Source organism: Candidatus Krumholzibacteriia bacterium (genome assembly GCA_035268685.1).
Taxonomy (GTDB): Bacteria; Krumholzibacteriota; Krumholzibacteriia; order JAJRXK01; family JAJRXK01; genus JAJRXK01.
Genome location: DATFKK010000157.1, coordinates 1 through 53,862 on the forward strand (window position 1 = coordinate 1; position 53,862 = coordinate 53,862).

43 protein-coding genes, 6 tRNA genes and 1 other RNA gene are annotated in these 53,862 nt (G+C 69.6%); 39 read left to right on the forward strand and 11 right to left on the reverse strand.

The window, feature by feature from the left end; translation table 11 throughout:
* The 7 genes from VKA86_14570 to VKA86_14600 form a co-directional block, all read left to right on the forward strand.
* On the forward strand, positions 1–99 hold a 99-nt coding region (locus tag VKA86_14570; GenBank protein HKK72437.1), incomplete at its 5' end, for an SDR family oxidoreductase.
* On the forward strand, positions 96–1,091 hold the full coding sequence (locus VKA86_14575) for a ketoacyl-ACP synthase III (protein ID HKK72438.1): 996 nt from the start codon (positions 96–98) through the stop codon (positions 1,089–1,091). The genes VKA86_14570 and VKA86_14575, both read left to right, overlap by 4 nt.
* Before the next feature lie 13 nt (positions 1,092–1,104).
* Complete coding sequence (locus VKA86_14580; GenBank protein ID HKK72439.1) at positions 1,105–2,616, forward strand: sodium:solute symporter; 1,512 nt, start codon at positions 1,105–1,107, stop codon at positions 2,614–2,616.
* The gene (locus tag VKA86_14585; GenBank protein HKK72440.1) at positions 2,603–4,102 is read left to right on the forward strand and encodes a long-chain fatty acid--CoA ligase; all 1,500 of its coding nucleotides are present in this window, start codon (positions 2,603–2,605) and stop codon (positions 4,100–4,102) included. Before VKA86_14580 ends, VKA86_14585 begins: the two co-directional genes overlap by 14 nt.
* Positions 4,103–4,125: 23 nt before the next feature.
* Positions 4,126–5,073 carry a hypothetical protein gene (locus tag VKA86_14590; protein ID HKK72441.1) on the forward strand — a complete coding sequence of 316 codons (948 nt, stop codon included), beginning with the start codon at positions 4,126–4,128 and terminating at the stop codon, positions 5,071–5,073.
* 76 nt (positions 5,074–5,149) lie between these two features.
* Positions 5,150–6,718, forward strand: a complete 1,569-nt coding sequence (locus VKA86_14595) for a hypothetical protein (GenBank protein HKK72442.1) — start codon at positions 5,150–5,152, stop codon at positions 6,716–6,718.
* 9 nt (positions 6,719–6,727) lie between these two features.
* Positions 6,728–7,690, forward strand: a complete 963-nt coding sequence (locus tag VKA86_14600) for an alpha/beta fold hydrolase (GenBank protein ID HKK72443.1) — start codon at positions 6,728–6,730, stop codon at positions 7,688–7,690.
* On the opposite strand, the gene VKA86_14605 is transcribed toward VKA86_14600, so the two are convergent.
* Together VKA86_14605 and VKA86_14610 are read right to left on the reverse strand one after the other, a co-directional pair.
* Positions 7,677–8,603, reverse strand: coding sequence for a hypothetical protein (locus VKA86_14605; protein HKK72444.1), 927 nt, complete (start codon positions 8,601–8,603; stop codon positions 7,677–7,679). The two genes, VKA86_14600 and VKA86_14605, sit on opposite strands and share 14 nt — an antisense overlap.
* A gap of 72 nt (positions 8,604–8,675) precedes the next feature.
* Positions 8,676–9,446, reverse strand: a complete 771-nt coding sequence (locus tag VKA86_14610) for an NRDE family protein (GenBank protein HKK72445.1) — start codon at positions 9,444–9,446, stop codon at positions 8,676–8,678.
* Between the two features lie 210 nt (positions 9,447–9,656).
* Here VKA86_14610 and VKA86_14615 point away from each other — a divergent pair, with 210 nt between their 5' ends.
* Positions 9,657–12,026: a penicillin acylase family protein gene (locus VKA86_14615; protein HKK72446.1), complete on the forward strand. Its 2,370-nt coding sequence runs from the start codon at positions 9,657–9,659 to the stop codon at positions 12,024–12,026.
* Complete coding sequence (locus VKA86_14620) at positions 12,023–13,471, forward strand: hypothetical protein (protein HKK72447.1); 1,449 nt, start codon at positions 12,023–12,025, stop codon at positions 13,469–13,471. Before VKA86_14615 ends, VKA86_14620 begins: the two co-directional genes overlap by 4 nt.
* A gap of 78 nt (positions 13,472–13,549) precedes the next feature.
* On the opposite strand, the gene hflC is transcribed toward VKA86_14620, so the two are convergent.
* Together hflC and hflK are read right to left on the reverse strand one after the other, a co-directional pair.
* The gene (gene hflC, locus VKA86_14625) at positions 13,550–14,485 is read right to left on the reverse strand and encodes a protease modulator HflC (GenBank protein ID HKK72448.1); all 936 of its coding nucleotides are present in this window, start codon (positions 14,483–14,485) and stop codon (positions 13,550–13,552) included.
* Positions 14,485–15,483 (reverse strand): FtsH protease activity modulator HflK, encoded by a 999-nt coding sequence (gene hflK, locus VKA86_14630; protein HKK72449.1) that lies wholly within the window; start codon positions 15,481–15,483, stop codon positions 14,485–14,487. Before hflK ends, hflC begins: the two co-directional genes overlap by 1 nt.
* A gap of 134 nt (positions 15,484–15,617) precedes the next feature.
* Here hflK and VKA86_14635 point away from each other — a divergent pair, with 134 nt between their 5' ends.
* The gene (locus VKA86_14635) at positions 15,618–16,253 is read left to right on the forward strand and encodes a CoA pyrophosphatase (GenBank protein ID HKK72450.1); all 636 of its coding nucleotides are present in this window, start codon (positions 15,618–15,620) and stop codon (positions 16,251–16,253) included.
* Here VKA86_14635 and VKA86_14640 read toward each other — a convergent pair.
* Positions 16,247–17,914, reverse strand: coding sequence for a serine/threonine-protein kinase (locus VKA86_14640; GenBank protein HKK72451.1), 1,668 nt, complete (start codon positions 17,912–17,914; stop codon positions 16,247–16,249). The two genes, VKA86_14635 and VKA86_14640, sit on opposite strands and share 7 nt — an antisense overlap.
* A 300-nt stretch (positions 17,915–18,214) precedes the next feature.
* Here VKA86_14640 and VKA86_14645 point away from each other — a divergent pair, with 300 nt between their 5' ends.
* Positions 18,215–18,385, forward strand: coding sequence for a DUF1931 domain-containing protein (locus VKA86_14645; protein ID HKK72452.1), 171 nt, complete (start codon positions 18,215–18,217; stop codon positions 18,383–18,385).
* Between the two features lie 165 nt (positions 18,386–18,550).
* Here the strand turns inward: VKA86_14645 and VKA86_14650 are convergent, their stop codons facing one another.
* Positions 18,551–19,573 (reverse strand): dipeptide epimerase, encoded by a 1,023-nt coding sequence (locus VKA86_14650; GenBank protein HKK72453.1) that lies wholly within the window; start codon positions 19,571–19,573, stop codon positions 18,551–18,553.
* A gap of 160 nt (positions 19,574–19,733) precedes the next feature.
* On the opposite strand from VKA86_14650, the gene VKA86_14655 reads away from it, so the two are divergent.
* Complete coding sequence (locus VKA86_14655) at positions 19,734–21,257, forward strand: YifB family Mg chelatase-like AAA ATPase (protein HKK72454.1); 1,524 nt, start codon at positions 19,734–19,736, stop codon at positions 21,255–21,257.
* Between the two features lie 49 nt (positions 21,258–21,306).
* Here VKA86_14655 and VKA86_14660 read toward each other — a convergent pair whose 3' ends face one another.
* Positions 21,307–22,227 (reverse strand): hypothetical protein, encoded by a 921-nt coding sequence (locus VKA86_14660; GenBank protein HKK72455.1) that lies wholly within the window; start codon positions 22,225–22,227, stop codon positions 21,307–21,309.
* Positions 22,228–22,400: 173 nt separating this feature from the next.
* Between VKA86_14660 and VKA86_14665 the strand changes: the two genes are divergently transcribed.
* The 11 genes from VKA86_14665 to VKA86_14715 all read left to right on the forward strand — a co-directional run bounded on the left by VKA86_14665 (position 22,401) and on the right by VKA86_14715 (position 35,388).
* Complete coding sequence (locus tag VKA86_14665; GenBank protein ID HKK72456.1) at positions 22,401–25,112, forward strand: FG-GAP-like repeat-containing protein; 2,712 nt, start codon at positions 22,401–22,403, stop codon at positions 25,110–25,112.
* A 29-nt stretch (positions 25,113–25,141) separates the two neighbouring features.
* Positions 25,142–26,206 carry a hypothetical protein gene (locus VKA86_14670; protein HKK72457.1) on the forward strand — a complete coding sequence of 355 codons (1,065 nt, stop codon included), beginning with the start codon at positions 25,142–25,144 and terminating at the stop codon, positions 26,204–26,206.
* 144 nt (positions 26,207–26,350) lie between these two features.
* On the forward strand, positions 26,351–26,983 hold the full coding sequence (locus VKA86_14675; GenBank protein ID HKK72458.1) for a MotA/TolQ/ExbB proton channel family protein: 633 nt from the start codon (positions 26,351–26,353) through the stop codon (positions 26,981–26,983).
* Entirely contained in the window at positions 26,980–27,435 is a 456-nt protein-coding gene (locus VKA86_14680; protein HKK72459.1) for a biopolymer transporter ExbD, read from the forward strand. Before VKA86_14675 ends, VKA86_14680 begins: the two co-directional genes overlap by 4 nt.
* Positions 27,432–28,835, forward strand: a complete 1,404-nt coding sequence (locus tag VKA86_14685) for a hypothetical protein (protein HKK72460.1) — start codon at positions 27,432–27,434, stop codon at positions 28,833–28,835. Before VKA86_14680 ends, VKA86_14685 begins: the two co-directional genes overlap by 4 nt.
* Before the next feature lie 10 nt (positions 28,836–28,845).
* Entirely contained in the window at positions 28,846–30,057 is a 1,212-nt protein-coding gene (locus VKA86_14690; protein ID HKK72461.1) for a hypothetical protein, read from the forward strand.
* Between the two features lie 43 nt (positions 30,058–30,100).
* Positions 30,101–30,772: a tetratricopeptide repeat protein gene (locus VKA86_14695; protein ID HKK72462.1), complete on the forward strand. Its 672-nt coding sequence runs from the start codon at positions 30,101–30,103 to the stop codon at positions 30,770–30,772.
* 19 nt (positions 30,773–30,791) lie between these two features.
* Positions 30,792–31,955 (forward strand): tRNA 2-thiouridine(34) synthase MnmA, encoded by a 1,164-nt coding sequence (mnmA, locus tag VKA86_14700; GenBank protein HKK72463.1) that lies wholly within the window; start codon positions 30,792–30,794, stop codon positions 31,953–31,955.
* Positions 31,952–34,798: an AsmA-like C-terminal region-containing protein gene (locus VKA86_14705; GenBank protein ID HKK72464.1), complete on the forward strand. Its 2,847-nt coding sequence runs from the start codon at positions 31,952–31,954 to the stop codon at positions 34,796–34,798. Before mnmA ends, VKA86_14705 begins: the two co-directional genes overlap by 4 nt.
* A gap of 324 nt (positions 34,799–35,122) precedes the next feature.
* A tRNA-Ser gene (locus VKA86_14710) sits at positions 35,123–35,215 on the forward strand.
* A gap of 96 nt (positions 35,216–35,311) precedes the next feature.
* Positions 35,312–35,388, forward strand: a tRNA-Arg gene (locus VKA86_14715).
* A 101-nt stretch (positions 35,389–35,489) separates the two neighbouring features.
* On the opposite strand, the gene VKA86_14720 is transcribed toward VKA86_14715, so the two are convergent.
* Genes VKA86_14720 through VKA86_14730 form a run of 3 tightly spaced genes read right to left on the reverse strand, consistent with a single transcriptional unit; the run spans position 35,490 to position 40,222 of the window.
* On the reverse strand, positions 35,490–38,162 hold the full coding sequence (locus tag VKA86_14720; GenBank protein HKK72465.1) for an AMP-binding protein: 2,673 nt from the start codon (positions 38,160–38,162) through the stop codon (positions 35,490–35,492).
* 37 nt (positions 38,163–38,199) lie between these two features.
* Positions 38,200–39,678 (reverse strand): sodium:solute symporter family protein, encoded by a 1,479-nt coding sequence (locus tag VKA86_14725; GenBank protein HKK72466.1) that lies wholly within the window; start codon positions 39,676–39,678, stop codon positions 38,200–38,202.
* Between the two features lie 22 nt (positions 39,679–39,700).
* Positions 39,701–40,222, reverse strand: a complete 522-nt coding sequence (locus VKA86_14730; GenBank protein ID HKK72467.1) for a 2'-5' RNA ligase family protein — start codon at positions 40,220–40,222, stop codon at positions 39,701–39,703.
* A 366-nt stretch (positions 40,223–40,588) separates the two neighbouring features.
* Between VKA86_14730 and VKA86_14735 the strand changes: the two genes are divergently transcribed.
* The 10 genes from VKA86_14735 (at position 40,589) to VKA86_14780 (ending at position 49,597) form a co-directional block, all read left to right on the forward strand.
* A complete protein-coding gene (locus VKA86_14735) occupies positions 40,589–40,957 on the forward strand; it encodes a hypothetical protein (GenBank protein ID HKK72468.1) in 369 nt (122 codons plus the stop codon).
* 130 nt (positions 40,958–41,087) lie between these two features.
* Positions 41,088–41,690 carry a hypothetical protein gene (locus VKA86_14740; GenBank protein HKK72469.1) on the forward strand — a complete coding sequence of 201 codons (603 nt, stop codon included), beginning with the start codon at positions 41,088–41,090 and terminating at the stop codon, positions 41,688–41,690.
* Complete coding sequence (locus VKA86_14745) at positions 41,687–43,978, forward strand: TonB-dependent receptor (GenBank protein ID HKK72470.1); 2,292 nt, start codon at positions 41,687–41,689, stop codon at positions 43,976–43,978. The genes VKA86_14740 and VKA86_14745 overlap by 4 nt, the downstream gene beginning before the upstream one ends.
* A 160-nt stretch (positions 43,979–44,138) precedes the next feature.
* Positions 44,139–44,762 carry a peptidylprolyl isomerase gene (locus VKA86_14750; GenBank protein HKK72471.1) on the forward strand — a complete coding sequence of 208 codons (624 nt, stop codon included), beginning with the start codon at positions 44,139–44,141 and terminating at the stop codon, positions 44,760–44,762.
* Positions 44,759–46,504, forward strand: a complete 1,746-nt coding sequence (locus tag VKA86_14755; protein HKK72472.1) for a SpoIVB peptidase S55 domain-containing protein — start codon at positions 44,759–44,761, stop codon at positions 46,502–46,504. The genes VKA86_14750 and VKA86_14755 overlap by 4 nt, the downstream gene beginning before the upstream one ends.
* Before the next feature lie 39 nt (positions 46,505–46,543).
* Positions 46,544–48,577 (forward strand): hypothetical protein, encoded by a 2,034-nt coding sequence (locus tag VKA86_14760; GenBank protein HKK72473.1) that lies wholly within the window; start codon positions 46,544–46,546, stop codon positions 48,575–48,577.
* A gap of 1 nt (position 48,578) precedes the next feature.
* Positions 48,579–49,091, forward strand: a complete 513-nt coding sequence (locus VKA86_14765) for a nucleoside deaminase (GenBank protein ID HKK72474.1) — start codon at positions 48,579–48,581, stop codon at positions 49,089–49,091.
* Positions 49,092–49,179: 88 nt separating this feature from the next.
* Positions 49,180–49,267 (forward strand) — tRNA-Ser (locus VKA86_14770).
* 76 nt (positions 49,268–49,343) lie between these two features.
* Positions 49,344–49,433: transfer RNA gene (locus VKA86_14775), tRNA-Ser, on the forward strand.
* Positions 49,434–49,507: 74 nt separating this feature from the next.
* Positions 49,508–49,597: transfer RNA gene (locus VKA86_14780), tRNA-Ser, on the forward strand.
* A gap of 34 nt (positions 49,598–49,631) precedes the next feature.
* Here VKA86_14780 and VKA86_14785 read toward each other — a convergent pair.
* Positions 49,632–50,063 carry a Smr/MutS family protein gene (locus tag VKA86_14785; protein ID HKK72475.1) on the reverse strand — a complete coding sequence of 144 codons (432 nt, stop codon included), beginning with the start codon at positions 50,061–50,063 and terminating at the stop codon, positions 49,632–49,634.
* A gap of 77 nt (positions 50,064–50,140) precedes the next feature.
* On the opposite strand from VKA86_14785, the gene VKA86_14790 reads away from it, so the two are divergent.
* From VKA86_14790 to VKA86_14815, 6 genes are all read left to right on the forward strand, one after another.
* Positions 50,141–50,216 (forward strand) — tRNA-Ala (locus VKA86_14790).
* 80 nt (positions 50,217–50,296) lie between these two features.
* Positions 50,297–50,395: signal recognition particle sRNA small type (gene ffs, locus VKA86_14795), an RNA gene on the forward strand.
* Positions 50,396–50,451: 56 nt separating this feature from the next.
* A complete protein-coding gene (gene dnaX / locus VKA86_14800) occupies positions 50,452–52,104 on the forward strand; it encodes a DNA polymerase III subunit gamma/tau (GenBank protein ID HKK72476.1) in 1,653 nt (550 codons plus the stop codon).
* A gap of 36 nt (positions 52,105–52,140) precedes the next feature.
* Positions 52,141–52,458, forward strand: a complete 318-nt coding sequence (locus VKA86_14805; GenBank protein HKK72477.1) for a YbaB/EbfC family nucleoid-associated protein — start codon at positions 52,141–52,143, stop codon at positions 52,456–52,458.
* A gap of 58 nt (positions 52,459–52,516) precedes the next feature.
* Positions 52,517–53,128 carry a recombination mediator RecR gene (gene recR / locus VKA86_14810; protein HKK72478.1) on the forward strand — a complete coding sequence of 204 codons (612 nt, stop codon included), beginning with the start codon at positions 52,517–52,519 and terminating at the stop codon, positions 53,126–53,128.
* A 146-nt stretch (positions 53,129–53,274) separates the two neighbouring features.
* The gene (locus tag VKA86_14815; GenBank protein HKK72479.1) at positions 53,275–53,781 is read left to right on the forward strand and encodes a roadblock/LC7 domain-containing protein; all 507 of its coding nucleotides are present in this window, start codon (positions 53,275–53,277) and stop codon (positions 53,779–53,781) included.
* Positions 53,782–53,862 lie beyond the last annotated feature (81 nt).

A 53,862-nucleotide genomic window follows, 5' to 3' on the forward strand; every position in this document is an offset into this window, starting at 1 on the left:
CCCGACGAGATCGCCGACGCCTACTGCTTCCTGGCCTCCGACGAGTCGTCGTTCGTCAACGGCACGGTGTTGAGCGTCGACGGGGGGCTGATCTCGTGACCGGCGAGCGCAACGCGCGCATCACCGCCACCGGGATGTACGCGCCCGAGCGCGTGGTGCCGAACGCGTGGTTCGACGAGCAGCTGGGCGAGAACGTCAGCCAGTGGCTCGAGTCGAACCTGACGATCCGCGAGCGCCGCTGGGCGGCTCCCGACGAGAGCACGGCCGACCTGGTGGAGGCGGCGGCGCGGCGGATCCTCGATCGGGCCGGGGTGCGCCCGGTGGACCTGGACCTGATCATCGTGGCCACCGACACGCCCGAGTACGTGTCCCCGTCGACGGCCGTGGTCGTCCAGCACCGGCTCGGGGCCACCGCGGCCGGCAGCTTCGACGTGAACACGGCCTGTGCCGGCTTCGTGACCGCGGTCGACATGGGGGCGAAGTACATCCGCGCCGACGAGCAGTACCGGCGGGTGCTCGTGATCGGCGCCTACGCCATGAGCAAGTACCTCGATCCGACCGACAAGAAGACGGTGACGCTCTTCGCCGACGGCGCGGCGGGCGTGTTGCTCGAGGCCACGACCGGGGACCGGGGCTGGCTTGCGTCACGGCTGCACAGCGAGGGCCAGTACCACGACTGGATGGGGATCTACGCCGGCGGTACGCAGCAGCCCTGCGACGCCGACGTCGTCGCTCGCGGGGATCAGCGATTGCGTTTCGTGAAGAAGTTCCCGCCCGAGATCAATCCCGACACGTGGACGCGCATGGTCACCGAGACCGTCCACGCGGCCGGACACGAGATCGACGACATCGCTCTGATCGCGATCACGCAGATCAACATCAAGAGCATCCGCGAGACCATGGCGCGGCTGGGGCTGCCCATGGAGCGCACGCACACCGTGATGGATCGGTACGGATACACGGGTTCGGCCTGCATCCCGATGGTCCTTGCCGAAGCCGTCGACGCGGGTCGCCTGCGGCCGGGCGACCTGGTGGTCTTCATGGGATCGGGCGGCGGACTGGCCTTCGCCTGCGCCGCCTTCCGCTGGTAGATCGGAGCACTCCGTGGGCGCCAACGCGACCATCGGCTGGATCCTGGTTCTCGCCTACGCGGCGTTGATCCTGTTCTTCGTCGTGCGCGGTGCGCGCGGGAACCGGAACCTGTCGGACTATGCCCTCGGCAGCTTCGCCTTCTCGCCGGTGGCGGTGGGTCTGGCTCTGGCCGCGTCGATGACCAGCGCGGCCACCTTCATCATCAACCCCGGTTTCGTGGCGATCTTCGGGGTGAGCGCGGTCATCTCCTATGCAGTCGTCATCCCCGTGGCCGCGCTCACTTCGCTGGTCGTGCTCACCAAGGGATTCCGGCGGCACGGCTCGTCGGTGAAGGCGCTGAGCATGGCCCAGTGGATGGGCACGCGCTACGGAAGCCCCGGCTTCGCCCTGTTCTTCGGCTTCCTGTCGCTGCTGCTCGTGACCTTCATCGTGCTGATCGTGGTGGGCTTGACGAAGGTGATCTCGGCCACGCTCGGCGTGCCGGAGATGGGCACCCTGCTGGCGATCGTGGCCTTCGTGTTCGGCTACATGATGTTCGGCGGGGCCAACTCCATGGTCTACACGAACACGATCCAGGCACTGTTGATGGTCGTGGTGGCAGTGGTACTGCTCGGCTCGGGCTACGAGCACTTCTCCGAAGGCGTGCACGGATTCCTCGAGCGCCTGCGTGCGGTGGATCCGGCCCTCGTCGGCGTCACCAACCGAGACAGCTTCCTGTTCCGCGACCTGTACGAGATCGTCGCCGCCCAGCTGGTGGTGGGCGTGGCCATCGTGTGCCAGCCGCACATCATCACCAAGTCGCTGCTGCTGAAGTCCGAACGCGACGTGAACCGTTACCTGATCGTGGGTGTGGTGACCGAGATCCTGTTCTTCGCGGTGGTGATCGCGGGTCTGTACGCGCGGCTGGCCTTCCCCGACCTCACACTGAACGGCGAGGCCATTCCCATGGACGGGATCATTCCCGCCTACGTGGTGAACGAGCTACCCGTGTACGTGGGCATGGTCGTGGTCATGGGCCTGATCTCGGCCGGGCTGTCGACGCTGGAGGGCTTGATCCAGGCGCTGGCGACCACGATCACGGCCGATCTGGTCACGCCGCTGGCCGGTTCGGTGCTCCCGGCCGACGAGGATCGACGCGCGCACGTGCTGCTGGTGCTGAACCGGATCGCGATCGGACTGTTGGCCGTGGTGTCGGCCTGGCTGTCGTGGCAGCAGGTCGTGTCGCCCAAGCTGAGCGTGGCGATCTTCGCGCAGAACGGAGTGTATGCGTACTTCAGTGCCGCCTTCGTGCCGATCCTGTTCGGAATGTTCCTGAAGTCGACCCGTCGCGAGACCGCGATCGTGGCTTCGGTCACCGCCATCGTCGTCCACTTCGTCATGTACTACGGGCACGTTCCGGTCCCGGGAACCCTCGCGACTGGGGAGAATCCCGGTGTTGCGGCTGCCGTCGCGGTGATCAGCTCGCTGGTGGTCGGTGCCCTGGTGCAGATGGCGACCGGAAGGAGGCAACGTGTACCGGCCTGAGACCGACTGGTTGGCCCGCTGGGCGCTGTACACGCCGGACCGGCGCTTCCTCCGCGACCATACCCGCGACCGCGAGTGGAGCTTCGGCGAGGCACACGCACGCGTCGATGCTGTGGCGCGCTGGCTGCACGACGATCTGGGTCTGACCCGCGGCGACCGTCTCGCGGTGCTGTCGACCAATCGCGTCGAGACGGTGTTCGTGTTCCTGGCGTGTCAGCGTGAGGGCCTGATCCTGGTTCCGTTGAACTTCCGGCTGACGGCTCCGGAGATCGAACACCTCGTGCACGACGCCGAGCCGGGCGCGCTGCTCGTCGAGGACGCCCTGCGCGAGATCGTGGCGACGATCGAGGGCGGGCCGGCCGTCCACGGGATCGACACGGTGTCGCCGTTGCTCTTCGACGACGAGCCGGAACGGGCGCGTCCGAGCGGCGAGCCCGCGGATCTGGACGACGCGGTCATGATCCTGTACACGGCCGGCACGACCGGCGTGCCCAAGGGTGCGATGATCACCCACCGCATGCTCCTGTGGAACGCCATCAACACCGGGCTGCGGTTGGCGATCACCGAACGCGACCACACCCAGAGCTACGCGCCCTTCTTCCACACCGGGGGCTGGAACGTGCTGTTCACGCCCTTCCTGCTGCACGGGGCGTCGCACACGATCCTGAGCGGTTTCGATCCCGACCTCGTGCTCGAACTCATGGAGCGCGAGCGGACCACGCTGTTGTTCGGCGTGCCGACCATGCTGCAGATGATGGCCGAGAGCGATCGCTTCGACGTCGCCGACCTCGAGAGCGTCCGCTACGCGATCGTGGGCGGGGCGCCGATGCCCCTGCCGCTGATCGACCGCTGGCACGCGAAGGGCGTGCACATCCGGCAGGGATACGGACTGACCGAGGTCGGGCCGAACTGCTACTCGCTCAACGAGGAGGACGCCATCCGCAAACGCGGGTCGATCGGGCGGCCGAACTTCTTCCTCGACGTGCGGATCGTGGCCGAGGACGGCCGCGACTGTGAGGCCGACGAGGTGGGCGAGTTGTGGCTGCGCGGAGAAACGGTCACCCCCGGCTACTGGCGCAACCCCGAGGCCACGAAGGCCGCGATCACCGAGGACGGATGGTTCCGGACCGGCGATCTGGTGCGGCAGGACGACGAGGGCTTCACCTACGTCGTCGACCGCAAGAAGAACATGTTCATCAGCGGCGGCGAGAACGTCTATCCGGCCGAGGTCGAGCGCGTGCTCGGCCAGCACGAGGCCGTGCGTGACGTCGCCGTGATCGGCGTATCCGACCAGAAGTGGGGCGAGGTCGGGCACGCCTTCGTCGAGGTCCATCCGGGCCACGACTTCGATCTCGAAGCCCTGCGCGCGTTCTGCGACGGGAAGCTCGCGCGCTACAAGATTCCCCGTCACGTGAGCGTGATCGAGGCGATCCCCCGCAATGCGGCGGGGAAGGTCGACACGGCCGCGCTTCGGAATCTCGCCTGAACGCTTCCCAGGAGGGAACGATCATGAAGAGTCTGCGAATCCTGTTGGTGCTCGGCCTGGTGGTCGGCGGGCTCGGGCTGTCGGCCTGCGGCGACGACGACGACAACGGCGGCACCAACCCGAACCCGACGCCCGAGACGCCGCCCTGGGTGGGGAGCTGGGTCAGCGAGGGCGACAACGTCGCTCCGATCCTCGCTGCGGGCTTCGACATCGAGCGTGTCGAGGTCACCATGAACGAGGACGGTACGATCGGTCTCGTGCAGAAGGTCGTCGGCCAGCCCGAGACCACGAACAGCGGTGTGTACTCGGTGATCGAGTCCGACACCGGCGACATCCACGCGATCCAGATCTCCTACACGGGCAACCCGAGTTTCGACCAGGAGGGGATCATCCAGGTGATCGAGGGCGACCCCGACACCATGCGTCTCGAGGTCGTCCAGACCGTTCCGGACATCGGTGCCACTCCGCTGACGCCGGAAGAGGGATTCGGTGCGGACACGACGCTCGGCGACTCGAACATCCAGGTGTACGTGCGCCAGGACGAGCAGGACGACCCGGCCCCGGAGTCCGAGCCCTGGGAGGGGAGCTGGCTGAGCGAGGGCGAGAACGTGGCACCGATCCTGGCGGCCGGTTTCGACATCGAGCGCGTCGAGGTGACGATGAACGAGGACGGCACGATCGGTCTCGTGCAGAAGGTCATCGGTCAGCCCGAGACCACGAACAGCGGTGTCTACTCCGTGACCGAGTCGGCGACGGGTGACATCCACTCGATCCAGATCTCCTACACCGGGAATCCGAGTTTCGAGCAGGAGGGGATCATCCAGGTGATCCAGGGCGATCCCGACACCATGCGCCTCGAGGTCGTCCAGACCGTTCCGGACATCGGCGCCACCCCGTTGACCCCGGAACAGGGCTTCGGTGCGGACACGACGCTCGGCGACTCGAACATCCAGGTCTACGTGCGGCAGTAGCCGCCGCATCGCGAAGGCGGGGTCCGGTCGCGACCGGACTCCGCTCCAAGATCCCCGTTTCCCGGGAGCGTCCCAGATGCTGCGCAGGAACGTGTGGAGCCTCGGTATGGCCGTTCTGGCCCTGACCCTCGTCGCGCCGAAGGTGTGGGCGGACGGAGGGTCCGAGCGCGAGGAATTCCACGAGGACCGACCGCCCGAGGAGATCGAGGAGTTCGATTTCATCGGATACTACTTCATGCGGCACGAGGCCTCGAACATCGCGCCCACCAACGAGTTCCTCAAGGGCCAGATCGTGGGCCGCTTCTTCGGGGGAAACACCACCCGGACCACGTCGGAGAAGACGTCGCGCTTCACCGAACAACGATTCATGCCCATGATCACCTACTCGCCCCGACTCTTCGACGGCTGGGCCAAGATCCGGACCAGTCTGGAGTTCGACTGGACCTGGGGTGACGCGAACTACGGCGCCGGCGGGAATTTCGGGGGCGCCTTCGGTGCCGACACCGTGAACATGCAGACCCAGAACCTGTTCATGGAGATCCGGCCCACGAAGACCTTCGTCCTGAACATGGGTTTGTTGCGCCTGTACGACAACGTCCAGGTTCCCTGGTACACCTTCACGGACCACCTGCTGCAGAAGGGCTACCGGCTCTCCATGTTCGGTTCCGATGCCACGGGCGTCGGTGCGCACTGGTTCTTCCGGACCGACCAGCGGATCAAGTTGGGCGCGTACCAGCTGTACGAGAACAACGTCGAGCAACGGGACGACGTGGCCCTGTTCGAGGTGGACTACGAGCGCGATCTCGCCATCGACACGTCGGTCGGTTTGTCGGTGCACTACCTGATGGATCGCGGCAACGGTGAGGGCGGTGTTTCGATCCTCGGGCAGGGGCTGAGCTCGGGGCTGAGCAACTACAACGGCGTGTTCAACTTCGACCTCGGCGGCCAGCGCTACAAGGGCGACATCTTCTGGCTGGGCACGCACTTCCATCGTGACCCCCTGCTGCAGCAGGGCCGGCTGGGCTGGTCGGGCTTCGCGTGGTGGAACGGTGGTACGGTGCGCACCGACACTCGGGACGTCGACATCAACGGTGTGGCCGCGAATCTGCGGGTCGCGGCCCGCTGGGGCGCACTGTCCGAGGACCAGGTCGTCTTCGACGGCGTCTTCACCACCGGTGACGACGACAACACCGCGGACGGCACCTACAGCGGTGTCCTCACCGGCAACAACTGGACTTCACCGGGGGCGGTGTTCATCGGGCATCCGCTGTACCTGCTCCTGCCGCACGGCGACGTCGTGAACCGCTTCAACGCCGCGGTCATGGACATCCAGAACATCGGCTACGGAGTGCAGGCCGGTGCGCTGAGCGTGGCCAAGGAGCTGGTGCCGAACAAGTGGCGCGTGAAGGCAGCCGTGGGCCACGGACGATCGACCGCCGACCCCGACGGCGGCGGTTCGACCATCGGCACCGAGTTCAACGCGAGCCTGCGCTGGACCATGCGCGTGTTCCTCGAGGCCGAGTTGCACGCGGCCTATCTGTCGCTGGGCGACTTCTACGATTCGCCCGTGGTCAACGGTGGAGTGGACGAACGTCCGGACGATCCGTGGACCGTGTTCGCGTCCCTCAAGTGGATCATGTTCTAGGAGGCCGCCATGCGACGCATCATCGTCCTGTTCCTGATCGTGGGAGGCCTGGTCGTGAGCTCCAGCGGATGCGGTTCGACCCGCGACTGGTACCACCTTCCCGTGACCCAGTTCGACGAGATCGACTACACCCGTCCGGTGAAGACGGTCCAGGTTCGCAACCTCGAGGTGGCCTACATCGAGGCCGGTGCCGAGAACGACCAGACCCTGGTCCTGATCCACGGCCTGGGCAGCAACGCGAAGGCGTGGCTGCGCAACCTCGACGCGTGGGGCCGCACGCACCACGTGATCGCGCTCGACCTGCCGGGCTACGGTCGCTCGACCAAGGGCGACCTGCCGTACTCGCTGAGCTTCTACGCGCAGGTGATCGTCGAGATGCTCGACGAACTGGGCGTGGAGTCCGCGGACTGGGGTGGACACTCCATGGGCGGACAGATCGCCATGCTCGCCGCGCTCGAGTACCCCGAACGCGTCGAACGACTGGCGTTGTTCGCCCCGGCCGGGATCGAGCGCTTCGAAGAAGGAGAGGGTCAGTGGCTGCGGGGGGCGCTGACGCCGGAGTTCGTGGAGGACACCACGATCCGCAACATCGCGGTGAACCTGCACGCGAATTTCTACGACACGCCCGAAGACGCCGAGTTCATGATCACCGACCGGATCCGGATCCGTGGGGCCGAGGGCTTCGACGAGTACGCCTACGCGGTCTCGCGCAACGTGGGTGCGATGATCGACGAGCCGACGCAGGAGAGTCTCGGCGAGATCGCCCAGCCCACGCTGATCGTCTTCGGAGAGTACGACCAGTTGATCCCGAATCGCTATCTGCACGGGGGCCGGAGCGAAGACGTCGGTCGGCGTGGCGAAGAGGAGATCCCCGACGCCACCCTGTTGATGGTGGACGACGCCGGGCACTTCGTGCAGTTCGAGGGCGCAGAGGTCGTGAATCCGGTGGTGGCGGATTTCATCGAGCGCTGAGGCGCTCCGGGGCGGGCGGGAGCAGGTCGAGCGACGCCTGCACCGCCGCCCAGGGCTCCCGCGTGGGCGGAGCGCTGAGCTCCAGCCGGAACCGTTGTCCCGGTTCGACGTCGAGGGGCCGCGGCAGCGGCAGGAAGCCCTGCTCCCAGCAGGTCGGCGCCCGATCGGGAGCCGTGTCGATGAAGACGTCGTCGCCGAGCAGGTCCAGCCTGAAGTGGACCACGACTCCCTCGGCCCGACCGGCGGTGACGACTTCGAGATCGAGGCTCCGCCGTTCGGCGACGCGCTCATCGACGCCGAAATCCAGGTCTTGCCAGCGGGCGGTCGCACTGAGGACTTCGTCGGCTTCGATCCGCAGCGTTCGGCGGGGCAATGCCATCCGGTCCGCGACGGCTTCGTAATCGAGTCCGTGGCGCGACGGGAGCGTCTCCGACCAGAAGCAGCGTTCCCGTGCGAAGCGATCGCTGCCGGTCAACGCGACGTCGATCCGGATGCGACCTGGGATGACCAGTCCTTCGGGACGGACCCAGCGACGGCGGGCTTCGCCCAGGTAGTAGGAAGCGTTCTCACCGATCCCGATCGAGTCGACGAGTTCACCGACGAGCACGTCCACCGGTTCGGGCAGGACGATCTCGTCGCTGCGTCCCACCAGTGGGACGAAACGGTCGGGCCCGAAGCCGTGGGCGGACAGGAGGTCCACCGTGCACTGCAGGGTCCGGGGATCGACCTCGATGCCGTAGACGCGCCGCGCGCCGGCCTTCAGGGCGAGCAGCGACAGCGGGCCCAGCCCGACGCCGATCTCGGCCACGGTCCGCCCCGGGCAGGCGACGCCCAGGGCCCGCGCGAAGGCGTCCAGACGATGGGGATCGTCCAGCATCCGCATGTGGTCCAGGAGCGTACGGTCGTCGAGCATGGATGTGCGTCACAGGTGGAGTGGGACCCGAAGGCTTCTGGGTCTCGTGATCGACGGGCGAGGCCCACTTCTTTAGGTCCGAGTGTCCTGACCGCGCAGCGCTTCGAGCAGGTGCGTGTGGTCGACGTGGGTCACGGTGCAAGGCGGGCCGGAGGCTGCCCAGTAGCGGTCGTCGTCGGGAGTGTGGCCCAGGAGGAAGATGCTCGACGAAACGGTCCCGTAGCCCCGGTCGGTGTGGACGCACACGCTCCGCTGGGGTCCGTGATCGCCGCCGTGCCGGGCGAGACGAGCGGCCAGCAGTCGTCGGATCCGGTCGGGGTCGTCGCCGGCGCGGGCCAGCTCGGACTCCAGACCTGTGCCGAGGGTGCGCGCCCGGTGTCCCGGGTCGTTTTCCGGGGATTCGTTGCCCAGGGCGAAGACGGGTTCCGTGACCGGGCAAAGCCCCATGCCGTCGGCCGACGCCGTCCACGACGCTCCGCCGCCGCGGTCCGCGGCCAACAGCAGGAAAGGATTGGTGTCCTCGGGGTCACGGGCGCGGAGCGCGCGGCCGACCTCGTCGAGGTCCCGACACTGCAGGAGTCCGCGCACGATGCCCCCGCGGGACGCGCGTTCGGGATCGGGCGGCCGGCCGGTCCAGTGGTTCGTCAGGCCGATCACCAGTCCGTGTGCGTTCAGTCCCAGCCACGTGCCCCCGGCCACCTCGTCCCTCCCCCCGACGAAGGGAATCGGATCGTCCCACACCAGGGGGCCGGTGCTCGGGCGGTCGATCGCTTCGTCGCGGTTCGCGGCGACGACGAGGGGGTAGCGGGATCCGGGTCGGCGGACGAGAGCAAGCGTGCACACGGGTGAAGTCCTGTGGGGGGCGGAAGTTCTCCGGACGATCACGAAGGCTGCGTTCGGGGCCGGGCGCAAGGGCCGGGCGCAAGGGTGGGCGCAAGGGTGGGCCCGACCCTGGATCGGCTCCCGCGTTCGTCGTAGGTTCGGACGGTTCTCGGATCGTCGCTCGGACCGGCCTGGAAGGGTGCCGTGGTCGAAACGCAATCGAGCTCGCTCGTGGATCCGCCCCGCCGTCGTCGATGGGGCCGTGCCGTCGCCATCGGTGGTGTCGTACTCCTCGTCCTGATCGCAGCCGGTGCGGGCGGTGCCTGGGTCTGGCTGCGTGCGAGTCTGCCTCCCCTCGACGGGGAGAAGGTCGTCGACGGAATCGACGCAGAGGTGCGGATCGAGCGCGATGCCGGCGGCCGCGTCACACTTCACGGTGCCTCGCCCGCGGACCTGGCCTTCGCGCTGGGCTACGCCCACGGGCAGGATCGATTCTTCCAGATGGACCTTCTTCGACGGGCCGGGGCCGGTGAGCTGGCCGCGCTGGTCGGTCCGGCGGGGCGCGCTCTCGACCGTCCGGCCCGCGAGCACGGTCTGCACCTCACCGCGCGTGAAGCCCTGCGGCGCAGTGAGCCGCGGCACCGACGACAGGTGGAGGCCTACGCGCGTGGGGTGAACGCGGGGCTCGCGAGTCTGGATGCGCGCCCCTGGGAGTACGCGCTGGTGCGCCAGGAGCCGCGGTCGTGGCGCCCGGTCGACACCCTGCACGTCCTGCACGCCATGTACCGTGACCTTCAGCCCCCGGTCGACCGTCTGGAACTCTCCCGTCCGGTGATCCGCCGCACGCTGATCGACGCGGTCGGCGACGCGCTCTTGCAGTCGAGCAACCCGTGGGACGCGCCCATTGCCGGGGGCGCCGGACTGGCCCCGCTCCTCGAGATTCCCGCGTCGGGGCCCGGTCGCGAGGCGGCACCGGCAGGCGAACGCCCCTCGGCTCCTTCGATCGATCCTCCGGCCGAGGGCAGCAACTCCTTCGCGGTCGGCGGTGCGTACACCGAGGACGGCCGTGCGATCCTGGCCAACGACATGCACCTGCGCCTGCAGTTGCCGCCGATCTGGTACACGGCGCGGATGGTCGTCGAGGACGGACTCGATGCCGTGGGCGTCACCCTTCCGGGCGCGCCGGGGATGATCGTGGGCAGCAACGGCTCGATCGCCTGGGGCTTCACGAACAGCTATGGCGACTGGGTCGATCACGTCGATCTCGAGCTCGCACCGGGCGACACCACGCGGTACCGCACGCCCGACGGCTGGGCCGATTTCGGGGAACGCGTCGAGAGGATCGAGACGGCAGGGGCGCCGACCGAGACCCTGCGCGTGCGGACGACGATCTGGGGGCCGGTCACCGGAGTCGCTCCCGACGGCACACCGCGCGCGACGCAATGGGTCGCCCACGACCCAGACGCCGTCGGACTCGAACTCCTCGATCTCGTGACCCTCGAGACCGTCGACGCCGCGCTCGACCTGGCACCCACCTGTGGGATCCCACACCAGAACTTCGTGGTGGCCGGCGACGACGGTCGCCTGGGGTGGACGATCATCGGCCGAGTCCCGCGGCGGGTCGGCTTCGAGGGCAGGGTTCCGGCTCGCCGCGACGAAGGCGACCGGACCTGGGACGGTTGGCTCGATCCCGAGGAGGTGCCGCGCCACGTCTACGACGGCCGAGGCCGGATCTGGACCGCGAACGGCCGGGTGACCACCGTGGCCGGACAGCGGCGGATCGGGGACGGAGGGTACGCCCTGGGTGCACGCGCCGGTGTGATCCGTGACGCGCTCCGCGCGTTGCCCCGTGCCGACGAACACGCACTGATGGAGGTGCAGAACGAGATCCGTTCGCCCTTCCTGCAACAGTGGTACGAGCACCTGCGGGGCGTGGTGCGGCGCAGCCCGCACGCACGGCACACGTCGATCGAGCGCTGGCTCGGCGACTGGACGGGTGGAGCCGACGCTTCGTCGGTGGCCTACGCGATCACGCGGGCCTACCAGCGGTGGACGACCACCGAGCTGTACCGCGCTCTGCTCGGTCCGGCGCGCGCCGCGGGAGGCGACCGCATCCGGGCGGCGCGCCCCGAGCCCGTGGTGTGGTCGATCCTCCAGTCGCGACCCGACTGGGTCCCCGGAGACCACGGCGACTGGACGTCCTTCGAGCGGGCAATGGTCGACTCCGTCATCGCCGACTGGGGAGATCCCGCCACGTGGTCGGGCCGCTCGTGGGGTGCGTTCAACCGGACGGCGATCGCGCATCCGTTGGCCGACTTCCTGCCCGGCTTCCTCGCGCGCTACCTGCGGTTGCCCTCGCGGCCGGTCGACGGGGACGTCTACACCGCGCGCGTGAACCGACCGACCTTCGGGGCTTCGCAGCGCCTGGTGGTGGCTCCTGGCGCCGAGGAACGCGGACTGTTGCACCTTCCCGGTGGGGCCAGCGCGCACCCGCTGTCGCCCTTCCGCGAGGGAGACTACGAGGCCTGGGTCACCGGGTCCCCGGTGCCCCTCTTGCCGGGGCCGGTCGAACACACTCTCGTCCTCCGACCGCGACGATGATCGAACGACTCCGTACGATGTCCGTGGGGGAGCGATGGTCGTGGGCTGCGCTCGGGGCGATCCTCGTGCTCGCCTTCGCGTGGCGTGCGGCGGGAGCGATGGCGATCGTCTATCCGAGCGTCGACGGTGTGAACTACATGACGATCGCGCGGGCCCTCGTGCGCGACGGATCGCTCATGTTCAGTACCTTCCCTCCGGGATGGCCGCTGATCATCGGCCTGCCGCTGTCCTTGGTCGGTGTCGAGGATCCCATGGCCGTGCTCCGGGTGGCACAGGCGGCCAACGTGATCCTCGGGGTGTGCGCCGTGGCTCTCGCGTACGGGGTCGCGCGCCGACCCCTGGGGCGCGGGGGCGCGTTGCTGCTGGCCGCCTTCGTCGCTCTGCTGCCCGATCTGGTGATCACCGCGACCACCGACCTGTCGGAGCCCAGCTACCTGGCCTTCCTGCTCGCGGCGTGGTGGGCCCTGCGGCGCGGCTGGGACCGGGCCACGGGCCTGCTGTTCGGTTTCGCCTATCTGATCCGGCCGGAGGCCCTGGTGATCCTGGGTGCGGTCGTACTGTGGCGTTCGGTCCGCGATCGCACGGTGCACTGGAAACCACTGGTGGGCGCCGCGGTGTTCGTCGTTCCCTTCGTCCTGTTCGTGCACCACGCGACCGGCGTGTGGGCGTTGTCGAGCAAGGGAGTGTTCCTGGATCAGGCGGTCGAGGATCGCGGGGCGGGCGAACTGGTGATCCGGTGGTTCGCGAACGCGGGCACCTTCCTCGGTGAACTCCCCGCGATCGTGGGTTGGCCGGTCGTGCTCCTCGCCGCGTGGGGCGCGGTGCGTTGGCGCGGTCCGGAACTCCTGGCCCTGGCCCCGGTGTTGCTCGTTCCGCTGTTCTCGTTCCGCATGGACCCGCGGTTCTGGATGCCGCTGCTTCCCTTCGTCGCGTGGCTCGCGGTGGCGGGTGGTCGCGATCTCGAGCGGCGGGTGGGGCGCGGCCGGGCGCGCGCGATGGCGACGGTGGGTCTGATGGCGGTCGCCGTGACGGGGACGGTCGTCGCTGCTCGTCCGGACTTCTACCGGGTCGGTCTGAATCTCGAGGCCTACTCCGGGATGCGCGCGGCGGGAGAGTGGCTGGCCGGGAACTCGGACCCCGAAGCCGTCGTGGTGGGATACAAGCCCTACGTGTCCTTCTGGTCGGGGCGTGCCTTCCACAGGCTGCCCGAACGCGCCGATGTCGAGTCCACCGTCGACCGCATTCGCGAGCTGGGACTCGACTACCTCGTGGTGAATCGCGCGGTGGTCCGAGCCCTCACGCCCCACTTGGCCCCTCTGATCTCCTCGGAGCCGCTGGAACCGGCACTCGCGCGCAAGGTCACCCTGGTGCACGTGAGCAATGTCGACGGGGACCCGCGGCAGACCACGGCGATCTACCGGATGGTGCCGGTCGGCGACCGGTGAGCACGGTTTCGGCAGACGAGAAGGGCCGCCCGCGCGTGGCGGACGGCCCTTCGTTCCGGTCCGGAGTCCCGACGATGCTCAGGGCGTCTCGGGGCTCGTGAGGAAGCGGGTGAAGTCGCCATCGGTCGAGAGGATCAACGAGGTCTTCTGATCGATGGTGTTCTGGAAGGTCTCCATCGTCTTGAGGAACTCGTAGAAGTCTCGTGTCTGCTGGGACCGGTCGTAGGCCCCGGCGAAGATCCGTGCAGCTTCGGCGTCGGCTTCACCGATGATCGTCTGAGCGGTCCGGTAGGCCTCGGACTCGATCTCCTTGAGGTCACGGTCGCGTTCACCGCGGATCCGCTGGGCCTCACCCTGACCCTCACTGCGGAAGCGGTCGGCGATCCGCTGACGCTCGGAGATCATCCGTTCGTACACGCGCTGCCGCACCTCTTCGACGTAGTTGATGCGCTGGAAACGCACGTCGAGGATCTCGATGCCGAGGTCCTCGGTCCGCTCCTGCGACGCCTCCAGGATCATGGCCTGGATCGCCAGGCGGCCCGTCTCGATGTCCTCGAGCACCGTCTGCTCCTCGATCGTGAGGTTGGTCTCGACCGGTTCACGGTTGGTGCTGCGGATCACCTCGACCAGGTCGTGGTTGGCGATGGCGTTGCGGGTCTCGCCGTCGAGGATGTCGTCGAGACGCGACTGCGCTCCGCGTTCGTCGCGCAGACGCTGGAAGAAGAGCAGCGGATCGGTGATGCGCCACCGCGCGTAGGTGTCGACCCAGATGAAGCGCTTGTCGCGGGTCGGCAGCTCGTTGGCGTCGCCGTTCCACTCGAGGAAACGCCGGTCGAAGCGATGGACGCGTTGGATGAAGGGCGTCTTGAACTTCAGCCCGGGCTCGGTGATCGGATCCCCGATCGGTTCGCCGAACTGGGTGACGATCACCTGTTCGGGTTCGTTGACCACGTACAGGGAATTGGCCAGCACGATGAAGACCACGATGGCCGCGACGATGAGTGCGATGCGCATCAGCGACCTCCCTGCGTCTGGCCGGTGCCGGGGCTCTTCAGGTCGAGCAGCGGCAGGATGCCCTGCAGCGACTCGTCGAGCACGATCTTGCTCTCGACGTTCGGCAGGATGTCGTTGAGCGTCTCCAGGTACATGCGCTTGCGCGTGACCTCGGGGGCCAGCGCGTAGGCCTGGTACAGCTCGGTGAAGCGCTCGGCGTCACCCTGCGCGCGGTTGACCCTGTCGAGCTTGTAGCCCTCGGCCTGCTGGATGGTCTGCTGGGCGGTACCGCGAGCTCGCGGAATCACCTGGTTGTACTCGGACTGGGCCTCGTTGATCAGCCGCTCCCTCTGCTGCTGCGCCTCGTTCACCTCGTTGAACGCGCCGCGCACCGGCTCGGGTGGGTTGACGTCCTGCAGCACGACCTGATCGATGCGCAGGCCGAGTTCGTAGGCGTCGCACAGCTCCTGCAACTTCACCTCGACCAGCGACGCGACCTCCTGCCGGCCCACGGTCAAGACCTCGTTCACGGTCCGGTCGCCCACGACCTGCCGCATGATCGCTTCGCTCATGAAGCGCAGCGTGTCCCGGACGTTGCGCACACGGAACAGGAAGTTGTAGGTGTCGACGATGCGGTACTGCACCACCCATTCGACGACCGCGGCGTTCAGGTCGCCGGTGAGCATGCGCGCCTCTTCGGCCCTTCCCTGTGTGCTGAACTGACTTCGGACGCCGGCGCGGACCGTCTGGAAGCCGAACTCCTCCTTGAGCTGGCGTTGCACCGGGATCTTGTAGACCCGCTCGATACCGAGCGGCAGCTTGAATTGAAGGCCTGGGTCCGTGGTACGGACGTACTCGCCGAAGCGCAGCACGACTCCGTTCTCCTCGGGCCCGACCGTGTAGAAAGACGACCAGACGATGGCGATCGCTACGATCACCAGGGCGGCCAGGCCGATCACCCGCATGGGTGGGCGTGGGACGCGTACGTCGCGGAGGTCGTCGAATCCTCCGTCGCTCATTCCGGGATCTCCTTCGGATTCGGTTCGATCAGCGGACACCTGATCCCTGAGAAGGAAACGTAGGCTCAAAGCCCGTTCCCGCCATTGCAACACGACGGCTCGCCCTCGTCACCCACGGTGTTATGTTCGCTGCCATGTCCGACGATCTGCGCATCCGGTCGCTGGCCCGCCGCCTGGCCGAGGCTCTTCCGGGCGACACCGCCAAGGCAGCCCTGGCTCCGCGGCCGGCCCGGGGACGGCTGGGTCGACCACCCGATCCCGGGGCACGCGCGGCCGCCGTGCTGGTCCTGCTGGTCCCCGAGGCGGGGGCTCTGCACCTGCCCCTGCTGCGGCGCCGCTCCATCGCCGGAGACGTCCACGGCGGGCAGATCGCGCTACCCGGCGGGGGCGTCGAGGTGGGAGAGACGGTGGTGGATGCCGCCCTGCGCGAGGCCCACGAGGAACTCGGGATCGAGCCCGACACGGTCGACGTGCTCGGCCGCCTGAGTCCGCAGTGGATCCCGGTCAGCGGATACCGCGTCGAGCCGGTCGTGGGGACGGCCGCCGTCCGGCCCGACCTACGCCCCGACCCGTCGGAGGTCGACGGGGCGTTCTGGACGGACCTCGACACCCTGGTGCGGACGCGTCCGACGGTGCGCGAGCGACGCCGCGTCGAAGGGTTGATGCAGATGCCCGGTTGGGAGCTCCCGCACGGTTTCCTTTGGGGGGCCACCGCCATGATCCTGGCCGAACTGCTGGCGGTGATCCCTCCGCGGCGAGCGGGTCAGTAGGTTCCGCTGGAGTCGACGCCGGCACCCGTGGGCGCCGCGCTCGTGTCGCTGGCTGCGGTGGTGTGCGTCGGGCCGGCCGGCTCCGTCCGTGGCGGGAACGGCTCGCCGCCGCCGGTCGGGTCGACGACACCGGGACTCGATCCCCCCAGCCACGTCGCGACGCGCGTACCCACGACTTCGTTCAACGGGGGAACGACTCCCGCCCGGTGGAGCAGCCCGTAGCCGGCGAAGCCCACGACGAGCAGCGCGAGGATCGCGGGGATCACGAGCGACACCAGCGAACGGGCCGAGGAGCGTGGTCGTCGCAGACGCCGCGGACTCCCGGTCGCGAGATCGGGGTCCTGATCGAGCGACGTGCGGGAGGCGTCGGCGCCGAGCGGGCGGACGGGCCGTGAACTCCGGGCCCGGCGGGCTGCCTCCCGCGCGATCTGTTCCTCGCGGGTGAGTGGATCGGCTCGCAGGGCGTCCTCTTCGCCGCGGGCGACGTCCTGCCACTGCTCGCTGGTGGACCGGATCGGCAGCGCGCCGGAGACCGGCGCCGATGCAGTCTCGGGCGGCTCGGGCCCGAGGATCATGTCGGGTGGAGCTCCGCTCGATCCCGAAGACGGACCGGGGCCCGAGCGTGCCGTCGCCACCCGGGGCGCACCACGGCTGTCGTACTCGACCACGTCCTGCACCACCACGTCGTCGCCCGTGTCGACGTTCGTCGCCCCCGATCGCGATCCCGGCGACGGAGCGTTCGACCGCCGTCCGACACGGCCGGCGTTGTGCGGACGATGCGCCAGCGAGCCACTGCGGTCGGCCAGACCGCTCGACAGCTCCGAGATCAGGTCGCGTGGGCCTGCCTCGACGGTCGGTTCCACGAACTGCAGCTCGTCGCGGATGTGCTGCATCGAGGGCCAGCGCTGCTCCGGGGCCTTCGTCATGCAGGCGCGTACGATCTGCTCGAGAGCCGGGGGAACGTCGCGGCGCAGATCGCGAAGGGCGTCGGGCTGGGTGTTGATGATCGATTGGAGGATGGCGAGGTCGTTCGACGCGGTGAACGGCGGTCGACCGGTGATCATCTCGTAGAGCAGGCTGCCGAACGAGAAGATGTCGCTGGCCGGACCCAGCGTGCGGCCCTGCGCCTGTTCCGGCGACATGTACTGGACCGTGCCGTAGGTGTTCGGGCCCTGCGTGTGCACGACGCGCTCGGGGCGCACGGCCAGACCGAAGTCCATGACCTTGACCTCGCCCCGCCGCGAGATCATCACGTTCGCCGGCTTCAGATCGCGGTGGACGATGCCCTGCTCGTGGGCGGCCTGCATGGCGGCCGCGATGTCGGCCCCCACCCGTGCGATCTGGTGGAGCGTCAGCGGGCCCCGGGCCACGAGCTGCTTGAGCGTGGCGCCGTCGACGTACTCCATGCACAGGGCGAAGATTCCCCCGTCCTCCTCGATCGAGTGGACGACGGCGATGTTCGGGTGCTGGACGCGCGAGACCGAGCGGGCCTCGTCGAGCAGCCGCCCCTGTGCGCTCGGGTCCCGGAGCAGGTCGCGCGGCAGGAACTTGAGGGCGACCTTCCGCTCGAGCGTGGTGTCGAGCGCGAGGTAGACCTCGCCCATCCCGCCCTTGCCGAGCAGCTCGAGGATCCGGAAGTGCTTGAACGTCTGCGGACTCATGGCGCTGGGGCTGGAATCAACAAAAGTGCCAAGAACGGCCTTCGCGGGCGGGATCGGGGCGCTTTCCGGCATTCTGGGCAGAGGGGCCTCCCGGGGGCCCGCAACGGCGGATCCGAGCCGATGGATTTCTGTCCGTACTTTGACCGGGCTGGCCCGTGGGGGTGGGCGACCGGTCGTTTTTGCACGGCAGGCGCCCGAAACGGCCGGGAAAAGGGTTTGACAGCATTCCCGCGGGCGATATTCACTTCGGCCGCCGCCGTGCAGGCGCAGGATTTCCCTACGAACAGAGGAGTGCCATCCATGGCCGATCTGATCATCTCGAAGGCTCGCACCAAGGAAGCGGTGTCGGAGCTCAACGTGTCCGGTGAATTCTACGAGGCCCTCGACGCGAAGGTGCGCGAGCTGATCGCCGCCGCAGAGAAGCGTGCCCAGGGCAACGGCCGCAAGACCCTGCGGGCCTACGACCTCTAGCCCACGTCCACGGATCGTCGGCGCGGCGTCGATCGCCGGGCCGTCACGCCTCGCGAGACCGTCCTCCGTGCGCCGCGACGTCGTACCACGGCCGGAGTCGGACGGATAGCCGGAGATCCACGGCCGGAGACAGGCGTCTCCGGCCGTCTCCGTTCCACTGCGTCGTCAGACCACCGCGCGCTCGACACCCAGGCCGGGTCCGGTCCCCGGCTTCACGCGGCCGCCGTCGACGCGCGCCCCGCGGAAGGGATCGTCGGCCAGCAGCGCTGCACCGTCGAGGTCCACCCAACGGGCCAGGGGGGCAAGGTGGGCGGCGGCGCTGATCCCCACGCTGCTCTCGACGAAGCACCCGAGCAACACGTCGAGACCGACGCTACGGGCGGCGTGGATCCAGCGGACGGCTTCGCGGATTCCACCCAGGCGCGTGAGCTTCACGTTGACCCCGTCGTAGGCGCGGGCCAGGTCGTCGAGGGCGACACCCGTGAGGACGTCTTCGTCGGCGACCAGGGGAATCGGGCTCATGGCACGGAGCGCGGCGGTGGCGTCGAAGTCACCGGCCGGAAAGGGCTGTTCGATCAGCTCGCAGCCGCGCTCGGCGAGCCAGGCGGCACGCGCGGGGGCTTCGGCCTCGGACCACGACTCGTTGGCGTCGACGCGGAAGGGGCGGTCGGTCACCGCCCGCAGTCGGTCGACCGTCGCCTCGTCGTCCGCACCACCGCCGAGCTTGACCTTCAGGACCGGCCAGTCGCCCGCCTCGCGCACGCGGGCTTCGACGGCGTCGGGATCGTCGATCGAGATCGTCCACGAGCTCGGTGCGACGTCCGTGGCTTCGATCGACAGCATGGTGCCGAGTGTGCGACCGAGCGTGCGCCCGGCCCAGTCCCAGAGGGCCATCTCCAGGGCGCACCGGCCCGCGGTCTGGCCGGGATTCGCACGGTCGAAGGCCTGCAGCCATGTGTTCTGGTCGAAGGGGGCGGCGGTGGGCAACGCGAAGGAGCGCAGGGCGGTGAGTGCGGATTCCTGGCTCTGTCCGTAGCGCGGGATCGGTGCACCCTCACCCCGACCGACGACCCCTCCGTTCTCGATCTCGACCAGGACGTTCCGGGCGACGGTCTTCGTGTCACGGCTCGTGCGGAAGGCACGGGCCAGCGGCAGGTCGAGAGCGTGGGCACGCAGTTCGGTGGTCATGGCGACCTCGCGGGCGGGAGTGTCGGGGACCCTTGCCCCGGCGACGGGCGGCGGGTAGGCTGCACACCGGCGATCCGGGAGCCTACAACAGTGCGCCGGCCGCGCCAGTGCCACCTGGCTCGGATCGTCCGTTTCCGGTCCTCCCGGAAGGGCGGGCATCGTGTCCGCACCCACCGTTCGCGCGAACCTCGCGCGGGTCCTCTCGGGCACACTCCACGGCATCGAAGGCCGGCGCGTCCGCGTCGAGGTCGACGTCGCCTCGTCGTTGCCCGGATTCTCGCTCGTCGGCCTTCCCAGCGCCGCACTCCGCGAGAGTCGCGAGCGTGTCGGCGCCGCGTTGCGCAACGCGGGCTTCCGTTGGCCCGAGGGGCGGATCACCGTCAGCCTGGCTCCGGCCGATCTCCGCAAGGACGGCGCGGCCATGGACCTGGCCATCGCCGTCGCCCTGCTGCTCGCCTCGGGGCAGATCCCGCGGCCGCGCGGTGACGTGCTGCGCCGCACGCTCTTCGTGGGGGAGCTGGCCCTCGACGGGGCGTTGCGCCCGGCCCGTGGAACCCTTGCCCTGGCCCTGGACGCCGCGAGCCTCGGTGTCGACCGCATGGTCGTGCCGGCGTGCGAGGCCCACGAACTGCGCGACGTGGACGACGTGACGCTGCTTCCGGTGGGGCACCTGCGAGACCTCGGCCGGGGGCTCGCGTCGGCGGCCGGATGCGTCGCCGGTGCGCGTGGTCCGGACGATCCTCCCCAGCCGCCGGATCCCCGACGGGTGGCGCGCGCGCTGCTCGAGGTCCGCGGTCAGGCGCGGGCCAGACGTGCGCTGCTCATCGCCGCGGCCGGCGGACACGGGCTGGTCCTGCAGGGGCCCCCCGGATGTGGCAAGACCATGCTCGCGCGCCGTCTGGCGTCGCTCCTGCCGGACCTCGATCGCGATACGGCGCGCATCTGCCGTCGCGTGCGCAGCAGCTGCGGACTTCCCGCCGATGCCGACCGGCGCCCGCCCCTGCGCGCTCCGCACCACACCGTCAGCGCCGTGGGTCTGATCGGTGGGGGGCGACCCGTCCGGGCCGGTGAGATCACGCTGGCCCACGGCGGCGTCCTGCTCCTCGACGAGATCGTCGAGTTCGGATCCGAGCGGCTGGAACGTCTGCGCGAGCCCATGACCGACGGCCGGATCGAGCTGGTGCGCGCGGGCGAACGTGTCGGTCTGCCCGCGCGGTTCCAGCTCGTGGCCACGGCCAATCCGTGCCCGTGCGGGTGGGCGGGCAGTCACCTCGAGCGCTGTCGTTGCCCCGTGCACGTGGTGGAACGCTACCGGCGACGGCTGTCGGGTCCTCTGCGCGACCGCATCGATCTGTGGATCGAGATGGACCGGGAACCCGCGGACGCGCTCTTCGACGAAGAGCCCCTGGATAGTTGGGTGGACCGCGTGGAGCGGGTGCGGTCGGTGCGACGCACGAGCGATCGGGAGCGTGCGCGGTCCGAGGGGGATCCGTCACCCGAGGACATCCGGGCCGACGACGAGGCGCGATCCTTCGCAGCCGCGGTGGCCGATCACCGCGGCCTGAGCGTGCGGGCGCTGGTCCACGCCATGCGGGTGGCGCGGACGATCGCCCGGCTCGACGGCGTGGACTGCGTGCGTCGACGGGATCTCGCCGAGGCCTTCACGTATCGACCCGCGCCGTGAAGACGACGCGGGTCGGATCGGAGCACGGTGGTGTGGAGTCGATGCCCGTCTAGAAGGCCGCGACGAACCCCAGCGTGAACGACAGGGTGGTGAGCGTGGTGTCGTCGTACTCGACGTTCGGATCGAGACGGTCGTTCACGCCGCCTTCGGTGACCGTTTCGTCGAGTTGTCCGAGCTCGACGTCGATCAGACCCCCGCCGTTGGGCTCGACGACGGTCACGAACTTGTCGCTCGCGTCGAAGCTCATGGTCGAATGGGAGTTCCGGACTTCGAGGCGGAAGGAGTAGAGGTCGTCGCCCACGACGCGCAGGCCGATGCCGTAGCCGAACTGGACCGAAGACCCCATACCGTCCACGTAGACGCTGTCGAGTTCCATCCACTGCTGGCCGATGCTGCCGATCACGTAGGGCTGCACCCGTCCCTCGCCCCGTGGATACCACAGTGCGTCGAGCGCGGCCGTCATCGAGAAGTAGGAGCCCTTCTCCCTCTCCTCCTCGGTGAACTCGTTGTCACTGAGGGGATCGGTGAGCTTGATGGGATCGCTGGTGAGTTCCTGCTCGAAGTCACCGACGGCGAACCCACCGCCGATCTCGAGAGCGAAGTGGCGGCCGATTGTGCGTCCGATCCGGATCAGCGGATGGAAGCTCGCCTCACCGGCAAGCTTCATGTCGGCGACGATGAAGTCCTCGCTCTCCTCGACGTCGACGATGATCTGATCGGACTCGAGGAGATCCTGGGCGAGGTCGGCCTGTCCGAACGACGCCGAGACCTCCCACGTGTTCGGCTCGATCCCCGGTTCGAACACCTCCTCGAGGACGACGCCCTCGTCGAGGTCGTCGAGATCGTCGAGGTCCTGGGCGCCGGCCGGAGCGGTCGCGAAGAGAGCGGCGGCGCAGAACGCGACGAACGCGAACGGCGTCGAGGAGCGTTGGGGCCGCCGATCCTTCCGGGGGCGCGGGTCTCTGGACATGGTTCGAACTCCTGGCAACGGCATCGGGTCGGCGAGCGACGTGGGGACGACGAACCGTTATATGTACGATCACCGGCAAGTCGCTGTCAACGCAGCCCTTTTCCCCCGATCTTGCCCCGCGCGGCCGCGGCGCCGTAGCTTCCCCACACCTCCCGGATCCCGAGGACCGAGCCGTGCGCCTTCCTTCCCACAGCCGGTGTGTCCGTAGCCGGGCCGATCGCCGTCGATGGCCCGTCGGACGCACGGTCTCGACCGCCCTCGTCCTGCTCTGCGCGGTTGCTGCGCCGGTTGCTGCCCAGCTCTATCCGCGTCCGTCCACGCTGAACTCCCCCGGCGGGCCGACGGCGGTCGTCGTGCTCGACGTCGACGAGGACGGGGTGTTCGACATGGTCGCCAACGGGCCGACGACGGGCACGCTGACGGTGCTCCGGGCCTCGGCACCGGGGGTGTTCTCCGGGCGGACCAACATCCCGACCCCGGGCCGCCGGCCGGCCGACGTCGCTGCGGGCGACCTCGATCGGGACGGGCTCACCGACGTCGTCTGGGTCGACGGTGCACGCGGCGACCTCGTGGTCCTGCGCCAGACACCGGGGACGGACGACCTGTTGTTCACCGAGACCGTCCTGCCGGGCATCGAGGAGGGGGCGGCGGTCGAGGTCGTCGACCGCGACGGGGATGGTTGGCTCGACGTGGTGGTGGCACTGCGCGGAGGCGACGCCCTGGTCTGGTACCGCAACGAAGGGGGAGTGCTCGTCGCCGACGAGACCCTTCCCGCGGGAGACGGCCCCACCTCGCTGGTCGTCCTCGAGGATCCCGCGCGACCGGTCCGGTTGGCCCTGGTGCAGACCGGATTCCTCTCGCGGGACGTGGTGTTGTTCGAGGCCGCAGGAGGAGCCGAGGTCGGCCGCTGGCGCTCGGAGGACCCGCGGTCGGTGGTCGCCGGCGATCTCCAGGACGACGGGGTCGACGACCTGGTGTTCGTCGACGGGATCGGCGAGCTGCGCGTGATCGATCCCTCGGGGGAGGCGGCCACGGAGCGGGCGCGTGTGCCGGTGGAGCCCGGGACCCGATGGGGGCTGCCTCTGCCTCCGGCGATCGATCGCGAGCGCCTGGCGGTGGCCGAGGCCGCGCGCGGCCGGCTGACACTCTTCGAGGACACGGGGACGGGCTTCGCCGCCGATCGTTTCTGGTACCTGTCGGTCGACGCAGCCGATCCGCTGCGCTTCGACGTCGACGCGGACGGGATCGCCGAGCTGCTGGTTCCCCTGCCGACCGAGCAGGCGGTGCAGGTGATCGAGCCCCTCGGCGACGGCTTCCTCATGCCCCGTGCCCTGCCCACGGGGAACGCTCCCAAACGTCTGCTCGTGGGGCCGGAGGAGCCCGGCGGGCGGAGACTCGTCGCCCTGGCCCCGACGGCCCGCGAAGCGTGGGTGTACCGCGTCGTCGACGGAGAACTGCAGCCCCTGCAGATCCTGCCGCTGACGGGCGCGGCCGACGAGATCGTGCTCCACGACGCCGACGGCGTCGACGGCGCCGATCTGTTCCTGCTCGACGCCGACGAAGGGGTGTTCCGGGCACTGTCCGGGCCGGACGGTCGGTTCGGAACGCTGGAATCCCTGATTCCCCTCGCTGGCGGTCTGGACCTGGCCGTGGGCAACGTGCAGGACGATTCGGGCTTCGAGATCGTGGTGGCCGACCGCCAGCTACGCGGTCTGCGCATCTACCAGGAGACCGGCCCCGGCGTCTGGACCGAGATCGATGCCCGTGGTCTTCCGCAGACCCCGGTGGTGCTCCGCGCGCGGGACCTGGACGGCAACGGATACACCGATCTCGTGGCGCTGGGCCAGACCGACCGCGTGATCCTGCTGTTCGGCGAGGAGGCCGGTATCGACGCCACCGTGTCGTATCCGGTCGGCAACGAGCCGCGCGACGTGGGCTTCGGCGAGTTCAACGGCGACGGCTTCGACGACCTGGTGATCGCCAGCGCCCAGTCGTCGACCTTCGACATCTTCTCGAGCCTGGCCGGCGGATTCTACTCGTCGACCGATGCCGCGAACGCGGCGCCCTTCGGAGCACAGAACGTGGCGGTGGACGACGTCAACGGGGACGGCTTCGACGACATCGTGTTGTCGTCGCCGAACGCATCGCGCGTGTCGATCCACTTCGGCCTGGGTGTCACCGGCGAGGTGATCGAGAGCTCGCAGGCGGTCCGGCTGAGTGAGACACCGGGCGATCTGAAGCTCGTGCGCATCGACGGCGACGTGGTCCCCGAGTTGGTCACCGTGGACCGGGCCGCCGACATGCTCGTGTTCCTCCGCAGCGATCCCTTCGAAGGGCTGCCGGCCGTCACCGGAACGCTGCGCTCCACGCTCGCCGGAACCGAGGCCCGGCTCGAAGTCCTGGCCGATGCCCGGCTGGCCGACGAGTTCGGTGTCACCCGGGCGGTGGACTCGACGCCGGTTGCCGTGCGACGGGTCGCGGCCGGGCGATGGGTCGGATCCGATCCTTCGCCGCCGACGGTCGATGCCGAGTACGTGCTGCGCGACGCCTTCGGCAACGAACTCGATCGCGCGGTGACGGTCGACGAAGGCAGTGCGACCTCGGTCGACGGCCCGGGCGAGGCGATCGTGCTCCCGCCGCGCGTACGGGGCCGTCGGGTCACCTTTCGTTTCCGGACGGGTGGGAACCACGTTCCCGGTCTGCACGTTTACGACCTGCGCGGCCGGTCGGTCCGATCGGTCGAGGTGCGCGCCGCCGGGGGTGGCTGGTTCGAGTCGACCTGGGACGGCCGCGATGCCCGCGGGCAGCGTCTGGCCCGCGGCAGGTACGTGGTGCGGATCCGCGGACCCGAGCGTACGATGGCCACGTCCGTCCTCCTCCGCTGACACCACAGCGACGCTTCGCGGGAGCCCGCATGGCCGGAATCGACCAGTTGCCGGGCGAGCGCAGTTCACGACGATGGCTGTACGCTCTGCTCCTCACGCTCGTCTGGCACCTGCTGGTCGGTGTGGGCATGCACCTGCTCGACCCCTTCGCGGCCGAGGCCGAGCCCTCGCCGCGCCCACCGGTGGAGCTGGTCTTCGCGCCGACCGCGCCCCCCGTGGCCGAGCCCGAGCGCGAGCCCTCCGACGAACCCGACTTCTTCACCGAGCTGCCGGAGGATCGCGCCGACCTGCCGCCCGACGAGGCCGACGTGCTGAGCAACGTCGACAGCCGGGCGCGCGACGGTGCGGAGGGCGAAGAGGCCACCGACATGCCGCGCATGGAGGGCGAGGGCGACGCCCCGCAGGTCGGTCTGCAACCGTCGCCCGAACCGAGCCCGGTCGGAGGGGGCCGTCCCGACGCCCCTGAGGAGGAACAGGCCGAACAGCCGGAGCCCATCCAGGACCCGAGCGCCGAGGAACCCAGCCCCAGCGAGAGCGAGATCGAACGTCTGGGCCAGCGCGCCGAGGTGGGCGAGCGCATCCGCGAGGGCGAGACGGGGAGCTCGACGGAGCGCGAAGAGGGCTCGCTGCGCAGTGCCCGCGGCGATCCGAGGCAGTCCCTGCAACCGGGGCGGGTGGAGGTCTCGCCCGAGCCGCGGTTCCGGGTGGGACCGGGTCGCGAGGACCTCTACCAGGAGGAGATGGACAACCCGCAGGGCAACGTTCCGCTCTTCGGCGACGTCAGTCTGAACACCGTGGCCTGGAACTGGGCGCCGTGGCTTCAGCGCTTCAGCCGCGAGTTCCACCGCAACTGGGTGCCTCCCTACGCCTACTGGCTCGGCCTGATCGAGGGCGGCCAGCTGGTGGAGGTGGAGATCGCCCCCGACGGCCGTCTGCTGAAGCTCGAGGTGCTCGAGGAGAACGGTCACGAGTCGTTGCGCGAGGCCACGGTCGGGAACTTCCGCGGCATCGCGCCCTACCATCCCCTGCCCGACGACTTCCCCGAGCCCACGCTGCGCCTGACGGTGCGGGTGACCTACCGCGGACGCGACTGAGACGAGTCGGTGGCAGCGGTTCGGGGCCCGCCCCCTGATCTTGTCACGACCCCGCGCCTGGCCTAGCCTGGCGATTCGTGCGCGGGGCCGGATCCGAGCGCCCTGCCCGGCGGAATCACGCGCCCGACGCGCTGGAGGAACTGCATGCTGGATTTCCTGCTCCGCGGCGGGCCGGTGATGATCCCCCTGGCCCTGTGCAGCATTCTGGCCAGCGTGATCACCTTCGAGCGGATCCTGGCGCTGCGGCGCAGCAAGGTCGTCCCGCGCGAGATCCTGCACGTCGCCGAGGCCGCCGACCCGAAGAAGGACCTGAGCGTGGCGATCTCGGTCTGCGAACGCAATCCGGGCGTGTTCAGCGACATCCTGCGGGCCGGTCTGGAAGCGCAGGGGCTGCCCTGGGAGACCGTGCGCGACGTGATCCTCGACGCCGGCCGTCAGGAGACCCCCAAGCTCGAGCGCAATCTGGTGTGGCTGGAGACCATCGCCGGGGTCGCGCCGCTGCTGGGCCTGCTGGGCACGGTGCTGGGCATGATCAAGACCTTCGCATCGATCTCCGTGGCCGGCCTGGGCGATCCCCAGGTGCTGAGCGAGGGCATCAGCGAGGCCATGATCACAACGGCCGTGGGGCTGGGCATCGGCATTCCGACGCTGGTCGCCTACAACCTCCTGGCCGCGCGCAGCGAGGCCTTCGTCATCGAGATCGAGCGTCACGCCAGCCGGTTGCTGGCGCGGTGGAGGAGCCGCAGGGCCGAGGCCGGGGCCGAGGTCGAGGCATGAGCGAGCTGGCCTTCCGTCCCGTGAAACGGCGCCGGCGGGTCACCCTGAACCTGACCTCGCTGATCGATGTCCTCTTCCTGCTCTTGATCTTCTTCATGCTGACCTCGACCTTCCGGCAGGCTGGCGAACTGCAGCTGGAGCTGCCCGACTCGTCCACGAGTGAGCCGTCGACCGATGCCGAGCAGATGCGGCCCACCGAGATCGCCCTGCGCGCCGACGGGCAGGTACTGATCGACGGGTCGGTGGTGGAGGAAGAGGAACTGGTGGCCGAACTGAGACGCCGCAAGGAGTCCGATCCCGACGCGCGCGTGATCCTGAACGCCGAGGCGGCCGCGCGGCACGCCGACGTGGTCAACCTGATCGATGTCGTGCGTTCGCTCGGCTTCGCGGGATTGAGCCTCGGCACCGAGATGCGACCCGGGGCGTCGGCCCCGCAGGAGGCGAATCGTTGAGACTGCGCACCTTCACCGCTCGTTGTGTGGCGGCCGCCGGCCTGTTGGCGCTGGCCGCCTGCGAGAGCGACGACTTCGCCGACACCGGATCGGGCATGCCGCTCGACGTGAGCCAGGACTCCGTCCTGGTCGAGGCACCGGCCGTCCGCTTCGAACGGATCGAGACGGTCGAGCCCGAGACCTCGAGGCCCTACGTCGACCGGCAGACGCTGTTCCTGGGCAACCGCGAACGCGGCGGCTTCCGCGCCACGCCGGTGATCCGCTTCAACTTCGACGAAGAGGTCCTGCGTGATCGCCTGCGAGAGCGCCTCGAGCCCGAGACCAGTTTCGACTACGCCGTCGACTACAGCGACACCGTCCAGTTCGACGCGGACTTCGTGGCGAACCCGCGGATCCAGCTCGCGCTGTTCGAGCGTGAAGTGCCCGACGAGGGCGACGTACCCAAGCCCCCGCGATCGATCCGCGTGACGTCGACCGCGGCGGCGATCCAGACCGAGGACGCGACGGTGGAGTCGATCGACGAACTGCTCGGCGACGAGATCACCGAGTTCGAACAGACGCAGTCCGACCGCAACTACGAGATCCCTCTGCCCGAAGCCACCGTCCGGGACTGGATCGCCGCCTCCGGCCACGACGGCGTGGCGCTGTTCGATCTCGCCCCCGGAGACGAGACCTTCGAATTCCCCAACGAGTCGAACATCATCGCCTTCGCCGGGCGCGGATTCGGACGCGCCGGCAGCGAGCTGGTGCAGACCGAGATCGACGAGTCGATCGAGCCGGAAATCCTGCTCGACCTGGCCGCGGTCGACGAGAGCGGCAGCCCACTGAGCGACATCGTGATCGGCGCACCGGCGCTGATCGACTTCACCGTGATCGAGCGCGACTCGCCTCCGGGCGGGGGCGGACTGTTGAGTTCACACGATCCGGTGCGCACGTGGATCGAGCTCGATCTGGACGACGGGGTGGTTCCGCGCAACGCGACCATCAACCGGGCGGTTCTCACCCTGCGCGCCGATCCGGAGGGCACGCTGGGCACGCCCAACCGCGGCGGCCAGCCCCAGAACCTGACCGTGCTCTGCTACGAGAGCCGGTTGTCCGACGCCACGCGTGAGAACCCGGGTCGCAGTATCGTCGGCGAGGGCATCGAGTCGCTGATCTTCGTGGACGGCGCGGCGCTGTCGATCCTCGATGTCCCGATCCTCGAACTCGACATCACGGCCTACGTGCAACGGGTGGTGAACGGGGTCGTCGATCCCGACCGGACGGGCCTGCTGATCCTCTTCGACAGCGAGGAATTCGACTTCGACACCGTGAACTTCCACGGTCCCGACTCGCCCTTCCCCGACCAGCGGCCGACGGTGCGCGTGACCTTCACCCCGCCGGCCGACTCGTGGCGCTAGGAGGGCGACGATGACGAAGCGAACGATCTGTGCGACGACCCTTCTGCTGCTCACGCTGCTGCCGTCCGGCGTGCGCGCCGACTCGTTGTTCGGTATGAGCTACTTCGGCCAGCCGACCACACTGCGCGACGCCCGGATCGAGGGCCGCGGTGGCATGGGTCTGGCCTACCGCGACTCGGTGAACGCCAGCGTCATGCAGGCCACGCAGCTGGTCGACCTGACCCAGGTGACGATCGGTGTGAGCAACGTCTTCTCGCGACGGACGAGCGAGGACGTCGGCGGTGCGCTCGACCGCAACGGGCTGAGCACGCCGACGGTGCGGCTGGGCCTGCCGGTCTTCGACAACGGTGGTGTCGGCCTGGGATTCGGCGCCCGACGTGCGACCCAGTGGACCATCGTGCGCGACTTCGCACCGGACCCGACGCTCACCGAGACCCTCGATCGATCGGGAACCCTTTTCGACGTGCCGATCCAGGCGGCGTGGCGCTTCGCCGACCGGGTCACCGTGGGAGCCGGACTGCACCTGCTGCGTGGCAACGTGCGCATGGAGTACGAACTGGACCTGCCGGCGAGCGGCGCGACAGATCCGACCGACGAGCGCGAGGACATCTACCAGGGCACGGCCACCGAGTTCTCGCTGGCGGTCCACGACGTGGGCCCCGTGTCGGTGGCCGGCTACTGGATCAGTGACTTCGACGCCGACGTCGAGGAGCGGCAGCGCGGAGTGGCGCTGAGCGATCGCTCCGACGGCGAACGCACCGACGAGATGCCCGCTCGCTACGGAGCCGGGATCCGGGTCGACCTGCCCGGCGACTGGTCGGCCGGTGTGGACTACACGGCCGAGGACTGGTCGTCGTACACCGGACGGTCCTTCCGCTTCGGCGAGGACGGCGCATTCGACCCCGACGCCCCGGCCCAGGACCTGAACGACGAGATCGAGTGGCGTTTCGGCCTCGAGCGCGAGGCGCGCCGGCGCGGCTTCGGCGCCACGTTGCCCGTGCGCGCGGGTGCGTACTGGCGGCAGTGGCACTATCAACTGAACGGTTCCGACGTCACCGAGTGGGGCGTGACCCTCGGCAGCGGGGTTTACCTGCGCGGCGGCAGCGCGCGCGCGGACCTCTCGATCGGTTACAGTCGTATCGGTGATCTGGACGAGAACGGCGCGAGCGAGGACGTCTTCCGCATCGTGCTCAGCATCGCGGGCGGGGAGCGCTGGTACTGATCGCGCCCCGACCGCACCGAACGGTTCCCCGGGAGGAACGACCATGACGCAGCGTTGGATGATCCTGGCCCTGGGCCTGGTGTTGATCGTGCCGGCGGCGCCGGCGGTGGCCGTCGACACCGACCTGCCGCCCGCGTTGGAGCAGGAGCTCGATTCGCTGCCCGACGCGCAGTTGCGCATGGAGCGCATGGCCCAGTTGGTGGAGCAGTCGCCGAACGACGTGCGCTACGTCTTCCACCACGCCAACTACGCCTTCGACGCGAGCAAGCTGCAGGAGGCCATGGCCAGCTACCAGCGGGCGATCGAACTCGAGCCCGAGCTGGTCGGTGCCCACGTGAACCTGGGCAGCGTGTACGACGAACTGGGTCGTCTGGACGACGCCCTGCACAGCTACAACCGGGCGCTCGAGCTCGATCCCGACGAGGACCGCACGCTCTGCAACATGGGCAACGTGTTCTTCAAGAAGCGCCAGTACGAGCAGGCGATCGAGTACTTCGACAGGGCACTCGAGGTGAATCCGCAGTCGCAGTTGGCCCACTACAACATGGCCATCCTCTTCGCCGACTCGCAGATCTATCGCGAGGCGATCGTGGAGTTCCAGAAGGCCGTGGACATCGATCCGAACAGCGACCTCGGCCGCCGCAGCGCCGAGAACATCGGCGTGATCGAACAGCTGATGGCGGCGGAGACCCCCGAGGTGGGCGAGGGACGCTAGGGCCGACCGGAGGAACCGCATGACCGACGGGCCGCACCGCAGCCCCTTCCGCGCCGCCCCGGGTCCCGCCCGGGGCGAACGTGTCGTGGTGGGGTTGTCGGGCGGCGTCGACAGCGCCGTGGCCACGCTGTTGCTGGCCGAGGCGGGTTGCGAGGTCGTGGCGGTGACCACGCGGAACTTCTGCACCACCGGCGGGCGCTTCGCTCCGCTCGGGGCGAACGAGGCCGTCGCCGCGAGCTGTTGTAGCCAGGAGGCCGTCGACGCCTCGGCCGAACTCAGCGCCGACCTGGACATCCAGCACGTGGTGCTCGACGTGGCCGACGACTTCGAGCGTGGCGTCGTCGACGACTACGTGGCCGAGTACCGCGCCGGCCACACGCCCAGCCCGTGCGTGCGCTGCAACACCCAGATCCGCTTTCCGAAGCTGCTGGAGTTCGCCGATCGCATCGGCGCCTCGCGGGTGGTGACCGGCCACTACGCGCGCATCGTCGAACACGACGGCGCCCGTTACGTGGCCCGCGGCGTCGATCGCGCCAAGGACCAGTCGTACTTCCTGTTCCGGCTCCCGTCCGAACGCCTGGAACGCACGCTCATGCCCCTGGGCGATCGCGCCAAGGACGAGGTCCGCGACCTCGCACGGCGCCACGGTCTGCCCGTGGCCGACGCGCCCGAGAGCCAGGAGCTGTGCTTCGCGCCCGATGGCGACCGGTCGTACCTGCTGGGCGAAGGCGCCCGCCCCGGCGAGATCGTCGACGTCGAGGGCAACGTGCTGGGCGAGCACCCCGGCGTGGAGTTCTTCACCGTGGGCCAGCGCAAGGGCCTGGGCCTGGGCGGCGGTCCCGTGCGTTTCGTCGTCGATCTGGACGGGGAGCGCAACCGCGTGGTCGTGGGCGGCGAGCAACACCTCCTCGGGGATCGCCTGGTGTTGGACCAGGCGGTGTGGCGCGACCCTGTGGATTCTGCAGAGGGCCTCGTGGCCCGAACGCGCTATCGTCATCCCGGCGTCGAGGTCGCCGCGCTGGAGCGCGACGCCGATGGCCGGCCGGTCGGCGTGCACCTGGCCACACCCGACCGCGCGCCCGCGGTGGGGCAGGCCGTGGTCTTCTACCGCGACGACGTGGTCGTCGGCGGCGCCCGGATCGCGGCCGCGCCGCGAGGTCCCCAATGGAGGTCCCCGTCATGAGCGAAGAGAAGCCGACGTCGTCGGAGGGTCCGAAGCGGTCACGCCGGATCCGTCGGGTGTTGCTCGGACTCGGCGCGGTGGCGGCACTCGTCGTCGTCCTCGCCGTGGTCGCCGTGCTGCTGGTGCCCGCCGAGAAGATCCAGCAGATCGCCTTCGACCAGCTCGAGGCCAACACCGGACTGCAGGGCAGCGCCACCGACGCCTCGGTGAGCATCTTCCCGCTCGGTGCGCGTCTCGAGGGTCTGCGCATCGAGGATCCCTCGGGTGCGTCGGAGGTGTGGACCGACCTGCAGATCGATCTGGAGAGCGCGCTGGTGAGCGCGAGTCTGTGGTCGATCCTGCGTGGTTCGCCGGAGATCCAGGAAGTGCGCCTGGTGCGCCCGCGCGTGGAGATCGCACTCGCCGAGCCGGCGCCGGCCGATGGTGGGGGTGGAACTGCCTCGTCGCAGGCCGCGCCCGAGATGGCCGCCGCGCTCGGACTGCTGTCGATCGAGGACGGCGAGATCGTCGTCCACCAGCCCACCGGCGAGACACTCACGCTGAGCGGGCTCGACAACCGTGCGTCGCTGCGCGTGGGCGAGGGCGAGGCCAGCGGCGACGTCGAGGGAAGCCTGCGCTCGTTCACCATGGAGGGCGGCGAGCTGCCGCAGCGTGTGGAGTTGCCACGGCTCGAGTGGGAGCTCGGCCTGAGCGCCGCCGTCGACGGCGCGCGCGGAGACGTCGAGGTCCGACGCGTGGAGTCGAGCGGTGTGCGCGCCAACGGCGACGCCGCCTGGACCCTCGCCGCCGACGGAACGCCCGAACTCGACGTGCAGCTGACCACCGCCGCCGACCTGGCGAAGCTGTGGACCGACATCGGCCGCGACTACGTCGACCCGGCCACGCTGCCCGAGGGCTTCAGCCTGGACGACTTCGAGCTGCTGGCCGGTGCCGTGAACGCCGACGTGCGCTACGCCGGCCGCGTGCCCGAGGCCGATCCCGACGATCCGACCGCGGCGCTCGGTCCGCTCGAGGTCGACGGCACGCTCGAGGGTTTCCGCGTGCGGTTGATCGACCGCACCGATCTGATCGAAGTCGATTCCGACTTCACCGTGTCCGGCGGCCGCGCGTCGTTCTCGTCGTTGGAGCTGACCGGAGCTCTGGGCACCGTGAACGGCAGTGGCGGCGTGCCGCTCGCCTTCGATGCTCCGCTGACCGCGAACGTCGAGGCCGATCTCGACGTGGCCGCGGTCCGTGGTCTGGGCGTGCAGTGGTGGCCGCGTTTGAGTGCGCTGGCCGCGACCGAGGACGGCGCCGAGCCCGCCGGACCTGCGGAGTGGCCCACCGTCGTCGGCCGCGTGCAGGCCTCGGCCGAGCTGCGCGTGCCCGCCGACGGCAGCTTCGATCCCACGACCGGTGCCGCCGACGCCGTCACGTGGACCGTGCGCTCCGAACAGATGCAGATCGGCCTGGTCGACTTCACCGAGCCGGTGTTCGCCCGCGGCCTCGTGGCGCGCGGCGACCTGCGCAACGCACGGCTCGAGGAGGGCCGCGTGGAGGGACCCGGCCTGAACGCCACGGCCACCCTGCAGGCCAGCGGCTGGCCCGAACGGATCGTGGTGCGCGGTGACGTGCGCGCCTCCGAGTTGGACCTCGACGCTCTGCAGGCGGCCATGGTCACCGCCGAGAGCGCGTCGCTCGACGGGCGTTGGCTCGACGACGTGTTCGGTGTGCGCGTGGCCCACGCCGCTACCGGTGAGACCACCGAGATCCCCGCGCCCCCCGCCGAGCTCGACGCCCGCATCGACCTGTCGGCCGAGACCGTGAAGACCAGCGGCTACACCCTGCGCGACCTCGGCGCCCGCGCGACCGTGGTCGAGCAGCAGCTCGACGTGAGCGACATCCGCGGCCAGCTCGGCGACGGCAGCCTGAGCGGTTCGGCCAACGTCGACTGGACCGCCGAGACCCCGCAGTGGCAGACCGACCTGCAGGCTTCGAAGGTGTCGGCCACGACGCTGCTCGAGCCCTTCGCCGGACCTCTGGCCCAGGCCCTGAACACCGACTTCAGCGGCGAGATCGACCTCGACGGCCCCCTGTCGACCCAGCCCGAGCAGGTGATCGCCGCCCTGACCGGCCTGGCCGATCTCCGCGCCGAGTCCGGCAGCCTCGCCGCCGAGGACCTGCTCGGCCCCAAGGTGAGCCGCTTCCTCGGCGAGCACGCCGAGCAGTGGAAGCAGCTGACCTTCGACGCCCTCGACGCCGACCTCGAGGTGCGCGAGGGCAAGGTCTTCTTCCAGAAGCTGCTGATCCGCGGCCGCACCGAGGTCGACGCCGGCGGCTGGGTCGGTCTCGACGGCACCACCAACGTCCGCCTCGACGTCCGCCTGCCCGCCGGCATGACCCCGCAGCTCGGCGCCCTGCAGCCCGTGGCCGATCTCCTGCAGGACGAGCAGCAGCGCATCGCCTTCGGCGTGAACGTCACCGGCCCCGGCCGCAGCCCGAACGTCGAGATCGACCTCGCCGAGCTCCAGCAACGCGCCACCGACCGCGGCCGCGACGCCCTCCGCGACGAGGCCCAGGGCGCCCTCGACGACCTCATCGACCGCAACCGCGGCGGCGTCGAGGACGCGCTGGGGGATCTGCTCGGCGGTGGCAGCGGCGGCAGTGGCAGCGGCAGTGGCAGCGGCAGCGGCAGCGGCGGCCAGGCCGAGCCCGACTCCAACGCCGGCGGCCAGGAGTCGTCCCTCGAGGACAAGGTGAAGGAGGGCCTCGGCGGCCTGCTCGAAGGACTCGGTGGAAAGAAGAAGGACGAGAAGAAGGGCGGAGGAGGCGGCGGCGGCGACGTCGACGACGACGACGAGTGAGCCCCGCGCTTCCGGTGCGGAAGTCGGGATCCAGGAATTCTTCCTGGGCCACTTCCGCCGCGGAAGCGGCCGGCCCGGTGACAGCTGTGGAAGTTCCGCGCTGGAACGCGTGGAAGCGCGCCCCGACTTCCGCCGCGGAAGCGACCACCCGGGTGACGCCTGTGGAAGTTCCGCCCCGGAACCCAGGCCGCCCACCGGCACTTCCGCTCCGGAAGCCGCCGCGCGCGAGCTGCCTGCCGAAAGCCCCAACCGACCCCGTTCCAGGGGCTTCCGGGGCCTTCTTGACACTCTTTGACCCCGTTGCTACGTTCCCTGCCTTGTCCCGGAGAGGTGACCGAGTGGCTTAAGGTGCTCGCCTGCTAAGCGAGTGTGTCGTTTATAGCGGCACCGAGGGTTCGAATCCCTCCCTCTCCGCCAGTTCTTTCCAGCCGACCGCCGCCGCGGTGGGCCTGGCGCGTCAGGAACAGGTGGCCGAAACCATTCACCGCGACTAATGTTCCGCGCCGACAGTTCGCGCCCGTAGCTCAATTGGATAGAGCGTCTGACTACGGATCAGAAGGTTGGGGGTTCGAATCCTCCCGGGCGCACCATCGAACCGACTGCACATCGACGACGAGCCTCGAAGCTCCACGATCACGGTCAGCCCACGGGCTGGCCGTTCGTCGTTGCACTCACCGATCCCCGGAACCACTCACCGATCCCGCGAACCCCTCACCATCTCCGCCATCACCTTCCCCAACCCGTCGACGATCCGATCGCGGCGGCTGTCCCCCTCGCCGCGCCGTTCCAGTTCCTCCGCCGACAACGGCTCGCCGTAGCGCACGGCGAGCCGCCGCGGGCGCGGCCAGCGATGGTGTGGGGGCCAGGCCTCGAACGCGCCGTCGATCGCCACCGGCACGACGCGCGCGTCGTCGACCGTCTCGAGCAGCGCGCCGATTCCCGGACGGAGCCGGCCGAGCTCGCCGTCGCGCGAGCGTTCTCCCTCGGGGAACCACACGAGGTGGCGGTCGCGGCGCAGGGCGGCCACACCGAACGCGAGGCTCGAGATCATCGACCGCTCGGGGTCGACCGGGACCACGCCGATGAGTCGGCTCACGGCACGGAACACGCGGTTGCGCAGCGTGTAGCCGGTCCAGCCTCCCCAGTGGGTGCGGACGAGCACGTCGGTGGGCAACGTGGCGCCCACCACGAACGGATCGAGGAAGCTCGTGTGGTTGGGCGCGAAGACGAGCGGGGAGCCCTCGAGGTTTTCGGTTCCGGAAGCGCGCACTCGGAACGCCGCACGCATCGCCAGTCGATTCGAGCCCCACGCCACGCGCGCGGCGCGGCGGCGCGCCGCCGTCGGTCGCTCCAACCAGCGCTGCTGTTCGTCGGTCAGCACCGACTCGGGTTCGTCGAGCGGGACGTCGGGGTCTCCGTCGGATCGATGGCTCTCGCCGGCGATCTCGAGCAGATCGCGCACGGTGTCGATGCGGGCGATCTGCTCCTCGCGGAGTTCGACGCCGGTCTCGCGGGCGATGTCCATGCTCAGGTCGAGCCAACCGAGCGAGTCGATGCCGAGCTGCATGCGGATGTCGCTGTCCGGCTCCAGCGGCTGGTCGGGGAAACGCCGGGCCAGCAGGTCCCACACCCTTCGCGTGGTGTCGTCGCGCAGGAGCTCGCGATCGCGCGCCGACATGTCCTCGACCGGGATCGGATGCGCCGCCTCGTCGACGTCCTCGCCGAGGGCCTCGAAGCGTTCGCGGAGCTTGTGGCGCCGGATCTTGCCGAGGCGGGTGCGCTCGAGCGGCTTCGACGTGACGCGATGGGTGTCGAGTCGCTGGTACGAGGGCATCGATCGCGATGCCTCGTCCAGGGCCGTCGCGACGGCTTCGACCACGGACTCCGACGCGTCGTTCACCTCGGACGGTTCGGGGCGCACCACCGCGGCGAGTCCCGCGTCGACCTGCAGCACGCCGATCTCCGCGATCAGGTCGTGCTCGGCGTAGGCTTCCTCGACCGCTTCGGTCCGCAGGTTCTCGCCCGACGCGGTCACGATCATCGTGCTCTTGCGGCCCTGGACGTACAGATAGCCGTCGTCATCGAACCGACCGAGGTCGCCGGTGCGGTACCAGCCGTCGTCGGTGAACGACTCCCGCGTCTCCTCATCGAGGTTCAGGTAGCCCGAGAACACGCCGGGGCCACGGGCCAGGATCTCGCCGACGTCGCCCTCGCGCTCGGTGGCGTCGGGGTCGATGCGCAGGTCGACGTCGGGCAGGGGTGGGCCCACCGACGCCATCCGGCGCGTGCCCGGAGGGTTGATCGTCAGCAGCGGCGCGGTCTCGGTGAGGCCGTAGCCGATCGTCACGTCGAAGCCGAGACCCTGGAGGAAGCGACCGAGATCGGGATCGAGGGGAGAGCCGCCCGAGGCCAGCACGCGGAGTTCCTCGCCGAGGCGTCGTCGCAGCGGCTTCAGCAGCGCGCGGCCGGCATTCAGACCGGTGGTCGCGCGCAACCGGGTGGTGGCGCCGATCACGGCGCGCAGACCGAGCCGCACGGGCCACGGAGCCGATCGGATCCGCGCCTCCAGGCTCTCCCGAAGACCGGCGTACAGACGCGGCACGCCGATGATGATCGTCGACCCGGTCCGTTCGACGGCGCGCAGGAAATCGGCGCCCGACAACGACTCGGGCAGGACGATCGACGCACCCAGCGAGAGCGGGACGAGCACGCCGATCACGAGCGGATAGACGTGGTGCAGCGGCAGCGGTAGCAGCAGGCGATCGTCGCCGACGAGCACGTCGGTGTCCTCGACCGCGTCGACCTGGAAGCGGAGGTGTCTCTGGCGCAGCGGGACTCCCTTGGGCGGGCCCGTGGTTCCCGAGGTGAAGAACAGGAGCGCGACGTCGTCGGCGGACGGTGCCTCGGGCAGATCGGCGTCACTCTTCGGCTCGCGACCCTCGAGCGCACGCGGCCACGACGAACGGTCGTCGATCCGCAGGACCCGGGCCTCGACGTCGATCTCGGCGAGCCGCTCCCGCTGACCCTCGTCGGCGAGGACCACGGCGACGTTCGCGTCGTGCAGAACGCGTTCGAGCGGCTCGTCCTCGATCTGCGTGTCGAGCGGCACCGGCACGGCGCCGGCGCGCAGCAGGCCGAGGCACACCGTGATCCACGCCGGACCGGCCCCGGCGAGCAGCGCCACGTGTTCGCCGCGCTCGATGCCGAGCGCGACGGCGGTGCGGGCGACGTCGCGGGTGTCGTCGGCGAGTCGGCGGTAGGAGACCTCGTGGACCTCGTCGCCCTGCGGGACGAGGAGAGCCGGCGCCTCGCCGTGTCGGTCGAGGTCTTCGGGTAGGCAGCGCAGGGTGTCGCGGTCGTCCATGGCAACTTCCGTTTCGCGGTCGTCGGGTTCGGCGGGTTCAGCCCGCGGTCTCCGGGTCGCGACGGGGCACGATCCACGAGCCGACGACCAGGGCGATCAACGCCACCGGCAGGGTCACGTTGAGCATGTGCACGCCCGTCGTGCTCTCGAGCGGCGTGATCCGCCAGACGAGGGCGGTCACCCCACTGGCCGCCATCGAGGAGAGGGCTCCGGCTCCGCTCGCCCGCTTCCACACGTGCCCGGCGACCAGCGGACCGAACAGGGCCACCGTGTAGATTCCCGCCACGACCTCGAGCGTCTGCACCAGGCCGGGTGCGACCAGTGCCCCGGCCAGGCCGAGCAGTCCGATCCCTCCCGTCCAGCGGCGGCTGTGTTCGACCTCCTCGGTGGACGTGCGTTCGGTCTCCTCGCCGCCTCCGCGCAGGCGCGGTCCGAGGTCCTTGGAGACGAGCGTCGTGGCACCGAGCAGTGCGCTGTCGCAGGTCGACATGAGCACGGCGACCAGGGCGGCGATCACGAGGCCCGCCCACCCCGGCGCGAGCAGTTCCGCCACCAGTGCCGGCAGCGCGCGCACCTGTTCGAGGACCTCCATCGTCCCCGGCGCCGGGAGGTCGGGCAACAGCATGCGCGCACCCATGCCCGTCAGTGCGAAGAGTACGCCCAGGGGCAGGGTCGCGATCGCGGCGATCACGCACGAACGGCGCACCACTCCGCTGTCGCGACTCGAGAGGATGCGCTGGGCGGTGCTCTGCATTGCGAAGTGCCAGGTGGTCGACATGACCACCCACGCCGTCACCATGTTGCCCAGCGCGACGGGGTCGAAGCCGTCGACGGGGTTCTTCGAGATCGGGTGGAACCACCTGCGGCCGATCTCCTCGAAGCCCGCGGCCGATGGGGGGTCGGCGAAGGCTCCCGCACCACCCACGCGCGACCACAGGAAGCCGACCGTCACCGCGACGCCGGCCACGATCAGCACCACCTGGACGGTGTCGGACCAGTGCACCGCCCAGTTCCCTCCGCGCAGCGTGTAGGTCATGACCACGAGCGCCGACAGCCCGATCGCCGGTCGCAGGTCGAGAGCGGTGAGTTCGGCGACCAGCGATCCCATGGCGTAGAACTGCGCCGACAGGAACAGGACGATGGCGAGCAGGCCGAGCACGGCGGACACCAGGCCCGCGCGCCGGCCGTAGCGGTGCTGCACGTAGCCCGGCACGGTGTACACCGAGAGATCGCGCATCCGCGGTGCGATCGTGTAGGCCAGCAGCAGCAGCCCCGGTCCCGCACTGAAGAGGTACCAGCCCGCCGACACGCCCACGTAGTAGGCGACCGCCGCCGAACCGAGCGTCGAGCCGGCGCCGATCACGGTCGCGATCAGCGAGGCCGAGGTCACTGCCACGCCGTGCTCGCGACCCGACAAGAGGTAGTCGTCGAGCGACTCGATCTTCAATCGACCGAAGACCTCGCCGAGCACGAGCAGCGCCACGAAGTACGCGGCGAAGACGATCCACAGTGTCATGGGCGTCCTCCCACGGCAGTGCTCACGAGGATCCCCCCGGAGCGATCGTCTCGATCTCCACCCATTTCGCGATCGGTACCGTCGATGCGGCGTGGGCTACGGTGAGTGCATCGGCCCGGAACCGCGATCCGGGTATTTCTCGTCGGTGCACCTGTCTCTGCAGAACGGCGAGCTCGGCAGTCGAGACGTGTCCGTACGCCAGACTCAGGTGGGGGTCGAAGTCCTGGTTCGGCGTGACTCCCAGGGCTTCGCACGACGCGCGGTGGGCCCGAAGGAGTTCCGCGGTGGGTTGCACCCGCAAGAAGACCGACCGGAAGAACGACGTCCCCGTCTCGATTCCCTCGAAGCGGATCGACAGCGGCAGGACGGTGCTCGCGACCCCATGCACCGCGGCAAGGGTCTCGGCCGGATCGGAGCGGAGATCACCGACCAGCGTGACGTGAGGTGTGAAGGCGGGCCCTTCGCCCCGACGAGCCACGAAGCTCTCCAGACGCCAGCGAAGATCGGGGGGAGGAACGATCCAGATCGACAGGGAACGTTGCATGGGGCGTCGCTCGGAACGGGGACGTGTCGGTACGTCCGCGAACCTCAGCGGACACGTGCTCCGGTCTCCACGGGGGATCTCCCGATTCGGTTCAGGTGGAAGCCGGGCACGCGTTCGAAACCGGGAAACACTGCGTCAGGCTCACGACGGAACCACTGTTCGGTTGTGAGGCTGTGCACAGCTCATTGCGGTTCCTTGCGGAGATCCGTTCCGGATCGTCCTCGCACCTGCCCTCCCGAAGGAGACCGCTGTGACGTGACCGGACGTTTGCAGGCGCCCGTGTTGCAGATGGCGCGCCTTCGGTGCTATCTTCTCATTTGCAGCGATTCCGAAACAGGGATCCTGCCGCCCGGCCCCCAGGACTCCATGCGCATCGCCGCGACCGACAACGTTCGGCGCCTTCTCGGCACCCTGACCAGTGTTCTGGTCGTGGTGTACGCGCTGTTGCCGACGGCGCATGCGATCCACTGCGACTCCGGTCATCTTCCGTACCCCGCGCACGCGCGGTCGGGCGAGACCGCGGTCGCGCCGACGGCCGACACGTCCGATCCGATCCACGAATGCGGCTTCTGCCGCATCCTGTCGCACTTCGGATCGTTGTCCGCGGCACGTGCCGACGTGTTCGCGGCCCCCGACCCCTGCGCCCAGACCGGTCCCGACCGGCACGTCCACCACGCGGCGTGGTCGCCCCTGCGCGACGACCTCGGGCGCGCGCCTCCGGTGAGCAACGGCTGATCGCCGACTTCCGTTCCCGTCGATCCAGCTGAACGCGCGGTGTCCGCGGACACCACGCACAGTCCCTGCGTCCCCGACGTGTCGGTCGGGACGCCACGACCCGTTTGCTCCATACCGGGAGGAATCCTCCGTGTTCGACCTTCGCAAGCTCCGTTTCCCGTTCCTGCTCGTCGCCGTGTTCGCCTTCACGCTCGGGACCTCCGGTTGCGACGACGACAATCCCGCCGCTCCGTCCGGCGACGAAGAAGACCACATGGACTTCGACGGCATCGTGATCGAAACCGAGGACGGAACCGTGCTCGCCCACCAATGGGAGGGCACCGTCACGGGCGAGATCATCGTCGACGAGGGAGCCACGCTCACGGGCGTGCAGATCTGGTTCCTCGAGGCCGATTCGACCCGGGCGCGGCCCGAGGACGACGACCACGATCATGCCGGTGACGAGCACGCCGACGACGAGGACCACGACCACGAGCACGCCGACGACGAGGACCACGACCACGAACACGCCGACGACGAGCATTCCGAGGTCGAGGAGTTCGAACTCGGCACCGCGGTCGACGATCCCACGACCGTCCAGATCACGAAGCACGGGGACGAGCACTGGGCCGTGGACCTGAGCGGTCTGCAGGCGGGTCAGACCACGGTCCGCTTCATGGTCATGCACGCCGGCCACGCCGACTTCACCTCGCTGGAGATGCCGGTCACGGTGATTCCCACGTCCGCTCGATGATCCGTTTCCTGCGCACGGATCGTTCGCCGGCGGTGCACGGTGTCGAGACGGGACGGGCCCGCCGATCGGCGTGGCTCGTCCTGATCGCGAGCGTCGTCGCTGTTCTTCTCGGGACGGGTCCGGCCCGCGCCGCCACGGTGCAGGGCCGGATCTTCGACGCGGAGAGCGGCGCCCCGGTGCCGTGGGTCGACGTGCAGATCGACACCGGACAGGGTCCGTTCGCGGTGCTCAGCGATCCGGCGGGGGCGTTCGTGTTCACGAACGTTCCCGACGGCGAGCACACACTGCGAGCCTCGCGCATCGGCTACCGCGAGCATCGCGAGACCTTCTTGGTCCGTTCGGTCGACGACGTCGTGGCGCTGGAGGTTTCGTTGCGCGCGAGCGCGGTCGCGCTCGAGACCGTCGACGTGTCCGGGACCACGGTCGAGCGCGAGGACGACCTGTACGCAGACCAGACCCCCGTGCGCGTCACCGGTCAGGAGCTCCGGGAACGCATGGGCACCACGGTGGCCGATGTCCTCACCGACCACGGCGGTGTGTCCGAGGAGTCGATGGGACCGGCACCGGCGCGGCCGGTGGTGCGCGGTCTCTCGGGCAACCGCGTGTTGATCCTGGAGGACGAGATCGGGACGGGAGACCTGAGCGGCACGTCGCCCGACCATGCCCTGGTCGTGGATCCTCTCAACGCCTCGCGGATCGAGGTGCTGCGCGGTCCCGCGACGTTGCTCTACGGATCGAGCGTACTCGGTGGAGTGATCAACGTCCGGCGCGAAGCGGTCCCCCTGTCGCGGCCCGAGCGCGTTCGCGCCTCGATCCGCTACATGGGCGACACGGTCAACGAGGGCTCGGCGGGTCGGTTGAGCGTCACCGGTCCGCTCGGCGATCTCGTGTACTCCGTCGACGCCATGGGACGCACGGGCGACGACGTGCACACGCCGATCGGCGACATGCGCAACACGCAGATCGACGCCTGGAACGGGTCGGCCGGGCTCAGCTGGGTCGACGAGCACGCGCACGTGGGTGTGGCGGTCGGGCGCTACGACTCGGACTACGGAATCCCCGGTGGATTCCTCGGCGGTCATCCCAACGGGGTCGACATCGAACTCGAGCGGCGCCGTTACCTGCTCCACGCGGGCAGGCACTTCGACGATGGTCCGGTCGAAAGCGTCGAACTCTTCGGCGGCTACTCGCGGTACTTCCACCGCGAGATCGAGAGCAGTGGTCTGTGCGGTGTGTCCTTCGGTCTGTTGAACCACCAATGGACGCAGCGCACGCACCTGAAGCCGGCCCCGTGGGGACGGTCGATCCTCGCCCTGCAGTTCCAGCACCGTGACTTCGCGCAGGGCTGCCTGAGCTTCGTGCCGCCCACGATCGAGCGGACGGTCGCCGCGGCGGCCTACAACGAGGTGGAATGGGGGCCGATGCGCTGGACGGCGGGCGTGCGCGGGGAGTTCCGGGACGTCGACCCCAGTCGCCGCGACGAGAACAAGGCCGGCGTGATCCGCGGTCGCTCCTTCGCGGGGACCGGGGCGTCGATCGCCGCCGCGGTCGACCACGGGCGGGTCGCCACGACCACGCTCACACTCACGCGTTCTTTCCGGGCGCCGGGTCTCGAGGAACTGTTCTCCGAAGGGCCGCACCTCGCGGCCTTCAGCTACGAAGTGGGCAACGCCGATCTCGACAGCGAGACCGGTAACGGAGTCGAGTTGCGCTTCGACTGGAGGGGCAGCCGTCTGAGCGGAGCGCTCACCGGCTTCTACAATCGCTTCGACGGGTTCATCCATCCCGTCGACACCGGCGAGCTCGAGTTCGGGCCGGGGTCGGAGGGATTCCTCGAGCGCTGGCAGTATCGAGGCAGCGACACGCAGATGGTCGGGGGCGAGGCGCGCCTCACGTGGCGGGCGACGCGTCGCCTGGAACTGCGCGCCGAGACGAGCTACGTCCGCGCCACCGATCTGGATCTCGACGAACCGCTGCCGCGCATGCCTCCGTTGTCGGGTCGGGTGTCGGCGCGTCTCCGGACCGGCGAATGGACCTGGGCGGCCCACGCACGCGGTGCCGGCGAACAGGGCCGCGTGTCCGAGTTCGAGGAGCCCACGTCGGGCTATCTCACCTACGGTGCCTCGGTCGAGTGGAACCGCCTGGGCGAGGGGACCTTCCAGTCGGTGATGCTGCGGGTGGACAACCTGACCGACGCCGAGTACCGCAATCACCTGTCCCGGATCCGTTCGATCCTCCCCGAGCCGGGGCGGAACGTCACGCTGATGGTCCGCGCGGGGCTCTTCTGATCCGATCGGCGGGAACCCCGGCCGGCCGCCCGTGTTCGCACGAACAACACGGCGGGGGCCAGGTTGGTCGCTTGCACGGCCTCGGGCCGTCCCCTAGCTTTGCCCGGTACGGCGAACCGCGCCCGGACCCGTCCCCGAAACAGCCGATCCCGGAGTGACCATGGCCCCGAATCCCTGCCGGTACGACCGGCCCGGAACCCCGACGCGCCCCTGGGCGTGGCTGGCCACAGTGATCCTCTGCCTGGGGCTCGCGCCGACCGCGGCCGTCGGCGCCGACGGCGAGACCCGAGACGACGTGATCGCCGTTCTGCACACCGATCTCGGAGACTTCACGCTCCGACTGTTCCCCGATTCGGCGCCGATGGCCTGCGAGAACTTCACGACGCACGCACGCAACGGCTACTACGACGGCGTGGTCTTCCACCGGGTCGTCGAGGACTTCATGATCCAGACCGGGGATCCCGACGGCACGGGCTATGGCGGTCGCAGCATCTGGGGCGATTCGTTCGGCAACGAGATCGATCCCGCCCGGGGCTTCGATCGTCCCGGTGTGCTGGCCATGGCGAATCGTGCCACCGAGAACACCAACGACAGTCAGTTCTTCATCACGTTGGTGCCGACGCCGTGGCTCAACGGCCGCTACACGATCTTCGGTGAGGTGGTCGAGGGCATGGACGTGGTCCAGGCGCTCGGTGACCTCGACGTGAACCCGACGACGGATCGACCGATCCGCGACGTGCGGATCGAGTCGATCACCCTCGGCAGCCCCGGGACGGGCGAGTGACGGCGCGGATCCGGCTCGGCCTCGTCCTCTTCTTCGCGTCGGTCCTGACCGCGGGCGACGCCGGCGCCGTGGACCGTGGCGATCGCGGCTACGGGATCACCGTTCTCTCGGGCACCGAACGCGAACGCTTCGAGGTCGAGATCCTGGGCGTGATGGAGAGCTGGGGTTCGGCCGGCAACACCATCCTCGCGCGTCTGTCCGGGGCCGGGCTCGAGAAGACCGGGGTGCTGCAGGGCATGAGCGGCAGCCCGGTGTACGTCGACGGCACGCTGATCGGCGCCGTGGCCAGCACCTGGGGCTTCGCCAGCGAGCCCATCGCCGGGATCCGTCCGATCGAGGAGATGCGTCGCCTGGCCGACGACCTCGAGGCCGGGGTCGACGAGACCGTGGAACTGGTCGATGCGCGTCCCGAGCCCGGTGGCAGCGGTCTGGTGTGGAGCGCGAGTGGGTTCGCGCCGGTGCTCACCGAGAGCATGCAGGACGCGCTGGGTGCCCCCGTGGTGCAGGCGGCCGCCGTGCGCGGCGGTGACGTCACCCTCGACACCGACGGCACGCTGGAAGCGGGCGACGCCGTGTCGGTCCTGCTGGTCGACGGCGACGCGCGTCTGTTCGCCACCGGAACCGTGACCGAGCGCATCGGCGACACCGTACTCGCCTTCGGCCATCCCTTCCTCGGCGCCGGACCGGTGAGCCTGCCGATGGCCCGCGCCGAAGTGGTGACCGTGGTGCCGAGTCGCCAGATCAGCTTCAAGATGGCCGTGCCCACCCAGGTGGTCGGCGCCCTGCAGCTCGACCGGCGGGCCGGTGTGTCGGGCCGTCTGGGCGAGCGCGCCGACACTCTCCCGCTGACGCTGCGCATCGACGGCGCGACCGCGGGCGACGGACAGGACTACCGCTTCGAGCTCGCCCGCATGCGCGGACTCACGCCGCAGTTGCTGGGCTGGGCGGTGCAGTCGGCGATCACCGATCGCCGGGAGCTGGGCGCCAACTACGAGGTGCACCTCTCGATCGAGGCCGACCTGGCCGATGCCACGCAGCTCCGCTCGGAGGCCTCGCTGCTCGGCGCGGGGGCCGGACAGCAGCTGGTTTCCGAGGTGGCCCTGCCGGTGCAACTGCTGCAGGGCGCGCGCGACGGTGCGCCGCGCCTGGAGTCCATGCACGTCGACGTGCGCATCGAACCGGGATCGCGCGGAGCGACGATCGGCCGCGTGCAGGTCGACGATCCCCGGATCGAGCCGGGTGGAGCCATCGAGATCCGCGTCGAACTGATCGAGCGCGAACGCGGCAGCCGCTGGCGCACGCTGACCCTCGACGTTCCCGAGAAGCTCGGTCCCGGTCCCTACCGTCTGCACGTGAACGACGGCGCGCGGGCCTTCGGCGAGGAGATCGCCCGCAGCCCGGCGCGCTGGGCGGATCTCGGCATGCGTCAGATCCGAGAGGCCCTGGCCCTGCGGCGGCCGGCGACCGAGGTGGTGGCCGTGCTGTACGGCCCGTCGACCTCGATGATCACGCGTGGGGTCGAACGCGAGGACCTGCCGGGCACACATCGTCTGGCGCTCGGTCGCAGCTACGTCGCACGCGGTGCCGAGGCCTCGGTGGTCACTCCACTCGCGCGCACGTCCGTCGATGCGGGTCTGGTGGTGCAGGGTGGCAGCACCCTCGATCTGGTGGTCCACGGTCCGCCGATGGCCGAGCCCGCCCCCGAGGCTCCCGAAGGCGAGCAGCGTGGCGAGTCCCGTTGATGCCGAACCGATGCCCCTGGCGGAAAGCGAAGCCCTGACATGTCCACTGCCCTGCGGGTCCTGCTCGCGATCGCCCTGGCGACGGCACTCCCTCTCGACGCCGACGCGCGCGGGAGCACGAAGACGGCCAGCCACGACGTCCGTCAGTTCCTCGAGGGCGACCTCGACGGCCTGGCCCTGGATCCACTCGGACACCTGGTGCCGGCTCCCGTTGCGATCGAGCCGATGGCGACCGAGAGCCTCTACGCCTGGTCGCTGGCCCTCGACGCCGAGGGTCGGCTGGTGGTGGGCGCTGGCGACGACGGACGCCTGTACCGCACCGAGGGCCGGGCGGCCGACGGTGAACTCGTGGAACTGGCCGATACCATCGCCTTCGAACTGCTCTCGTTGCTGGTCGACGGCGACGACGTCCTGGCGGGCACCAGTCCAGACGGCGTGGTCTATCGCATCGACGACGAGGGTTCGGTCGCGATCGAACTCGACCTGCCCCAGCAGTCGGTGTGGTCGCTCGCGCGCGGCAGCGTCGACGGCTCGTGGGTGGCCGGGACCGGTCCGGGGGCACGCCTGATCCGCGGCGGCGAGGGCTCGGAGGCCGGCGAGGTCCTGCACCGCTTCCCCGCCACGAACCTCACCGCGCTGCTGCGCGACGACGACGGCCTGTGGATCGGCACCCAGGGACCGGGACTGGTGCTGCGCATCGACGGCGACGACACGTCGACTCCGGCGCTGCGTTACGAGGCACCGCAGGACGAGATCGCCGGGATGGTGTCCGATGGCGAGGGCGGCGTGTTCGTGTTGAGCACGAACGTCGCAGGCGAAGAGAGCGAACGCGGCAGCCGGATCGCGCGGGTTCCGCGCAGCGGTGCCTTCGAGACGCTCTGGGAGGGCGACGAGGTCCTGCTCAGCCTGGCCCGCACCGACGACGGCTCGTTCCTCGCCGGCGAGGCGCAGTCGGGCCGGATCCTCCGCTTCGACCCGCAAGGCCGCATGGGTCTGTGGGCCGAGCTCGACGGCGGCGATCCCCTCGACATCCTCACCGACGGCGACGCGACCTACGTCGCCACCGGAAACCTCGGAGTGGTCTACGCTCTGACGCCGGGTGGGGACGGCCAGGGGACCTTCACGGGCCCGATCGTCGAGACCCCACGCGCCGAGCGCTTCGGTCGGCTATGGGTGTCGGGTTGGGAAGGTGGCGTCCGCTTCCGCACGCGCACGGGCCTGCGCGCGAGCCCCGACGACTCGTGGTCGGACTGGAGCGGATGGCAGGACCTGGGTGCGGCGATCCCGTCGCCGCCCGGAACGCATCTGCAGTACGAACTGGAGCTCGACGGGACCACGGTCAGCGCGGTGCACCTGGCGTGGGCCGAGCGCAACCTGCCGCCGGTGGTCGAACGCCTGCGCGTGCTGCCGGCCGGTGGCGACGTCGGTCGTGGGGGGCCGGGCGGTGGACCCTCGACGGTGGTCCAGCGCTTCGACAACGGCCTGCAGGTCGAGTACTCGGCCGGCGCCACGCCCCGGCGCGCCGAACCCGAGGACGTGACCTGGGTCCGCGGCGTGCGCACCATCGTGTGGGACGCCGACGATCCGAACGACGACGCGCTGCGCTACGACGTCGACATCCGGCGCCTGCCCGACGGCGACTGGATCCAGGTGGTCGACGATCACCCCGAGCGGATCCTGGCCTGGGATTCGGGGTCGGTGGTCGACGGGATCTACGTGGCCCGGATCACCGCCACCGACGAGTTCGTGCACGCTGACGGACGCGGCCGGTCGGGCTCGCAGACGAGCGCGGCGATCCGCGTCGACAACACCGCTCCTCGCATCGACGACCTCGAAGCGGACGACGAGGCAGTCGTCGTGCGCGTGGTCGACGCGTCGAGTCCGCTCGACGAGGTCGACGTCCGCGACGCCGACGGCGACTGGCGTCCGCTCGAACCCGCCGACGGCGTGCTCGACGCTCCGCTCGAGGAGTTCACGGTGCCGCGCGACCGCCTCGTCGACGGCCGGCTGTGGATCCGTGCCGTGGACCGCGCCGGCAACACGGTGCTGCACGAAGAGCGGATCGAGGACTGAGGTGGAGGGCAACGGCCACGGCCTCGACCCGCTCGTGCCCGATCGGCAGCGCGACGAGTCGTTCATGCGCCAGGCTCTGTTCGAGGCGCAGATGGCGCTCGAGGCGGGGGAGACCCCGGTCGGTGCGGTCGCCGTGCACGACGGGCGGATCGTCGCCCGCGACCACAATCGCGTGGAGCGTCTGACCGATGCCACCGCCCACGCCGAGATCCTCGTGATCGGGGCGGCGGCCGGCGCGATCGAGGATTGGCGCCTGAACGAGGTGACGCTCTACGTCACCATGGAACCCTGTCCCATGTGCACTGGTGCCCTGCTCCTGGCCCGCGTGAAGCGCGTGGTCTACGGCGTGCGCGATCCTCGCGCCGGAGCCTGCGGGACGAACCTCGACCTGGTCCAGGCCAATCCCTTCGGCCATGACCTGCGGGTGAGCGACGGTTGTCTCGAGGACGAGGCCCGCGTGCTGCTACAGGAGTTCTACCGTCTGCTCCGCGACCGAGGCGACGGCGCGGGTTGATGGATCGGCCCGCCGACCTTACATTCGGGCTTCGGTCCGCGCCGCGGGCCCGGTTCCGGCCGGGATCCGGTGGCGGCGACCGACTCGCGGAGAGGTGCGAGAGCGGTCGAATCGGCACGACTGGAAATCGTGTGTACCGCAAGGTACCGAGGGTTCGAATCCCTCCCTCTCCGCCATCCGATCTCGAAAGGGTGTCCACCACCGAAGAACGGAACACCGATCGCGCGCCGTGACGGGCGCGCCGAGGACCGCGGAGAGGTGCCGGAGCGGTCGAACGGGACGGTCTCGAAAACCGTTGACCCCTAACGGGGTCCCAGGGTTCGAATCCCTGCCTCTCCGCCAGTCCATCGACCGGCCGATCCGATCCTCGGGTCGGCCGGTCGTGCTTGGCACCCCGCGGGGTGCCGCGTCGAAACGGAGAGGTGCCGGAGCGGTCGAACGGGGCGGTCTTGAAAACCGCTGACCCCTCGCGGGGTCCCAGGGTTCGAATCCCTGCCTCTCCGCCAGATCGGGCCCGGCCACGCGCCGGGCCCTTCGCGTTCAGTCGTCGTCGACGAGGTGCAGGACCAGTGCCCCGTCGCCACCCTGCGAGGGCGGGGCCACGTGGATGTCGAGCACCAGGTCGGGATGCTGGTCGCACCATTTCCGGACGGCCGGCCCGATCACCGGTCCCTGCTCCCCGCTGCGGCGGCCGCGTCCGACCACGACCACCACGCGCGGCGTTCCGCGGTGCCGGTGGTAGCGGACGAAGGTCGACAGACGCTCGAGGGCGGGCTCGCGTCGCATCTTGCGGAGCATCAGCCGGGGCGGCTCCACGGGCGGTGGTGGTGCCGGTCCCGACTTCGACTTCTTCGCGATCGGGGCCGCGGGAGTGGGCTCCCGATCCCGGGGCGGGGGGTTCTGGTCGAGGTGCTCGAGGATCTCGCGGTGGATCGGATCGGAGTCGTCGTCGTCGTCGCGCTGCCGGCGCATCGCGAATCCTCCGGAAAGCGGCTCTGAGGCCGTCGATTTGACACTCCGGCCCGCTCGTGCTAAATCTGCACGGCCGTGGGGATGTAGCTCAGCTGGGAGAGCGCCTCGTTCGCAACGAGGAGGTCGGCGGTTCGAGCCCGCTCATCTCCACCAACATTTCGACGTCTCACACGTTTCCGTCGATCGCCCGGTTCGCCGGGTTCCCGCCACTCGGAGATCGACGCACGAGACGGGGCCAGGCCCTACGCAGTGGCAGCTTGCCAACCCGGTCAGGACTGGAAGGTAGCAGCCGTACGCAAATCCTGCCGCGTGCCGTAGTTCGCCTGGCCCTACTTCCTCCGATCCCTCGCTCCCTCACCCGGAGACGGGGGGACATCCCGCGGAGCCCATGGCGTATCAGGTCCTGGCCCGGAAGTGGAGGCCGCAGACCTTCGAGCAGATGGTGGGGCAGCAGCACGTCACCACCACGCTCGCCAATGCCATCGCGCGCGGTCGCGTGGCCCATGCCTACCTGTTCACCGGCCCGCGCGGTTGTGGCAAGACCACCATGGCCCGCCTGCTGGCGAAGGCGCTGAACTGCGACGAGGGGCCCACGGCCGAGCCCTGCGGAACGTGCCCGAGTTGTGTGGGCATCGCCCAGGGCAATCTTCTCGACGTGCTCGAGATCGACGCCGCCAGCAACACCGGTGTCGACAACATCCGCGAGCTCCGCGAGAACGCGCAGTACCAGCCCACCGCGGGCAAGAAGCGCGTGTTCATCATCGACGAGGTGCACATGCTGTCGAAGGGCGCGTTCAACGCCCTTCTCAAGACGCTCGAGGAACCGCCCGAGCACGTGCACTTCGTCTTCGCCACGACCGAGCCGGTGAAGATCCCCCGGACCATCCTGTCGCGCTGCCAGCGCTTCGACTTCCGCCTGTTCACGCTTCAGGAACTGGTCGACCGGTTGCGGACGATCACCTCGTCCGAAGAGATCGACATCGCCGACGACGCCATCGAGATGCTGGCGAGCCTGGCCGAGGGCAGCATGCGCGACGCGCTCAGCCTGGCCGACCAGGCGATCGCCTCGACCGAGGGCCGGCTGGACGCCGCCGGCGTGTTGCAGCTCTACGGCATGGTCGGCCACGAGCCCTACCTCGACCTGAACCAGGCGATCCTCGATCGTCAGCCGAAGGCGGCGCTCGACCTGATCGACCAGCTCGTGCGCGGGGGGCACGACCTGGTGGAGTTCGCGCGCGGACTGGTGGCGAACTTCCGCGACCTCACGCTGCTGCGCCTCGACACGGCGCTCGTCGATCGGATCGACAAGCCCGAAGCGGTGAAGAAGCGCCTGGCCGAACAGGCGCAGGGAATGCCCCTGGCCGACTGGACCTACCTGGCCGAGCGTGCGGCCGAGCACTACGCCGCGCTCGAGCGCGCGCCACAACCGCGTTGGCTCATGGAGACGCAGGTGGTCGAGTACGCCACGCTCGAGAGCCGGGTGCTGTTGAGTGAGGTGCTGGCACGTCTGGGCGACGCCTCACCGGCACCCGCCCGGGCCGCCGGAGCGGCTGCTGCCGCGTCGAGCCCGCCCCCTCCCGCACGGCCCGCACCGTCGACGCCGTCCCCCGGGTCCACCCGGGCCACGCCGGACGTCCCGGCCGGTGAGGCTGCGGCGGCCGGCGACGACACCTGGCGGCGCTTCGTCGCCGCGGTCCGCGAGAAGCAGATCGCCCTGGGTACCCTGCTCGCCGAAGCCGCGCCACGCCTCGATGGCGACCGCCTGGATCTCGTCTTCCAGCCCGAGCACAACTTCCAGCGCCAGCAGGTGGCGCGGACCGAGGCCCTGGGCGTGTTGGCGCGGATCGCGGCCACCGTCTACGGGCGGACCCTGGAACTGCGCGCGGTCGCCAGCGATCACGCCGACGAGGAGAGCGAACTGCAGAAGGCCACGCAGGCCGAGGTCGCACCCGACGCCGAGCAGAAGCTCGCCCGTCAGGCGCAGCGCAATCCCAATCTGGGGAAGCTGATCGACGGACTGGGTGGCACCCGGTCCGAGTGATCCCCACGACGCGAATTCCGCCACGGAGGCACCGCCATGGACATGAACAAGCTCATGCAGCAGGCGCAGCAGATGCAGGAGAACATGCAGAAGCTGCAGGAGGAGCTGAAGGACAAGCAGGTCGAAGCCGAGAGCGGCGGGGGCGCGGTGAAGGTCGTCTTCAACGGTCGGCAGGAACTCGTGTCGTTGAAGATCGATCCGACCTCGGTCGACCCCGACGAGGTCGACCTGCTCGAGGATCTGATCCTGGCCGCCATGCAGGAGGGCCAACGCAAGGCTTCGGACATGGCCCAGGAAGAGATGAAGCGCGTGGCGGGACCGCTCGGTGGTGGCGGCATCCCCGGTCTGTTCTAGTCGTTCCGTCGCAGGCACGTCGAACCCCCGCCGTCCGTCCGCCACGGTGGAGTCTCCCGTGAACACCAATGCATTCGGATCGCCGCGCCTCGAGCGCCTGGTGAAACGCCTCGGACGGCTGCCCGGCATCGGCAGCAAGTCGGCGGCGCGGCTCGCGCTGTACCTGCTGCACGCCGAGCCCGAGGAAGCCCGCGAGCTGATGCAGGCGATCGAGGACATGAAGACGCATGTCCGGCCCTGCCAGCGATGCGGCGCCATCGCCGAGGCCGATCTCTGCTCGATCTGCACCGACGAACGCCGCGAGTCCCGACTCCTGTGCGTGGTGGCCCAGGCCACCGACGTGTTCACCATGGAGCGGGCGTCGATCTTCCGCGGCCGCTACCACGTGCTCGGCGGCCTGCTCTCGCCGCTCGACGGCATCCGCCCCGCCGACCTGCGCCTGGAAGATCTTTCCCGCCGGGTGGAGGACGAGTCCGTCGAGGAGGTCGTCCTGGCCCTGTCGGCCAGCGTGGAGGGCGAGGCGACCGCACTGTACATCGGCCAGCAGCTCGAGGCGTCTGCGTGCCGTCTGACCCGCCTGGCCACCGGAATCCCCGTCGGAGGGCATCTGGAGTTCGTCGACGACGTCACGCTCGGCCGCGCCTTCTCGGCCCGCCTACCCCTGGGCTGATCTGCGCGGCGGCGCCGCGTGCACGCTTCTTGCGAGCCTCGCCCCGGGAATCCGCCCGGGACCTCTCCCGGACCCGACGCACCCCGTCGCGGAAGCACGCGGGGTGCGCGGTAACGATGCTCCTTGCACGGTCGGGTCGGTTGCACATGGTCAAAGCCGATTGGTCGATCTACGAAGAAGACTACTGGGCGATGAACAGTGTCATGAGCGACCTGCTCAAGAGCTCGAACTCGCGCAGCAGCCTGTTGATCGACCGCACCGGACAGCTGATCACCAACGTGGGCACGCCGCCCGACTTCGACGTGCAGGCCTTCGCGAGCCTGTGCGCCGCCGACTTCGAGGCCAACAACCAGTTGGCCCAGTTGATCGGCGAGAAGGACTTCTCGACGCTCTACCACCAGGGAGTGGAGGACAGCATGTACCTGGCCCGGATCGCGCGCGACGTGATCCTGGTGGTGCTGTTCGACAAGAGCACCACGCTGGGCCTGGTACGCCTGCGCGTGAAGCGCGCCGTCGACGAACTGTCGGCCATCGTGGAGCGCCTGTTCGAGAAGCTCGAGTATCGCAACGAGGAATACGACGAGAACGGTGGCATGGACGCCGAACTCGCCGAAGGGATCGAGTCGGAGATCGACAAGCTCTTCGCGGACTGACGAAACGGGAATCGGGGGACGACCGTGTCGCTGATCAACTACTCGAGTCGCGAGATCAACTGCAAGATCGTGTACTACGGT

Bases quoted from the DNA above. Each gene is read 5' to 3' on its own strand.
- VKA86_14590 (HKK72441.1), top strand. From the start codon at position 4,126: ATGAAGAGTCTGCGAATCCTGTTGGTGCTCGGCCTGGTGGTCGGCGGG.
- VKA86_14595 (HKK72442.1), top strand. From the start codon at position 5,150: ATGCTGCGCAGGAACGTGTGGAGCCTCGGTATGGCCGTTCTGGCCCTG.
- VKA86_14600 (HKK72443.1), top strand. From the start codon at position 6,728: ATGCGACGCATCATCGTCCTGTTCCTGATCGTGGGAGGCCTGGTCGTG.
- VKA86_14605 (HKK72444.1), bottom strand. From the start codon at position 8,603: ATGCTCGACGACCGTACGCTCCTGGACCACATGCGGATGCTGGACGAT.
- VKA86_14620 (HKK72447.1), top strand. From the start codon at position 12,023: ATGATCGAACGACTCCGTACGATGTCCGTGGGGGAGCGATGGTCGTGG.
- hflC (HKK72448.1), bottom strand. From the start codon at position 14,485: ATGCGCATCGCACTCATCGTCGCGGCCATCGTGGTCTTCATCGTGCTG.
- hflK (HKK72449.1), bottom strand. From the start codon at position 15,483: ATGAGCGACGGAGGATTCGACGACCTCCGCGACGTACGCGTCCCACGC.
- VKA86_14635 (HKK72450.1), top strand. From the start codon at position 15,618: ATGTCCGACGATCTGCGCATCCGGTCGCTGGCCCGCCGCCTGGCCGAG.
- VKA86_14640 (HKK72451.1), bottom strand. From the start codon at position 17,914: ATGAGTCCGCAGACGTTCAAGCACTTCCGGATCCTCGAGCTGCTCGGC.
- VKA86_14645 (HKK72452.1), top strand. From the start codon at position 18,215: ATGGCCGATCTGATCATCTCGAAGGCTCGCACCAAGGAAGCGGTGTCG.
- VKA86_14650 (HKK72453.1), bottom strand. From the start codon at position 19,573: ATGACCACCGAACTGCGTGCCCACGCTCTCGACCTGCCGCTGGCCCGT.
- VKA86_14660 (HKK72455.1), bottom strand. From the start codon at position 22,227: ATGTCCAGAGACCCGCGCCCCCGGAAGGATCGGCGGCCCCAACGCTCC.
- VKA86_14670 (HKK72457.1), top strand. From the start codon at position 25,142: ATGGCCGGAATCGACCAGTTGCCGGGCGAGCGCAGTTCACGACGATGG.
- VKA86_14675 (HKK72458.1), top strand. From the start codon at position 26,351: ATGCTGGATTTCCTGCTCCGCGGCGGGCCGGTGATGATCCCCCTGGCC.
- VKA86_14680 (HKK72459.1), top strand. From the start codon at position 26,980: ATGAGCGAGCTGGCCTTCCGTCCCGTGAAACGGCGCCGGCGGGTCACC.
- VKA86_14690 (HKK72461.1), top strand. From the start codon at position 28,846: ATGACGAAGCGAACGATCTGTGCGACGACCCTTCTGCTGCTCACGCTG.
- VKA86_14695 (HKK72462.1), top strand. From the start codon at position 30,101: ATGACGCAGCGTTGGATGATCCTGGCCCTGGGCCTGGTGTTGATCGTG.
- mnmA (HKK72463.1), top strand. From the start codon at position 30,792: ATGACCGACGGGCCGCACCGCAGCCCCTTCCGCGCCGCCCCGGGTCCC.
- VKA86_14705 (HKK72464.1), top strand. From the start codon at position 31,952: ATGAGCGAAGAGAAGCCGACGTCGTCGGAGGGTCCGAAGCGGTCACGC.
- VKA86_14720 (HKK72465.1), bottom strand. From the start codon at position 38,162: ATGGACGACCGCGACACCCTGCGCTGCCTACCCGAAGACCTCGACCGA.
- VKA86_14725 (HKK72466.1), bottom strand. From the start codon at position 39,678: ATGACACTGTGGATCGTCTTCGCCGCGTACTTCGTGGCGCTGCTCGTG.
- VKA86_14730 (HKK72467.1), bottom strand. From the start codon at position 40,222: ATGCAACGTTCCCTGTCGATCTGGATCGTTCCTCCCCCCGATCTTCGC.
- VKA86_14735 (HKK72468.1), top strand. From the start codon at position 40,589: ATGCGCATCGCCGCGACCGACAACGTTCGGCGCCTTCTCGGCACCCTG.
- VKA86_14745 (HKK72470.1), top strand. From the start codon at position 41,687: ATGATCCGTTTCCTGCGCACGGATCGTTCGCCGGCGGTGCACGGTGTC.
- VKA86_14750 (HKK72471.1), top strand. From the start codon at position 44,139: ATGGCCCCGAATCCCTGCCGGTACGACCGGCCCGGAACCCCGACGCGC.
- VKA86_14760 (HKK72473.1), top strand. From the start codon at position 46,544: ATGTCCACTGCCCTGCGGGTCCTGCTCGCGATCGCCCTGGCGACGGCA.
- VKA86_14785 (HKK72475.1), bottom strand. From the start codon at position 50,063: ATGCGCCGGCAGCGCGACGACGACGACGACTCCGATCCGATCCACCGC.
- dnaX (HKK72476.1), top strand. From the start codon at position 50,452: ATGGCGTATCAGGTCCTGGCCCGGAAGTGGAGGCCGCAGACCTTCGAG.
- VKA86_14805 (HKK72477.1), top strand. From the start codon at position 52,141: ATGGACATGAACAAGCTCATGCAGCAGGCGCAGCAGATGCAGGAGAAC.
- VKA86_14815 (HKK72479.1), top strand. From the start codon at position 53,275: ATGGTCAAAGCCGATTGGTCGATCTACGAAGAAGACTACTGGGCGATG.